The sequence below is a fragment of the Vibrio sp. T9 genome (assembly GCF_003123985.1).
Lineage (GTDB): Bacteria > Pseudomonadota > Gammaproteobacteria > Enterobacterales > Vibrionaceae > Vibrio > Vibrio diabolicus.
Window position 1 is genome coordinate 1 of sequence record NZ_NIGY01000005.1, and the last position, 57,671, is coordinate 57,671.

The 57,671-nt window shown below is 45.5% G+C and carries 44 protein-coding genes and 1 pseudogene (1 of these 45 running past the window's edge); 19 read left to right on the plus strand and 26 right to left on the minus strand.

Going from position 1 to position 57,671, the window contains the following annotated elements; translation table 11 throughout:
- Window positions 1-434: pseudogene (locus tag CBX98_RS10865) on the plus strand (hypothetical protein); the annotation flags it as partial.
- 4 nt (window positions 435-438) lie between these two features.
- Complete coding sequence (locus tag CBX98_RS10870; protein WP_172605957.1) at window positions 439-2,085, plus strand: BatD family protein; 1,647 nt, start codon at window positions 439-441, stop codon at window positions 2,083-2,085.
- Window positions 2,086-2,201: 116 nt separating this feature from the next.
- Here the strand turns inward: CBX98_RS10870 and CBX98_RS10875 are convergent, their stop codons facing one another.
- From CBX98_RS10875 to CBX98_RS10895, 5 genes are all read right to left on the minus strand, one after another.
- The gene (locus tag CBX98_RS10875; RefSeq protein ID WP_109169200.1) at window positions 2,202-4,325 is read right to left on the minus strand and encodes a GGDEF domain-containing protein; all 2,124 of its coding nucleotides are present in this window, start codon (window positions 4,323-4,325) and stop codon (window positions 2,202-2,204) included.
- A 329-nt stretch (window positions 4,326-4,654) separates the two neighbouring features.
- The gene (gene pstB, locus CBX98_RS10880) at window positions 4,655-5,404 is read right to left on the minus strand and encodes a phosphate ABC transporter ATP-binding protein PstB (RefSeq protein ID WP_005397884.1); all 750 of its coding nucleotides are present in this window, start codon (window positions 5,402-5,404) and stop codon (window positions 4,655-4,657) included.
- Window positions 5,405-5,464: 60 nt separating this feature from the next.
- The gene (pstA, locus tag CBX98_RS10885) at window positions 5,465-6,328 is read right to left on the minus strand and encodes a phosphate ABC transporter permease PstA (RefSeq protein WP_005397882.1); all 864 of its coding nucleotides are present in this window, start codon (window positions 6,326-6,328) and stop codon (window positions 5,465-5,467) included.
- Between the two features lie 22 nt (window positions 6,329-6,350).
- Window positions 6,351-7,283, minus strand: a complete 933-nt coding sequence (gene pstC, locus CBX98_RS10890) for a phosphate ABC transporter permease subunit PstC (RefSeq protein WP_005397881.1) — start codon at window positions 7,281-7,283, stop codon at window positions 6,351-6,353.
- 103 nt (window positions 7,284-7,386) lie between these two features.
- A complete protein-coding gene (locus tag CBX98_RS10895; RefSeq protein WP_005397879.1) occupies window positions 7,387-8,208 on the minus strand; it encodes a phosphate ABC transporter substrate-binding protein PstS family protein in 822 nt (273 codons plus the stop codon).
- Window positions 8,209-8,536: 328 nt separating this feature from the next.
- Between CBX98_RS10895 and CBX98_RS10900 the strand changes: the two genes are divergently transcribed.
- Window positions 8,537-10,180: a methyl-accepting chemotaxis protein gene (locus CBX98_RS10900; protein WP_109169398.1), complete on the plus strand. Its 1,644-nt coding sequence runs from the start codon at window positions 8,537-8,539 to the stop codon at window positions 10,178-10,180.
- Window positions 10,181-10,287: 107 nt separating this feature from the next.
- On the opposite strand, the gene CBX98_RS10905 is transcribed toward CBX98_RS10900, so the two are convergent.
- The 6 genes from CBX98_RS10905 to CBX98_RS10930 all read right to left on the minus strand — a co-directional run bounded on the left by CBX98_RS10905 (window position 10,288) and on the right by CBX98_RS10930 (window position 20,413).
- Entirely contained in the window at window positions 10,288-10,863 is a 576-nt protein-coding gene (locus CBX98_RS10905) for a DUF1566 domain-containing protein (RefSeq protein WP_109169201.1), read from the minus strand.
- A gap of 1 nt (window position 10,864) precedes the next feature.
- On the minus strand, window positions 10,865-12,316 hold the full coding sequence (locus CBX98_RS10910; protein WP_109169202.1) for a DUF1566 domain-containing protein: 1,452 nt from the start codon (window positions 12,314-12,316) through the stop codon (window positions 10,865-10,867).
- A 25-nt stretch (window positions 12,317-12,341) separates the two neighbouring features.
- On the minus strand, window positions 12,342-14,594 hold the full coding sequence (locus tag CBX98_RS10915) for a proprotein convertase P-domain-containing protein (protein WP_109169203.1): 2,253 nt from the start codon (window positions 14,592-14,594) through the stop codon (window positions 12,342-12,344).
- Between the two features lie 12 nt (window positions 14,595-14,606).
- Entirely contained in the window at window positions 14,607-16,745 is a 2,139-nt protein-coding gene (locus tag CBX98_RS10920) for a TonB-dependent hemoglobin/transferrin/lactoferrin family receptor (protein ID WP_109169204.1), read from the minus strand.
- A complete protein-coding gene (locus tag CBX98_RS10925; protein ID WP_109169205.1) occupies window positions 16,746-18,743 on the minus strand; it encodes a prolyl oligopeptidase family serine peptidase in 1,998 nt (665 codons plus the stop codon).
- Between the two features lie 326 nt (window positions 18,744-19,069).
- Entirely contained in the window at window positions 19,070-20,413 is a 1,344-nt protein-coding gene (locus CBX98_RS10930; protein ID WP_047009779.1) for a DEAD/DEAH box helicase, read from the minus strand.
- Between the two features lie 552 nt (window positions 20,414-20,965).
- Here CBX98_RS10930 and CBX98_RS10935 point away from each other — a divergent pair.
- The gene (locus CBX98_RS10935; RefSeq protein ID WP_005375145.1) at window positions 20,966-21,220 is read left to right on the plus strand and encodes an Lpp/OprI family alanine-zipper lipoprotein; all 255 of its coding nucleotides are present in this window, start codon (window positions 20,966-20,968) and stop codon (window positions 21,218-21,220) included.
- Window positions 21,221-21,246: 26 nt separating this feature from the next.
- Here CBX98_RS10935 and CBX98_RS10940 read toward each other — a convergent pair whose 3' ends face one another.
- The 4 genes from CBX98_RS10940 to CBX98_RS10955 are packed head-to-tail and all read right to left on the minus strand — an operon-like array spanning window position 21,247 to window position 25,358.
- Window positions 21,247-22,173, minus strand: coding sequence for a L,D-transpeptidase family protein (locus tag CBX98_RS10940; protein WP_005394922.1), 927 nt, complete (start codon window positions 22,171-22,173; stop codon window positions 21,247-21,249).
- A gap of 6 nt (window positions 22,174-22,179) precedes the next feature.
- Window positions 22,180-23,595: a deoxyribodipyrimidine photo-lyase gene (gene phrB / locus CBX98_RS10945; protein WP_109169206.1), complete on the minus strand. Its 1,416-nt coding sequence runs from the start codon at window positions 23,593-23,595 to the stop codon at window positions 22,180-22,182.
- Window positions 23,596-23,614: 19 nt separating this feature from the next.
- On the minus strand, window positions 23,615-24,418 hold the full coding sequence (locus CBX98_RS10950; protein WP_109169207.1) for a MerR family transcriptional regulator: 804 nt from the start codon (window positions 24,416-24,418) through the stop codon (window positions 23,615-23,617).
- Window positions 24,408-25,358, minus strand: a complete 951-nt coding sequence (locus CBX98_RS10955; protein ID WP_062851811.1) for a DUF523 and DUF1722 domain-containing protein — start codon at window positions 25,356-25,358, stop codon at window positions 24,408-24,410. The genes CBX98_RS10950 and CBX98_RS10955 overlap by 11 nt, the downstream gene beginning before the upstream one ends.
- 398 nt (window positions 25,359-25,756) lie before the next feature.
- Here CBX98_RS10955 and deoD point away from each other — a divergent pair, with 398 nt between their 5' ends.
- The 9 genes from deoD (at window position 25,757) to CBX98_RS11005 (ending at window position 36,442) form a co-directional block, all read left to right on the plus strand.
- On the plus strand, window positions 25,757-26,467 hold the full coding sequence (gene deoD, locus CBX98_RS10965) for a purine-nucleoside phosphorylase (RefSeq protein WP_109169208.1): 711 nt from the start codon (window positions 25,757-25,759) through the stop codon (window positions 26,465-26,467).
- Between the two features lie 71 nt (window positions 26,468-26,538).
- The gene (locus CBX98_RS10970) at window positions 26,539-28,008 is read left to right on the plus strand and encodes a hypothetical protein (protein ID WP_005394913.1); all 1,470 of its coding nucleotides are present in this window, start codon (window positions 26,539-26,541) and stop codon (window positions 28,006-28,008) included.
- A 160-nt stretch (window positions 28,009-28,168) separates the two neighbouring features.
- The gene (locus tag CBX98_RS10975) at window positions 28,169-29,653 is read left to right on the plus strand and encodes a hypothetical protein (RefSeq protein ID WP_047009573.1); all 1,485 of its coding nucleotides are present in this window, start codon (window positions 28,169-28,171) and stop codon (window positions 29,651-29,653) included.
- Complete coding sequence (locus tag CBX98_RS10980; protein WP_109169209.1) at window positions 29,637-31,220, plus strand: diguanylate cyclase; 1,584 nt, start codon at window positions 29,637-29,639, stop codon at window positions 31,218-31,220. Before CBX98_RS10975 ends, CBX98_RS10980 begins: the two co-directional genes overlap by 17 nt.
- 243 nt (window positions 31,221-31,463) lie before the next feature.
- On the plus strand, window positions 31,464-31,844 hold the full coding sequence (locus CBX98_RS10985; protein ID WP_006741936.1) for a DUF3302 domain-containing protein: 381 nt from the start codon (window positions 31,464-31,466) through the stop codon (window positions 31,842-31,844).
- Window positions 31,844-32,974, plus strand: a complete 1,131-nt coding sequence (locus CBX98_RS10990; protein WP_047009576.1) for an HlyD family secretion protein — start codon at window positions 31,844-31,846, stop codon at window positions 32,972-32,974. The genes CBX98_RS10985 and CBX98_RS10990 overlap by 1 nt, the downstream gene beginning before the upstream one ends.
- A gap of 337 nt (window positions 32,975-33,311) precedes the next feature.
- Entirely contained in the window at window positions 33,312-33,860 is a 549-nt protein-coding gene (locus CBX98_RS10995) for an ECF-type riboflavin transporter substrate-binding protein (protein WP_109169210.1), read from the plus strand.
- Window positions 33,861-33,866: 6 nt separating this feature from the next.
- Complete coding sequence (locus CBX98_RS11000; protein WP_109169211.1) at window positions 33,867-35,606, plus strand: DUF3744 domain-containing protein; 1,740 nt, start codon at window positions 33,867-33,869, stop codon at window positions 35,604-35,606.
- Complete coding sequence (locus CBX98_RS11005) at window positions 35,603-36,442, plus strand: energy-coupling factor transporter transmembrane component T (RefSeq protein ID WP_109169212.1); 840 nt, start codon at window positions 35,603-35,605, stop codon at window positions 36,440-36,442. The genes CBX98_RS11000 and CBX98_RS11005 overlap by 4 nt, the downstream gene beginning before the upstream one ends.
- Window positions 36,443-36,566: 124 nt before the next feature.
- On the opposite strand, the gene CBX98_RS11010 is transcribed toward CBX98_RS11005, so the two are convergent.
- From CBX98_RS11010 to napG, 4 genes are all read right to left on the minus strand, one after another.
- Entirely contained in the window at window positions 36,567-36,878 is a 312-nt protein-coding gene (locus CBX98_RS11010; protein WP_043884592.1) for a YrhK family protein, read from the minus strand.
- Window positions 36,879-37,049: 171 nt separating this feature from the next.
- A complete protein-coding gene (locus CBX98_RS11015) occupies window positions 37,050-38,231 on the minus strand; it encodes an MFS transporter (RefSeq protein ID WP_005394895.1) in 1,182 nt (393 codons plus the stop codon).
- Window positions 38,232-38,434: 203 nt separating this feature from the next.
- Window positions 38,435-39,289 carry a quinol dehydrogenase ferredoxin subunit NapH gene (gene napH / locus CBX98_RS11020; protein WP_109169213.1) on the minus strand — a complete coding sequence of 285 codons (855 nt, stop codon included), beginning with the start codon at window positions 39,287-39,289 and terminating at the stop codon, window positions 38,435-38,437.
- Window positions 39,289-40,059, minus strand: coding sequence for a ferredoxin-type protein NapG (napG, locus tag CBX98_RS11025; RefSeq protein WP_006741942.1), 771 nt, complete (start codon window positions 40,057-40,059; stop codon window positions 39,289-39,291). The genes napH and napG overlap by 1 nt, the downstream gene beginning before the upstream one ends.
- A 395-nt stretch (window positions 40,060-40,454) precedes the next feature.
- Here napG and CBX98_RS11030 point away from each other — a divergent pair, with 395 nt between their 5' ends.
- Window positions 40,455-40,955 (plus strand): GNAT family N-acetyltransferase, encoded by a 501-nt coding sequence (locus CBX98_RS11030; RefSeq protein WP_054866853.1) that lies wholly within the window; start codon window positions 40,455-40,457, stop codon window positions 40,953-40,955.
- A gap of 43 nt (window positions 40,956-40,998) precedes the next feature.
- On the opposite strand, the gene CBX98_RS11035 is transcribed toward CBX98_RS11030, so the two are convergent.
- Together CBX98_RS11035 and CBX98_RS11040 are read right to left on the minus strand one after the other, a co-directional pair.
- Complete coding sequence (locus CBX98_RS11035; protein WP_172605963.1) at window positions 40,999-41,976, minus strand: phosphotransferase; 978 nt, start codon at window positions 41,974-41,976, stop codon at window positions 40,999-41,001.
- On the minus strand, window positions 41,976-42,251 hold the full coding sequence (locus CBX98_RS11040) for a GNAT family N-acetyltransferase (RefSeq protein ID WP_006741945.1): 276 nt from the start codon (window positions 42,249-42,251) through the stop codon (window positions 41,976-41,978). The genes CBX98_RS11035 and CBX98_RS11040 overlap by 1 nt, the downstream gene beginning before the upstream one ends.
- Window positions 42,252-42,387: 136 nt before the next feature.
- Between CBX98_RS11040 and CBX98_RS11045 the strand changes: the two genes are divergently transcribed.
- Complete coding sequence (locus tag CBX98_RS11045; RefSeq protein WP_041853113.1) at window positions 42,388-43,125, plus strand: flagellar brake protein; 738 nt, start codon at window positions 42,388-42,390, stop codon at window positions 43,123-43,125.
- Window positions 43,126-43,247: 122 nt separating this feature from the next.
- Here CBX98_RS11045 and CBX98_RS11050 read toward each other — a convergent pair whose 3' ends face one another.
- The 3 genes from CBX98_RS11050 to CBX98_RS11060 form a co-directional block, all read right to left on the minus strand.
- Complete coding sequence (locus CBX98_RS11050) at window positions 43,248-44,207, minus strand: porin (RefSeq protein WP_005394882.1); 960 nt, start codon at window positions 44,205-44,207, stop codon at window positions 43,248-43,250.
- A gap of 398 nt (window positions 44,208-44,605) precedes the next feature.
- Window positions 44,606-46,234, minus strand: a complete 1,629-nt coding sequence (locus CBX98_RS11055; protein WP_005394881.1) for a methyl-accepting chemotaxis protein — start codon at window positions 46,232-46,234, stop codon at window positions 44,606-44,608.
- Between the two features lie 294 nt (window positions 46,235-46,528).
- Window positions 46,529-48,889 (minus strand): ATP-binding protein, encoded by a 2,361-nt coding sequence (locus tag CBX98_RS11060; RefSeq protein ID WP_109169215.1) that lies wholly within the window; start codon window positions 48,887-48,889, stop codon window positions 46,529-46,531.
- 187 nt (window positions 48,890-49,076) lie between these two features.
- Here CBX98_RS11060 and CBX98_RS11065 point away from each other — a divergent pair, with 187 nt between their 5' ends.
- Together CBX98_RS11065 and CBX98_RS11070 are read left to right on the plus strand one after the other, a co-directional pair.
- The gene (locus CBX98_RS11065; RefSeq protein WP_046875772.1) at window positions 49,077-49,574 is read left to right on the plus strand and encodes a hypothetical protein; all 498 of its coding nucleotides are present in this window, start codon (window positions 49,077-49,079) and stop codon (window positions 49,572-49,574) included.
- A gap of 86 nt (window positions 49,575-49,660) precedes the next feature.
- Window positions 49,661-51,292, plus strand: a complete 1,632-nt coding sequence (locus tag CBX98_RS11070) for an ABC transporter ATP-binding protein (protein WP_109169216.1) — start codon at window positions 49,661-49,663, stop codon at window positions 51,290-51,292.
- A 241-nt stretch (window positions 51,293-51,533) separates the two neighbouring features.
- On the opposite strand, the gene CBX98_RS11075 is transcribed toward CBX98_RS11070, so the two are convergent.
- Both CBX98_RS11075 and CBX98_RS11080 read right to left on the minus strand, forming a co-directional pair.
- A complete protein-coding gene (locus CBX98_RS11075) occupies window positions 51,534-53,567 on the minus strand; it encodes a prolyl oligopeptidase family serine peptidase (protein ID WP_109169217.1) in 2,034 nt (677 codons plus the stop codon).
- A gap of 121 nt (window positions 53,568-53,688) precedes the next feature.
- Window positions 53,689-54,588 (minus strand): LysR family transcriptional regulator, encoded by a 900-nt coding sequence (locus CBX98_RS11080; protein ID WP_005375112.1) that lies wholly within the window; start codon window positions 54,586-54,588, stop codon window positions 53,689-53,691.
- A 162-nt stretch (window positions 54,589-54,750) separates the two neighbouring features.
- Here CBX98_RS11080 and CBX98_RS11085 point away from each other — a divergent pair, with 162 nt between their 5' ends.
- Both CBX98_RS11085 and lldD read left to right on the plus strand, forming a co-directional pair.
- Window positions 54,751-56,442: an L-lactate permease gene (locus CBX98_RS11085; protein ID WP_006741952.1), complete on the plus strand. Its 1,692-nt coding sequence runs from the start codon at window positions 54,751-54,753 to the stop codon at window positions 56,440-56,442.
- 315 nt (window positions 56,443-56,757) lie between these two features.
- Window positions 56,758-57,671, plus strand: partial view of an FMN-dependent L-lactate dehydrogenase LldD gene (gene lldD, locus CBX98_RS11090; RefSeq protein WP_005383962.1) — the 5' portion only. It continues 226 nt past the right edge of the window; 914 of the gene's 1,140 nt are visible here — the first part of the coding sequence; its start codon is at window positions 56,758-56,760; its stop codon lies off the right edge, out of view.

Sequence of the window (57,671 nt, forward strand, 5' to 3'; positions counted from 1 at the left end):
AGCAACAGAAACAGCAACAGCAACAGCAACAGCAACAGCAACAGCAACAGCAACAGCAACAGCAACAGCAACAGCAACAGCAACAGCAACAGCAACAGCAACAGCAACAGCAACAGCAACAGCAACAAAAGTCTCAAAACGGTGAAAGGGAAGAGCAAGGACAACAGTCACAAAATCAGCAAGAATCTGAAAATAAAACAGAAAAGCAAAAAACAGAGCAACATCGACCAAAACGAGGTGAAAAGCAGGCTCAGGAACAAGGTGAACCAATGCAGGCTCAAGTGCAGCCAAAAAACACGCATCGGAATGATCCTGAATTCCGTCGTCTAGAAGCAGTCGAAAGCGCTCGCGATCCAAGCTTTTTGATTCGTGCACAAATGCAGCTTCAAGCTCAACAAAAACAACCTCCACAACAATCTCAAAAGGAGTGGTAAGCCCGTGATGAACAAAGGCGTACAACTGATCTTTATTCTTGTGGCCAGCCTATTATCCAGCTTCTCGGGGATGGCACAGACGCTTCAAGCAAGCGTCAATAAAACACAAGTTGCTAAGAATGAAGTGATCAACCTCAGAATCATGGCAGATACTGAGCTCAGCTCAGATGCAATTGACTTTAATGTACTTGAGAACGACTTTTTCTTGGGTCAACCTCGTTATGGGCGCTCCAGCAATAACATTAACGGAAGAAAATCTGTACGTACTGAGTGGAGTATCTCGATTGCGCCGATGAAAGAAGGTGTTCTGACTATTCCGAGTTTTTCCGCAGATGGTATGAGAACGGAGCCAATAAAGCTTCGTGTCACCGCAAGCCAAGCTGAACCCAATCTCGATGACCTATTTAGCTTTAATATCAGTGTCGACAACAGCACGCTGTACCCTCAGCAATCTGCGACATTACGTATGCAGCTTTTGATCAAAGCAGATACCCGCCGTCTTGATAACCCACAAATTGTGCCTCCACAGATTGAAGGCATGAAGCTTGAAGCGATTGGTGGCTTACAGCAGGGACAAAAGATCTTAAATGGATTAGAAGTAGCGGTCATTGAACAGTCGTTTCGCTTAACGGCGAATCAGCCGGGTACTTACACCTTGATAGGTCCTAGACTGACAGGCTCTTACATTTATGGCGACAGCTTGACGGGCTCTACCAAGATCATGCCAATCAACACCAAAGCTGAGCAAATGCCTATCGAGGTAAAACCAATCCCAAGCGAATTTGAAGGGGAATGGCTTCCAGCTTCAGCGTTAGAAATGACGCAGAGCTGGCAAGACGATCAAGGTAATCCACTGTCGGTTAATACGCTCAACACTGTCAAACAGGGCTCTTCTCTCACTCGAACCATTCAAATTAAAGCTCGCGGAACACAAGCCGAATACCTTCCACGAGTAAGTATTGATTATCCAAGTTCACTACGGGTCTACCCAGAACAGCCTCAATTCGACAGCGCGAGAGATGGCACCGTTATCATGACAGTGAAGCAAGTCATTATCCCCACTGAGGCTGGGTCATATACCTTGCCGGGATACCATTTGAACTGGTGGGACAGTCAAAATGATGAAGCAAAAAAAGCGACGTTACCAGAGCTACAATTAAAAATAGAGCAAAGTGACACCGGGCTTATCACGTTGCCGGAATCGCCTCTGCCAACACCACCTGAGTCAGCCATCAGTCCCGAACCAAACGGTGGAGTGAGCAGCCTCTGGCAAACCCTGACATTTATTTTCGCTGGGCTTTGGGTGGCGACGTTAGGAATCGCGATTTGGGCATGGAAGAAGCGTCCTATGACGGCGAGTAAAACGGTTTCGAATACCGAGCAACCTCTTTGCGTTGATGCGTTGAAAAAAGTCATCAATGAAGGGGACGCTGCTAAAATTGAACGCTCAGTAAACGAGTATCTAAACACTCACCGAGACAGGTTAAGCTCTGGTGATGTGCAGGCAGTAAAACAAGAGCTTGACGCCATGAACCAAGCGCGTTTTAGTGCCAATCAACAATCTTGGCATCCAGACTCGCTACTGGCAAAAATTCAAAACCTTAGCAAAGCAAACGTAACGAAAACCGACCACCAGCTAGAAAAACTATAAAGCAAAATGGCAGCTCACGAGAGCTGCCATTTTTCTTGTGCGACCAAACTCACTTTAGCAGTTTTATCTAAAAATCAACCAAACTGTCTCAGTAACTTTGATGTTATGAGCATCACTTATTCAACAAAAGCTTGATGCTCTAACTCATATCGCCTTACGCAATTTCGACCATGACTCTTCGCTTGATAGAGTGCCTTATCCGACAACTGGTAAAGATGGTCGAAATTAAAGTCTTTACCTTTCGTTTTGTAACAAGAATAACCGACTGACACAGTGAGCAGCTCACCTTCTGGGTTGTGTTGGTGTTTGATGCCTTCATCTTCAATGCATTGACGAATACGTTCCGCTCTCTGCTTTACCGCCTCTTGATCAGAGCCGATCATTAGTAACACAAACTCTTCTCCGCCAATGCGACAGAAAACCTCATCTTCACCTTTGGTATGATGATCCAAGATATGACCCACGCGCATTAGTGCGATATCCCCTTCGAGATGACCATAGTGATTGTTAAATAACCCAAAGTGATCAATATCAATCAGGATAAGACCAAAGGACATCGCTTCCTCACACTCTAGCGCGCAATATTTCTGCATCACATGTTCTAACATACGGCGATTGCCAAGACGTGTCAGAGGGTCAAGTTTAGAAAGCACCTCAAGCTGTCGGTTGGCTTCCTCCAACTCTTTGGTTCGGTTCTGTACTTCTAGCTCCAGGTTTTCGTTTAATCCGCGAATCGCCTCTTGCGCTTGAGTGCGCTGCAAAACCTCCGCTAGACTGGAAGCGAACATACGAATCACTTCACGTAGCTGAGAAGTCAGCGGCGCGCGCGTCAATAAGTTATCAACGGCAATAAAGGCGATGGGCCCGCTGCTATTCGAAGTCAAAACCGTCATCGCAGCCCAGCCAAAGCCGACAATATTACAGTCATGATAAATAGGAACGGATTCCTCAAATGCAACTTCACTAGGTACGGCGCGAGCTAAATTGATCAACGAAAAGTCTTGTGTCTCACCAAAGAAATAAGACTCATCCACCACATTGCCTTGAATGTCAGTCCCCCAAGTACCTTGCATGTATGAGCAGTTTTCATCGGTCAAAAACACCGCCATCCGATCAATACCAAGATTTTTGATGGCAAAAGTGACGGCCGATTTACATACATCACTGACGGTTGTACAGCGTGATAGCTCAACCATGCTTGAATGCAACATACGCACGTTCTGCTCTTGGCGCTTTCGAATGTAAATTTGTGAGAAAAGGGAGCCAAACGAGTCCAACATCTGTTTTTGATACGCTGTTATCGGCTTGCGATGAATAAAGTTATCAAGCGCGAACCAACCAAATGGCTCATTGCCATCACGTAGGATCAACATCGCGTTCCACCCCTGCCCAACCACTTTACCAGCTGTGTATATCGGCGCATCTTCCACGATCACTAAATTGCTCTCAAGGCTTGACAGCGCAGCGATGTATTCTTCGCTCAGTTGGTGTAAATCGTATTGCGTGTGGAACTCATCAATGGTGATGCCTGATTCATCCGTGCCGTATGTTCCACTGAAACTGCGCTTTTTCATATCTAGAAGCATCAGTGTGGAGCGATCAAACCCCAACCGTTGACGTAGCGCTTCGACGGCTTTGTAATACAAATCTTTTAAGGAATCAGGGTTGGAGATCTCGAGAGCAACTTGCTGAACTAACTTCATGTTCTCGATAAAGCGCTCGCGTTGGTTAATTTCATCGACATATTGCGCTTCACGAATATCTCTGTGTCTCATCTCTTGCGACGCATTTTTCTCGGCGCGAATGCACTGCCAACGCGCCGCTGCAAGCTGCATTGCATCATAACTTTCTTCATAGATATTGTGTGCCGTGCGAGCATGAACAGATTGAATCAGTAGGTAGGTGCGTTTGATAGGCGTGTTATCGAGCATCATTATGTAACTATCTCCACCTAAATCTTGGGTGTGATTCCAGTTACAAGTATTGATCGCCAGAGGAATGATGCTTTCAGAAGTGTCAAACTGACTTGCCCACTCCCAGAAGCTGTCAGGATAGCTTTGAATTGGGTAAAGCTCCCCGCGAGAGAAACTCACAGAATAACGGGGATTGATTGAAGGATCTTCAAAAATGGCTAAGGCTTGAGGGGAGAACAAACTCTCTAAATGATCAAATATCGCCTCCGCTAATAAGCGATGATCCCTCGTTGAAGACACTTTTCTTGTAAAACTTCTTAAACTCACCCTACCAACCTAATCTACTTTTTTATTCTCGATAAAAAACTACTTAGGCCATCATATGCAATCAATACAATCAAATTTGAGCTGTTAAGTCATTCGCAAAATTATCAGACTTAGTTTCACATTCGAGAGCTCTTCAGCACTTTTATAACCGTATTTCACATAAGTTACATGTTCTATAAAAAGGGAGGGATATTTGTGCTTCCTTGCAAGAATTATTGGTATAGGTTGGTGTTATAAATCTGCAGCTTGAAAAGAAAAAGGCCCCTCAAAAAGAGGGGCAAAGTTACCATCGCTTATAGTTATTTAGTTATGCTTGTAAATATGGCGAATTAACCGAAATCACCATTTACGTAGCCTTGAGTACGGTCATCTTGAGGGTTACTGAAGATCACTTGAGTATCGTTATGCTCAACCAGTTCACCCATTAGGAAGAACGCAGTACGGTCAGAGATACGACGCGCCTGTTGCATTGAGTGGGTCACGATAACGATGGTGTAGTTCTTCTTTAGCTCTTCCATCAGTTCTTCGATTTTATGTGTCGCAATTGGGTCAAGTGCCGACGTTGGTTCATCCATCAGAATCACATCCGGCTCCATCGCGATCGTACGTGCGATACAAAGACGCTGTTGCTGACCACCCGATAGACCAAATGCGTGTGACTTCAGACGATCTTTCACTTCGTCCCAAAGTGCTGCACCGCGTAGTGAACGCTCTACCACTTCGTCAATGTGTTTCTTGTCTTTGATACCTTGAGCACGTAGGCCGTAAGCCACGTTTTCGTAGATGCTCATCGGGAATGGGTTTGGCTTCTGGAACACCATGCCAACCTTGATGCGAAGATCCGCGACATCAATGTTGCCGTAAATGTCTTCGCCGTCCATCGCCAATTTACCCGTGATTTTCACGCCTTCGATTAGGTCGTTCATGCGGTTCAAACAACGTAGAAGCGTTGATTTACCACAACCTGACGGGCCGATAAGTGCCGTTACTTGGCGAACTGGAATTGGTAGGTTGATCGATTTCAGTGCTTGGTTTTCACCGTAGAATAAGTCTAGGTTTTCAATATCAAATTTGTTCATTTTCTTAATCTCTTAAATCTTGAATTCGTGTCTTTTAACGTGCGTTCTTAATTAGTGTTGTTAGTAAGTTGCGGTGTTAAAACGTCTAGCAATCAGTTTCGTTACCATGTTGATCAGAAGAACAACCACGATAAGCACTGTTGCGGTACCGTAAGCCTGATTCCATTCTTCAACGGTAAACAGTTCGGTAGTCAGTTTGTATAGGTGAACGGTTAATGTACGACCTGAATCCAATAAAGAATCCGGAATACGTGCAACCATACCTGCTGTCAGGAATACTGGAGCAGACTCACCAATGACACGACCAATACTTAGAATGACCGAGGTTAAGATACCTGGCATTGCACTCGGAAGAATCAAACGCCAGATAGTGTAAATTTTTGAAGCGCCAAGGCCGTAAGAGCCTTCACGATACGTTTGAGGCACTGCCATTAGTGCTTCTTCCGTAGTACGGATGATCACTGGCAGAATAAGAATACTTAGAGTCAGTGCACCCGACAGAATCGAGAAGCCCAGACCAAGAATTGCCACGAAGAACGTCATACCGAATAGACCGAAGATGATCGACGGGATACCCGCCAACGACTCAGTACAGAATCGGATAATTTTTACCAATCGGCTACCGACTTTCGCGTATTCGGTTAAGTAGATTGCCGTCATGATACCCAGTGGCGCCGCTACCGCGATGGATGCGATAACCATGTAGATGGTCGAGACGATCATCGGGAAGATACCGTGCTCTTCACCAGTACGTGTGTAGTTATCAGTAATGAAGTTCCAATCTACGTGTTGTAGACCATTTGATAGGATGTACCAGATAATCCAGAACAAAAAACCTACCGTTAGTGCTGCCGAAATCCAAACCAAAGCGTTAAAGACGTTATCTTTGAACTGGCGAGCTTGTTTTAGTTTTGCGCGATCCATAATAGTCACCTTTAACGAGCGATTACTTCGCTTTTTCTCGGTTTAGGTAAAGAAGTACAGCGTTCAACGACATGATGAAGACCAGAAGTACAACACCAGTGGCGTAAAGAGCGTTGGCGTGAATACCACTTGCGTAAGACATTTCAATCGCGATGTTTGCGGTTAGCGTACGTGCCGAATCTAGGATGCCTTCTGGCATAGCAGGTGCATTACCCATCACCATGATGATCGCCATTGTCTCACCTAGAGCACGGCCAATACCCAAAATCACACCCGTCATGATGCCTGAACGAGCCGCTGGAACGAGCAATTTGAAGATTGTGTATATTTTCGAAGCGCCAAGTGCCAAAGAACCTTCTTTGTATGCGCGAGGCACAGCTCGAATAGACGTTTCAGATACTGTGATTACGGTCGGTAGAATCATCACACCAAGCACGATGATACCTGCCAAAATCGTGTTACCCGCAGGGACATTAAAGATGTTTTGAATCAGCGGTACGATGATGACCAAACCAAAGAAACCATAAACCACAGACGGGATACCTGCCAAAAGCTCAACTGCAGGACGAATAATATCCGCAAGACGCTTTGGTGCAATTTCGGCAATAAAGATAGCCGTCAGCACACCAATTGGCACACCGACGATTACCGCACCTGCCGTCGATACAATAGATGCAACAATCATTGTCGCAACACCGTAAAGTGCAGGCGGCAGCCAGTTTTGTCCAAGAACGATGCCCGATATACCAGCTTCTTGGAATGCCGGGATACTCTCTCGAACAATGAAGTATGCAATAACGGCTAATGAGACGATGCCGATAACGGCACTGGTTAGGAACAAGCCGTGGAAGATACGCTCTTTCCAGTCTACGCGACGTTTCTCGCGCAGGCCGGGCTTGCTGATAGCTTTAGCGTCAGTATTCATAAGCTTTTCACTATTTGTTGCGATGGTCATTTAAAAAATCTCACGGTTCTGGGCGTTTTGCCGGTGAACACTATGGATAGAAAAGGCTCAGCCCTAAATGGTGGGCTGAGCAAACTTAAGAGTCCCGATAAAATTAGTGAACAGAGATGTAACCGTTTTGGTCAACTAGCTTTTGCGCATCTTCAGTTAGCATCCAGTCTAGGAATTTTTGCGTTTCAGCTGATGGCTTGCCTTCTTTGTAAAGAACAAGGAATGGACGAGCTACTTTGTAAGAACCGTTTTTCACGTTAGCCACTGTTGCATCAACACCGTCGATTGCTAGAGCGTTAACTGTGTTGTCTACCGTACCTAGTGAAATGTAGCCGATTGCGTATGGGTTAGATGCAACCATTGTTTTGAGTGCGCCGTTACCGTTTGCAACTTGAGCACGTTGAGAGATAGCTGATACCTTCTTACCAGAAATCTTCATTTTAAGAGACATGATGTCTTCAAATGCGCCACGAGTACCTGAAGCCGTGTCACGAGTAATTGCTACGATTGGCTTGTCTGCACCACCGACTTCTTTCCAGTTTGATACTTCGCCTTTGTAGATTGCAGTCACTTGCTCTGCTGTTAGGCCAGGCAGTTTGTTTTGTGGGTTAACAACCACTGCGATACCATCACGAGCAACCACTTCTTCGATTAGTGTTGATTCTTTTTCAGAGTCTTTTAGATTACGAGAAGACATACCAAGGTCTGCTGAACCATTTTTTGCTGCTTTAACACCAGCTGAAGAACCAGGGCCTTGAACTTCGATAAATACGTTAGGGTTCTTCTTCATGTACGTTTCAGAGAAAACTTCCATCAGTGGAGTTACGCTGCTAGAACCCACTGCAGAGATAGTTTCTTTAGCAGAAACAGGAGTCACTGCCATTGCGCCTAGAAGTGCGATTGCACCGATTACTGTCTTTTTCATCACAATTTCCTTAAGTGGCTTTATTGCCGTTGTGTTTCACTTGAACGGTGCTCACTTTAGAATTTGAATATGACAGTTGTGTTTCACTTAGTTGAACCCTCTATGACACGTTGTCATTTCTGTATATTAATTCCGCAACTGATCCCTCTACTGTTTTTAGCTTAGCGCTTTTATAAATTGCCGCGCGTTCAAAATGATAACTCCATCGATTTTGGTACATTTCATAACAATTGGATATGAGTAAGTCATTGATTTGACGAATGTGGCAATTAAAATCGAGATGCTTATTTATAAAAAAGATAATAATCAAACCGATAGAGGGTCAATCATGCGTCAATTTCTTAGTACGCTTTCTATTAAACTTCAGGTCTTTTTGCCTGTTCTATTCACCGTTGTATTACTCGTCATTGGATTGAGCGTCGGAATCGGCAAGCTCGACCAAGCATTCAATAAGGTTTCCACTTCCACCAACAAGCTGATCATTCATAAAGAGGAACTCAGCGCCATCGTAGACAACACCTACGCCATGCGCATCAAAGCCATTTACAGTCTATTTAGAGCCGAAGATGTCCAATCTCTCAACCAAGAACTGTCTGATAGACAAAACAAAAACCGCGATTTTCTCAATTCCATCGATAGCCTCCCTGGCGTTCAAACCGAAGTGAATGCCATGCGCAAAGCCATGGAGCACTATGTTGATTTCACGCGCGTCACCATGACACCTCTGCTCACCACCAAACACTCTTCTGGTTACACCACATCCGATTTCAATCAAAAGTACGAATCTGCGATGGCAGAATATCGATTGGCTGGCGAAGCAATGATCAACGCCATCGACAACCTGTCTAAGCAATTGAATCAAATCGTCACCGATGAAGTGGAAGCGAATGGCGAACAGCATTCAACCACGCTCACTTACAGCGCGGTCACGCTTGCAGTTATCTTGAGTGCCGCTTCGCTTATTAGTTGGATACTAGCCAGCTATATCGTTGCACCGATTCGTAACCTTCAAGGAACCATGCAAGAAGTCGCGAAGGGAAATCTATTGGTTAAAGCCGAAGCCATCGGAAAAAACGAAGTGTCGCAACTGGCTCAGGATGTAAACCAAACCATCGCCAAACTGCGTGAAACCGTGAGTGCATTAGTTCGAATTAGTGAGGATGTGGCATCAGCATCGACCGAGTTAGCGACTGTTATGACTCAAAGCAGCGTTAACTCAGATCAAGAAAAGCAAGAAGTTGAGCAAGTGGCTTCGGCAATCAACCAACTAGAATCGACCGCAGCTGAAGTGTCGACCAATGCACAAGAAGCCGATAGCGCATCAAATCAAGCAAGCATGCTTACCTCACAAAGTCTGAGTATGTTTGAGGAAAGCACTCGCGCAAGCGAAAAAATGGCAGAACAACTCAACAAAGCCGCAGCCGTCGTAACATCGCTGAAAGATCAATCAGAACACATTGGTCGCGTGATCGAAGTGATTGAAGGCATTTCTGAGCAAACCAATTTGCTTGCACTGAATGCAGCGATCGAGGCTGCACGAGCGGGCGAAAGTGGCCGAGGCTTTGCGGTAGTCGCCGATGAAGTACGTATGTTAGCGGCGCGAACTCAGGAATCGACGAAAGAGATCCAAACCATCATCGAAGAGCTTCAGCAGCAATCGGGTCACGCAAATGAAAACATGCACTCTAGCTTAGCCATGTTGTCAGACAACCAAGCTCTGGCACAAGAAGTTAGCCAATCACTTGTTAATATCAGTAACGCTATCGCCGATCTGAACTCAATCAACACGCAAGTGGCGACCGCATCAGAAGAGCAGAAACAGGTCACGGCTGATATCAACAACAACTTAACGAACATCTATGAGCTGGTGAGCCAGAACGTAACTGGCATTACGCAATCCGCCGCTGCCGCTCAAGAACTGTCTGGTTTAGCAGAAAACCAAAAACATCAGCTTAAGCAGTTCCAAGTTTAAATCTCTGAACAACACGATAAGTTCCAAAGGTTAGAAAAGAAAAAGCTCCGCACTGGCGGAGCTTTTTATAAAGGCAAAGCTATCAATCTTTATTAACGTAATAAGTATTATTCATCTGTCACTAACAAGAGAGAGCTTTTGAAACTTGAGTCTAATGGCTCTCTATTGAAAACTTCACCATTAGTCGTATCAAGAGTAGCAACATGCTTACCATCACCATTAGGTGTGTTACTCCAAATATTACGTCCTAAAATATCGTCCTTGTCTGTCAGTGTATAACCGCTCGCAAAGCCTGTACCATTCATCGCTGGGCTATAGCAAGCTTGCTCCGTTAACGATACCAACTCTTTAATGTTTGCTAGTCGCCAATTCTTTTTGCCAGCAAAGTTGTGTAGAGGGTGGTTACCGGACGGATTACGAATTTGTTGGGCCGTAGACAGCGCGAATTGCCATGACATCGTAGCTCGCGTTCCGGTGCATTCTTCGTTTGCTGCATTCCATGTCATACCGACTGGACAGCGCATCCATGTAAGACCTGTTTTTAAGTCAGTTACAGTTCCCTTATCTGAATAAGTGTAACGTGTATTAGGTGCTGTTTTAGCAAACTCAGTCGAACACTCTTGTGCTGCCATTGCTACTTGAGAAGCCAACACAAGAGATAGCGCGGTCATTAGTTTCTTCATCTTATTGTCCCTTAACTGCTACTAGACGGATTGGGAATTGGTAGGAATCATAGGCATCTTCACTTGTACTGCTTGAGCGAATCTCAACGAATGAAGTGGCCCCTCTATCTGCGCCCCGAGAGACAATTGCGGGGAAATAAATCTCACCATCCATGAGCTGTGATGATGTTTCCGTAAACCTAAAACCATCATGCCAAAACGCACCTTTTTCTAAATAAGGGCTGCCTAAAGTTTGCTGTGGGAAGTATTTGACATTAAAACCATACACATTGTTCGGTTCATATTCTGTGCTCGGCGCAAATAGTGTCTTTTCACCGAAATCTAGTAAGTCATAAGTTTCACGGTAAGTAGGCAGGCGCCAACCAGTGATTCCACATAACGATTGTTTGTTTATGTACTCAACGTATTGGCTCGTAGTACAAATTTCATCGCCCACCTCTTTACAGCCCGCAAGATCTACATCTTTGCTAAATGGCTTAAATGTTTCAGACTCAAACGCAAATAGGCGGTCTTTAAATTGAATAGAGCTCGCATCCGCACTCTTGTTTTCCCAAACAAGACCAGTACGCTCATCCAAAGTGCAAGCCCACTCAGTGGCATCTGCAGCTAAAGCAGCGCCTTGTGAATCTAGCTTAACGAACTTAAAGCCCGCACCTGTCGACGTTTGCTTGTCCTGTTTGTCGAAGCCGTATTCCGCATCTTGACCAGGGTAAGAAGCTTGAACCTCTGCAACGTCTGCAGCGCCATCAGCAAAGTGAAGAATGGCACCCGTATCGTTACTACCAACCGTTTGTTCAGCAACCGCTGCAATCTCTTCAGCAAATGCACTCACTTCCGCTTCAGACAGAAGATCAGAGGCTAGCGATTTACCTTGGAAGCTAAGACTTTGAGCAAGCAGCGCTACGCCTTTGGTCATTTGTTGTGGTTGCATCGCAGCTAATAGCGCAACCGTGTTTTGCTCTAGCTTGTCCAGCTCGCTGGCTTCTGCGTTAGACATCACCGAACCATTCAGCGAAACGCCTACACTAGCCAGTTGCGCTTTAACAATCTCTTCAGCTTGAGCAACGGTTTTACCGTCAACCACAAGACCTGCGAGCAATGTTGTTACACCATTTACTGTGTTACCCGTGGCTAAGTTTTGGCCTGGAGCTGCAAGACGCAACGTTTGGTTTGAGCCTTGATCAACTTGAGCAAGAATCGTGCTAGTCAAAATGTTCTTGTCGCTTGACGTCAGGGAGAACTTACCAGCATTATCCGTTTTAGCACTCGGTTCAGTAGTATCACAAACGTAGTTCTGGTTTAAATCGATACATACTGGCGTATCAAGAAGTGTACCGGCAGAAACGATGGTGCCAGCTACATTATAGGTCGGTGTTGACGTGTCACCACCAGAACCACCGCCACAACCAGCTAGGGCTAGTGACATAGCAACGAAAGAATATTGAAACTTCATAAATTTTGTCTTCTTTAGATTTTAATTAACGAGAACGAATCACTCTCACCATTGAAAGCAGGAAAAGTCCTAACAAGGTCCAAGGCGAACCACTGCCACCTGAACCACCACCACTGCTTTCTTTAGTGGTATCAGCACTACACTGATACTGAGCAAAGTGACTCACACCCCACTCTTTCAACACCCCAGAGTTCCCTGACACGCGGTCAGATACTTCGAGACGCCAAGTACCCCAACTCGGTTGACCGACAAGTGCTTGTAACTCCTTGTCATACTGAGCGGTGAAGTAACCTTTAAACCCATTGGTATTGCTTGATTGATGGCTAAGTAGCACAACCGATTTACCTTGTGGAGACACAAGCGTCACTTGCAGATCCTGCAGTGAGTCATGTTCGATGTTCAGGTAAACCGCAAACGAATCATCAATCGTGCGTGACTTGTCCGATAGCGTCTGAGAGAACAATCTGTCACCCTGCTCCGGCAAAGCGGAGTTCACTGGTTGAGGCTGGATATCGAGCTCTGGCGTACCATTAACCAGCATCAACTTTTCACTCCACTGGTGAGTCTTTAAGCCTTCAGCAAATTGGTAATCCAATGAAATAGAGGAATCGAATTGCGTGCCACATGTCAGACCGCTTGGTAACGCCACCTTCATTGAGGTCGAGTCAGAAAGCGTTTCATCAAAGTCAAAAACGGATGCGTTATTTAGCTGCCATTGCCCTTTGATGCTCGCTTCGCGGCCAGTTTGGCTCAGGCTCACTCCCACGTCTTGACCTTGTGCGATGTATCGAGCGTCATAGCGAACGCGAAAAGGCGCTTTAAGCAAGTTGTGTTTGTTGAAGCTGTCCGTCAGAAATTGGGCATAGTCTTTATTTGGGAACAAAGTGCGTGCGGCAAACACGGTGGACTCCGCCAAATCATGCATTTTTACACCACGACCAATACCGTACATGCCTTCAAGAACAATGGCGTCAAACTCGCGGAACACGCTATCGGTGTCATCACCGTATCGTTCAATCGATGCTTTAAGCGCTTGGAACAATGGCGTTGACCACAGCTCGTCGCCTAGTTCACCGCCCACACTGACGTGCGCTGGATACTCTGAGCTCTCGAAGTAACGCGCTCTTTGGTTCCATAAGCTACGAGTTGTTTTGCGTGTTCCGAACATACCGTCCCAGTTGAACACCGTATCTAACTCGAATTCTTGGCCACGGCGAGCTGCGTCTAAATACTGTGTTCGGTAGCTCGCGCTGCCCGCCCAGTAATCACCAACACCTTCTCCAATCGCGCCAGTATGGCCATACGCCCAATCAGGAACGATTTGATAATGAATCCCGTGTCCTAGCTCGTGCAAAATCACATCTGCATCTGCAGCATCTGGAGATACTCCGCCAACACCTAACATCAGCGCACGCGAACCTGTGTAGTAAGAAGAGTTGTCGAGCGCTAAACCACGCCCATCAAAACGAAGCGGTTCGTCAAATAAGTCATAGCTCAAGCTCGATAAGTACTGCAGTGAGCTGTCAAGATGGTAAAACGCCATCAACTGCAAAAAGGCATTGTCGCCAAGTTGAGCGCTTTGCATCGCTTTTACATCCGCAAAAGATTGAACCCCCTCAGGCGGCAAAATAGTGCTGGTATCACGTACAGGCTCCGCACCTACCGCAGGTGAAGACAGTAATGCAAGTGCATCCACCTGTTTAACGCGCCCGTTGGCTAGGTAGAGCTTGCCCCCGGACTGCAAAACTTGAATCTGCTTCTCAACATATTGAAGTGGCTGCGGATAATCCTCTAACGAATTCCAAGCAGAATCAGGCGCAGCTTGTTGTTGCATTGTACGTAAATCAGGATCAAAGAGTGAGACGGGGACAGTCACTAACTCACCAGAGCTCAATGCTGGCGGCTCGGTCACTTCCAAGCGAACAGGCAGTTCCAGTTCTCCGGCTGGCATCGCCTCGCCATTACGAATCACCGTATCTTCAAGGCTTTTGAAAATACGCTCAACTTGACTGTCTTGGTTAGTCGACAGCACAATGGTGCGTTGCGGTTGATACTGCCCATCGACCCACACATCAAAGTTGTAATGATCTCCGAGCTGAGAACGAGTTTGATAGCGAAACTTAAGTTCGCCAGCGCTAGCGTAATTGGCTTGTAAGTAGCGCAGCGCTTCAGCTTGGTTCGTGACCGTAATAGCCGCGCTAGGGTAATCCCACTCGGCAGCGTTCGTCACTTGAACGCCTGCCAACGCAAGAGAAAGCGCCAAAAGTTTGAGTTTCATGCAGGGCTCCTACTAAAAGATGTACTTCGCGTTAACCGTAAAGTAACGACCTGGTTCCGTTGAGTAGCGTTTGCTCTCATCCGCTATGCCAGCAACGTCTTGGTAGCGAATGTATTCTTTGTCGAACAGGTTGATGATGGTCGCACTCAAACGAAAATCTTTGGTGATTTGGTAACTTGCCCCCAAATCGAGCGTGTTCCATGCCTCTGTTTGTGCGCATTCGGTTTTTTGTCCAAGTGACGTTTGGCAACTCGGCACACGCTCCATCGAACCAGCCCAGTTCCACGTCGCGAACGCATTAAAGTCTTGCTGCTGATAGTTCAGCCCAACATTGCCCTCGAAAGGTGTGATGCTACGAACGTACTCGCCTTCGGCGTCCTTTCCGTCCACATAACCAAGCTTGGTACTTAGCTTCCAAGACGAAGTGAAAGCGTACGCGGCAGAAAGCTCGGCGCCGTAGGTCTCAACGCCGTGTAAGTTTTGGTATTGCTTGATGTAGTTACCGAAGTTATCTTGCCCTGTGGTAACAACATCAATGAAGTTTTGGAACTTGTTGTAAAACGCAGAAACGTAAAGTTGCGCGCGGCCATTATCGAATTTGTTACCGATTTCAAAGGAGTCCGAAGTTTCAGCCTCTAGGTCCATGTTCGGTGCAATGACAAACGGCGTTAGCGGCACAAAGTCATGGTTTACGAAGCCATACGCTTTGTCGTATTCCGGAGCACGATAACCGTGGTTATAAGATACATAAGCGATGTTATTGGCAAACACTTCACGAGAAATCGATAGGCTTGGAGATACCTCTGAGCTATCCATGTCTTTTAATGGGAAGCCGCCCACTTCACCCTCACCGTCCGGTGTTAGACGGTGCGCATCAAAGCGCAGGCCGCCTGTAATGGTCCATTTATCCAGCTCCACCATATCTCGAACGTACAGACCAATGTTATAAGCACGAGCAGGAGCGAAAGGTTGTTTGGTCGAAGGCGTTACCCCGTTCCAATCAATCTTGGAATCGCTATCTGTGCGTTCATAATAGTCAGTAGAAAGCTCGATACCGTAAGCCAATTGGTGCTCAGCATTTGCAGCATAAATCGTATTGGTGAAATCACCACGGAAGCCAATTGTTTCATCAATGAAGGTTTTGTGTTCTAGCTCGCGACGTCTAACAGTCAAACCATTGTGGTCAACTTGTCTCATTAAACGATTCGTGTCTTCCACCACTTCGGTGTGGCGCCAGTAGACCTTTGTATCTAACTCTTCGAACCAAGTTGGATTAATCGGTGTAACCTCTGCACCAATGTAAGCGCTGTACTCTTTTGTCGATTCATCTTCTGCGAAGTCTTCGATATGCCATTTGCCATCCTTCTGTATAGATGGCGAACCTTCCAGGCGTTGTTGGTCTTGCCGATAAAGTTCGGCACGCGCTTTGACCATCACTTCATCATTGAAGAAATGATTGATGGCGTATGACGCGCTGTAACCATCCAAATCGCGGTTGTACAAATCTTGGCTGAAGTTACGCGTCTCTTCACCTTGCCAATACGCCGCGTTGACTAAGCTTTCAGTGTCGCCAGAACGAAATGCCAGATTGCTCGCGCCTTTGTATTTATTGCTGATCCCCGTGTACGTGCCCGTGGCATCAACATAAAAGTCACGATCTTTTAAAAACTCACCCGGCTGTTTGGATTTTAGAATCACAGCGCCACCGATAGCACCAGAACCTAAGACTGAGGAGCTCGCCCCTTTCACTACTTCTAATGATTCAAGATTAGAAAGATCAAACGTATCGCGGCCCACTTTGTCATTGCTGTCATTCGCACCGAAACCGTCTGCTGAGCGAATACCGTCACGAATGATCATAATGCGATTACCCGTCATGCCTCGAATCGTGATGTTTTGTGGACGCCCAGCTCCGCCAGAAACACTTACCCCAGGTTCGTGACGCAGCGCATCATAAAGCTCTGTTTCGCCCTTTTGTTCAATCTCTTCGCTGGTGACAACTGCGACGCTGCCTGCTAGTTCAGACATTGGTTGTTCAATCCGATTCGCCGTCACCACGACCTCTTCCATAGAGAAAACGTCAGATTTGGCGTGCACTTGGCTGGCAGCTAGTACCGAAAGTACTGCCGCTGACACTGGGGTAAGCTTCATTTACTGCTCCGCTTTAGATGTTTTAATTAGTGATAAAAGAAAGGCGTATTCTTTTGCTTGTTGTTCTTGCGCTTGTCGTGGGTCCATTTGGTGGCCCGAATTAAAATCGGTCTGCAACAAGTACGGCCCGTCGCGCTCACTTAGCGCGGAAACCTTGGCGAGATACTTGGCACCTTCCCAGTAAGGCACGCGCTGATCGATCAAACCGACTTGAACCAGCATGGGTGGGTAAGCGTCTTTATGAATGTTGAGAATTGGATCGTACGCTTTCATTAGCGCCAGTTGCTCAGATTTGGTTGGGTTACCCCATTCGCCATACTGCTGTGTGGTCAGCGGAAGTGAGGTGTCCGACATACTTGCTACCACATCAACAAAAGGTACTTTAAGCACGACACCTGAAAACAATTTAGGGTCTTGATTAACCGCTCCCGCGACCAACGTGCCACCAGCACTTGAACCGATGGAAAAAATCTTTCTATTGCCGCGTTCAAACGTTTGCATCGCCTTAGCGGCCGCGACAAAATCACCAATAGAATTGGCTTTGCGCACACCACGGCCCTGCTCGTGCCACTCATCGCCAAAGTACCCACCGCCGCGAACATGGGCGATAGCGTAAATCACGCCTTGGTCGAGCAAGCTTATGACTTGAGGCATAAAGTACGGTTTCATCGTAAAACCATATGCGCCATAGCCGTAAATCATCACAGGTGATTGCGCGTGTAATTTGTCTTTGCGATACGCTAAAGAGACCGGGACAGAAACACCATCGTGCTTGATAAAAATGCGTTGGGAGACATAACGTTGACTATCAAAATCTTGGTAAGTATCTTGAGAATACAAGGTTTTAGTCAGCGTTTTTACATCAAACTCTTCCCACTGAGGAGGCGTAGTCATCGACATGCTTCGTATACGAATCTTGTTTGATTCAAAATCGCCCAACGTACTCAACCAAGCGACATTGCCATCCTGTTCTAATGGCAGTATCACTTTTTCCTGACCTTGGTATGAATACACCGTCAATGTCGCTACGTTGTTCGGCTTACTGAGTGCCACAACTCCTGCATCATAAAGGTAGAACTGGTCAAGCGGTTCACGAGGGGTCGTAAAGCGTTGCCATGTTGCGCTAACAGGTGCTAGATCGGTTTGATAAAGTGCAAATGTACCTTCAAGGTTGCTGTTGATATAAACGCGCCCTTTCGCCACATCCGCGTAATATTCCACGCCCGCTTCCGACACTCTCAGTGAATCGCTTACGGTGCCCGTTTCTAGATCAACAAGCTTCTGCTCTGTGGTTGACTCGTTGTTACTTTGCAGCACCACGTAACGGCTATCTGCCGCACGGTAGAAAGAAAGTAACCAATCTGATTTGTATTCGTGCCATACAACGGTTTTAGCCAAAGATTCAGTGGAGATGCGTAGGATCTGATGAGGTCGCTGTGTACGCATTTCCTTCGAAACGAGGTAAGCCATCTTACCATCAGGTGAAAGCAATACACCGCTATCGACGTGCGTTGCCAGCTCCGTAGATTGGCCAGAGAGTAAATCAACAACCACGGCGCGATATTGCTCGCTGCCATCAATATCTTCAGTGAAAAGCAACGTGTCTCCGCTTACTTGCCACTGCCCTACTTGATAATACGGATATGCAGATTGACGTTCAGAGAAATCAAATACTGTGTTCTCCTGTGCATACTGGTTCGAGCGTGATAGCAACACATAACCACCGTCACGACGCGTTAACGTCCATTCGCGTCCATTTACGATCGACCATGGTTTATCACCTTTATCTGCCACCATGGCTTCCCACTGCGCGAGCAGATCTTGCGTCAACGTCTGATATTTTTTTTGATGCTGTTCAGTCTTACGGTTCAGCTCTGTTAGGTAGGTAAGAACTCGCTCATCTTTACGAGCGTCATCTCGCAACCAATTAAAGTCATTAACGGCAAAGCAAGAACTAGAGGTAATTATGAGCCCTAAAAAAACATGAGTAAATTTCATATAGAGAGCGAATTCATTTATAGGATTAATACAATGGCGCGTATTTTGCCCTTAAATAAAAATGAGATCAATTATCATTTTCATGATCATGTGAAATTTTTATCTAGTATGTGAGGAAAAACGTTTGCTTGGACCGAGGTGATAAAACTTAATATCTCTCTAAATTAGCGATCTATGCTGTTTATATAAAACCAGATAAATATAAAAGCCTAGCAAACACGTTAGTATAGAAAGACATCATTTCGCCTGGAGATAAGCATAAAAAAACCCGAGTGCGAACACTCGGGTTTTGAAAAACTAAAATCAGTTGAAAACTGGTGCGACTTTTACTCTTCAGAGTTTGGTGCCGCTGGCTTTTTCTTCGGGATGAACACATCATCACCCACTGATACGTTTTTGTAGAAACTCTTGTCACGTTTAACAGGTTTCTTAGCCGACTTCTTCGCTTGAGGGCGTGATTTCTTCGCTGTCGCTTTCTTGTTACGGAAATCTGGCTTAGGTGGCTTCAGGCCTTTAAACTTACCTTTCAGATCTTCGAATACTGAAAACTCAAGATCTTGTTGTAGGTAAGCTTCTACACGTTTAAAGCTATCCCAGTCTTTTGGACCAACAAGAGAAATCGCATCACCCTTGTTACCAGCACGGCCCGTACGGCCAACACGGTGTACATATTCTTCAGTATGCTTTGGCATATCGAAGTTAATGACGTGTGTCACTGTCGCAATATCCAAGCCACGAGAAGCAACATCTGTTGTCACTAGGATCTTGAATACCGCTCGCTCAAACTGGCTCATGATCGTATTGCGTTGAGTCTGGTTCAAGTTACCACTCAATGCAACGGCCTTCAGTTTCTTCTCGTTTAGCTTCGCTGTTAGGCGCTCAGTATCATCGCGCGTCGCCGTAAAGATGATAACTTGGCGATATTCTGCTTCTGAAAGTACGCGATCTAGAATCGCCTCTTTATGATCAAGATGATCACACAAGTAGAATTTTTGCGTGATATCTTTGTGTTCTTCGTTAGAAACACCGATAGCAATACGTTTCGGAGCATTGAGCATTTCAGCCGCAATGTCATTTACGTCGGCGTGATCCAACGTTGCAGAGAACATTAATGTTTGACGGCGACGATGCTTAGCTGCTTTATGGATACGACGAAGCTCTGGTGCAAAGCCCAAATCCAGCATACGGTCTGCTTCATCAAGGATCAGCGTTTCCAAACCTTCAAGGTAAAGCGAGCGGTGCTCTAAGTGGTCAGCCAGACGTCCTGGTGTCGCCACGATGAATTTCGGGTAACGGCGCAGTGCTTTCACTTGATCATTAAAGTTCTCACCGCCCAAAATCAATGCAGCTTCATAAGATAGGCCAGCAAGCATAGAGCGAAGCTCACCATACACTTGTTTCGCTAGCTCACGAGTGGGAGCAAGAATAACTGCGCGAGGGTCTTTGGCAGAAAACGATTTTGTCTTTAAAGACTTGTGAAGCATTGGTAATACAAACGCCAAAGTCTTGCCCGAACCCGTTTTCGAAGATGCCAATAAATCCTTGCCTGCAATCGCAACAGGAATAGCCTGCTTTTGAATGTCAGTTGGTTTTTTAAAATCGTAGTGTTTTAGGTTCTTCAACAATCGGTTGTCTAGGCCTAGATCTTTAAATTGCAAAGTATTCTCCAATAAATCAGTCAGCGTCTGAGCGCTCTGTAATGTCGTTTCCGCTCTAACGCAGCAAAAAAATAAAGCTCGGTATAATACCGCAAATCATAGGAGTATAGATAGAGATCACACAAACTAATTCCCACAGATGAAAACAAAACATCATTTGCGGCTCAATTAAGAACATACCCTCGCTTTGTTGGTCAGCTGCTTGGCTTAAGATTTAGAGAAAAGCGAGCCCAAGGTGCGCCTCTCGTTCTCCAATAAAACTGCGCAAATGGCAGTTATTTGCGCCGAGAAACTTTCATTTGTGTCAATATCGTCTAAATTATTGATATCAGGAACGTGGCAAAAACACCTGCTATGAGAACTGTTGTGGGAATAAGGGAGATGATAATTCACTCACCTTTGTTAAGCTCAGGTAAAAGTTGACGTCAGGTACTCCATGAAATTCTTGGGTTTTTTTGACTTTTGCTACATCATGTACTGATAAAATGTATCCACATTTAACCTCGCTACTGTATAAAATAATAGTTGGTAGTGAGACTTTCACTATAAGCAAGGAGTTCTTATATGAACAAAACGTTGATCGCAGCTGCAGCAACTTCAGTACTTCTACTAGCAGGTTGTGCTTCTTCTGATGACGCAGCAACAGCAAATGCAGCAAAACTAGACGAACTAAGCAACCAAGTTAGCCAACTAAGCCAAGACGTACAAGCTCTTCAATCTGACGTTCAAAAATCAGGTGCAGCAGCAATGGCTGCTCAAGAAGAAGCTGAGCGTGCTAACGAGCGTATCGATAACATCGCTCAGTCTTACACTAAGTAAGATTTGATACCGCGTCTTAACGCCTGTTAAGGCGCGGTTATTTCGACAGGAACCCCATTCTGTGCGGCAATCGCTGCTTTAGCCTTCACATTTTTCAGTCCGAACTCATCCAGCCACCACTTTAACTCTTTTGGTACCTGTAGGTGATCTTTCTCACCATTGCTGCGAGTCAATGGCTCATGAGCCTCTAAAAATACACTTCTGTCCGGCTCTAGTGATACTTTCACTGGTTGGTTAATGATATTCACTTCTTCACCGTTACGAACTTTTTCAAACAACCATTCAATGTCGCTTGGGTCCATACGAATGCAACCCGCGCTGACGCGCATGCCGATGCCAAAGTCTTTGTTGGTACCGTGAATAAGGTATTCACCATTTCCGTAGGCTAAACGCAATGCAAACATCCCAAGTGGGTTGTCTGGACCGGCAGGTACAACGGTTGGCAAGTCAATGCCCTTCGCTTTGTACTCGGCACGAATCGAGGCTGGCGGCGTCCACGTAGGGTTTGGACGCTTTTGGCTAATACGCGTTGTCATCACCGGGGTGTCTCGCCCAATTCGCCCGATTCCCACGGGGAATACATGCACAATATCTTCTCCTTTCGGGAAGTAGTATAAGCGCAATTCCGCTAAATTAATGACAATGCCTTTGTGGGGTACATCTGGGAGGATCAGTTGTGTTGGAATAGTAAGAACGTGTCCTTCTTCTGGCAAGAAGGGATCCACGCCTTTATTTGCCGCCATTAAACCTAGCATCCCGACATCATAATGCTTGGCAATATTTGCCATAGTTTCGCCTTCTTGCACGACGTGGTTTTCAAGGCGACCAATTAAACGACTGCCATCCTCTGGTAGCTCGTACATTTTAGCGAATGACAAACCACTCGCTAAAGATAACGATACAGATAACAGCGTACGTTTTGCGAAACTCATTGATCGCTTTTTGCTAAGCATTTCACTTTATTCCTTGGCACTTTTAAAGAGCCGTAAGGTTATCTCTCTTTCTGTCTTGTGATCAACCATCGGCTTGTGATATTCCAGTAAAGAAAATCCCTCCCAAGTCCAAGGTTTATGGATGTATTTGTTTGGCACACTTTTGAGTTCAGGCACCCAGTGGCGCACGAATTGGCCATCAGAATCAAACTTCTCACCTTGGCTTATCGGGTTGAAAATACGGAAGTACGGCTGCCCATCACAACCCGTCGATGCAGACCACTGCCAACCACCATTGTTTGCTGCGAAATCGCCGTCCACCAACTTACTCATGAAGTACGCTTCGCCCCAACGCCAGTCAATGTGTAAATCCTTGGTGAGAAAGCTCGCGACAACCATGCGAAGCCTGTTATGCATCCAGCCTGTTTGGTTGAGCTGACGCATTGCTGCATCGACGATCGGGTACCCTGTCGCTCCAGTCTTCCATCGCTCAAAAGCCTGCTCATCATAAGACCACTGAATTTTATCCTCCCAGTCGATAAAGCCTTTGCCTTTAACGAGCTTTGGTTCGAAAACCAACAGATGCTGATAAAACTCACGCCAAATGATCTCACTCAACCAAGTTGCTTTCCCTTCTGTTAGGTCATTTTGTTGGTTTTCAGCATACAAGCGAGCAATACATTGCCTTGGTGACAATGCACCAATCGCAAGATAGGGAGACAATTGACTGGTGCCATCAATAGCCGGGAAATCTCGATCTTCCTTGTAAGCATCACTGCGCTCACGAGCAAATTCCCTAAGCTGCTTTAAAACATCATTGGTCGAAGCAAACCAATCCTCGCTGGACTCTCGAGGATAGCTAAACGTGAAGTCTGAACTAAATCGAATCGGCTCTAATTGTTCCAATAGCTTGCTGCTTAACGGCACTTGTTCGTGAGGCTTTGTTACCGTTGGCATTTGAAACTGCGTCAACCAAGCACGTTTGAATGGTGTAAATACCTTAAAATACTCACCTTGCTTATTGAGAACCGTCGTTGGTGGGTGCACACATTTGTCGTGAAACAGTTCAAAATCGATATCATGGGAAGCTAGCGCCTCACTCACTTGTGCATCGAGCTCTCGTTCATTCACTTCATAGTGAATATTCGCCATAACAGACGTTGCTTCAAGTGTTTTCGCCCATTCACTAATCACTTCGGTACAATCAGAAAACGACGGCACCTCTTTATATAAAAAAGGAACATTCAGGCTTTCCAACTCGTCGTTGAGATACTCTAAACGACGAGCAATGAGATCCGCCTGCATCGGCGCCATGTGGTGTTCTCGCCACTGCTCTGGCGTCGCGATAAAACAAGCGACAACAGGCTGACCTGAATCTAACGCCGCTTTAAGTGCGGTGTGGTCTAACGCTCGTAAATCACGTCGAAACCATACTAAGATCATGGTGTCCCCTTCGTTTCGTCTACTCTGTTAGGTGCAGTTTCTCAATCACTTCAGAACATCCAATACGTTCTCCAAAACGTGTTTGAAGCATTTTGATGGACTCCACTTGCTTAGCTGCCAGCGCTTTATTGGAAAACAGGTAAATGAGCGAGTAGCTATCAACAACTTCGTGCTCCAGTAAACCAGAGACATCATCAACTTTGTCGATCAACGTCGTGTGATACCCTTGCTCACACAACTTCGCCGCTTGAATCCAGCTCTCTGCTTCCCTATGTTGTTCAAAGCTGATAAGCAAGCACTTCCCTTTGGAAGCGGCTTTGTTTTCAGAGTCGATAACAAGGGCAAGACGAGTAATCAAACAAGTTTGAAATAACCCCATCTGCAACGATCTCAGCGATCCTTTGACCATCTCCAGCGCGCCAAATACAGGGTCGATAAATTGTTCAATAACCAAGTTCAATGGATACTCTTTGAGAACAGAGGCAAGTAAGCTCTCCGCTTTACCTCGATTCAGTTTCGACAGTGCTGATAACATGGTTTCTACTTCTTCGAGAGTACGAACTTCATTGTTGACTTCTACGTCCACACTTTTTCCCAAAAGTCCCTTTACTTTACCGATGGCAATCCCCTTCGCGAGCCAACTCTGGACTTCACGAATCGTATCGAGATCTTGCTGTCGATAAAGTCTGTGCCCTTTTTCTGTTCGCTGAGGCTGGATCAAATTGTATCTTCTCTGCCAAGCTCTCAGCGTAACTGGCTTCACACCCGTGATTTCTGCGACGTCTCGGATCGCGTATAGTTTTTCTTCTGAACTACAAACCATATCGTAATCTCATCTCCTGCGGGTGTGGCTCTAAAAACTTCTGTTTTTGCAGATATTCATCTGGATAAGCATTTAGATAGTGTTTAATTAATGTTAGTGGCGCGAGTAATGGCAGCGTGCCAGTACGATAGTCTTGAATCACGGTCGCGAGTTCTTCTTTTTCATCTTTGTTTAGAGAGCGTTTGAAATACCCTTGAAGATGCATCAACACATTCGTGTTGTTTTTGCGACTGGCACGGTTCGATAGCGCCGTCATCAGACCTAATCGGTATTCTCGGTAAAACTCGTCAATCTCATAGTTGGCAACATCTGCGACTAAGCGCCCCAAAGATCGATACGACTCTGGATGGTGCGCCATAAGCGTTAGCTTGTAACGAGAATGGAAATCGATGATCTTACCGCGTGTCGGCTCACCTGCCATCGATTCATAAAAATCGTTGAGACAGTAAATGCGAGTAATGAAGTTCTCTTTAAGAACGGGATCATTTAGGCGTCCATCTTCTTCGACAGGTAACCACGGCATTTTTTCCATCAACGTTTTCGTGTAAAGACCAACCCCTTCTTTTGCGGCGTTGTTTTTGCTGTACACTTTTACGCGTTCCATACCGCATGTTGGTGACTTGGCACAAACGATGTAACCACACAATTGCTCATTTTGAAGCTCGTCCACTTTATTTACGGAATAAGTCAGCATGTTATCTGTGTGATCATTGTCGGGATTTTTCGTTTCAACCAACGCGATGCGTTCTTCATTACTGATTAAACGAATCGTCGGGCGTGGCACCGGCATGCCGACCCCCACTTCGGGGCATACAGAAACAAAGTCAAAATAATTGCTAAGCTCTTTAGTCACAAAGTTACTGACTTTATGACCAGAGTCGAAACGCACGCGTTCACCTAACACGCAAGAACTGATACCTACTTTGATTGAAGATTCCATAGCAACGTCATCCCTATACAAAAAGTTTAGTTGTATAACTTATAGCAAGCCTCCCTAAATTGTACAAGAAAATTAATTGTACAATTTAATCGTTTTACTTACTCCTCCGCGATTTCGATCAGCTCGATTTAAAAAATATTTATCTTTTTCTTTGGCTGTTTTGTGTGCGCAATCAACAAATCGCTCAAAAGCAAATCGATTGCCTTTTTGCTTTCAACAGATTTAGTTATCAATAGCTTGGTTAGTTTCGAAAAGGGTGGTTTTTGTGACTAACCTCTCAAGGGACCACTGTACGTCCCGATATTATTGCCTCAACGAAAACGAACAAGTTCAACAGAATTGGTAATAGCATCCTATAATAGATGCGTTTTATCAGAACAAAACTTTGGAGAGCACTTATGGCAACCCCACACATCAACGCACAACCAGGTGATTTCGCTGAAACAGTTCTAATGCCAGGCGACCCTTTGCGTGCTAAATACATTGCAGAAACTTTCCTTGAAGATGTGAAGCAAGTTTGTGACGTTCGCAACATGTTCGGCTTTACTGGCACTTACAAAGGTAAAAAAGTGTCTGTAATGGGTCACGGTATGGGTATCCCTTCATGCTGTATCTACGTACACGAGCTAATCGCTGAATACGGCGTGAAAAACGTTATCCGTGTAGGTAGCTGTGGCGCGGTACGTGACGACGTTAACCTAATGGACGTTGTTATCGGTATGGGTGCTTCTACAGACTCAAAAGTTAACCGTATCCGTTTCAACAACCACGATTTCGCTGCAATCGCTGACTTCAGCCTTCTAGAAGAAGCGGTAAACCAAGCGCGTGCTCAACAAGTACCAGTGAAAGTTGGTAACGTATTCTCTGCAGACTTGTTCTACACACCAGAAGCTGACATCTTCGAGAAGATGGAAAAACTAGGCATCCTAGGTGTAGACATGGAAGCGGCTGGTATCTACGGTGTTGCTGCAGACCTAGGTGCGAAGGCGTTAACTATCCTAACGGTTTCTGACCACATCATCCGTGGCGAAAAACTAAGCTCAGAAGAGCGTCAAAAGTCGTTCAACGACATGATGAAAGTTGCGCTAGAAACCGCAATCAACATCTAAGAACAAGTAGTAAGTAATAATTTGCAGCCAGAGTTATTGCTGGCTGCCCGAATTATCCCGAGGGGGCGATTGTGTCTAACGGCGAACTGCCAAAAGACGCAGATGGGTTACAACTCAACTTTTGTAAAACATTGGCGTGTGACAACTTTGGATTGAGTGATGCAAAGCGTTACGTTCTGCAACATGCTAACCCTAAACGTCCGGCGATGGTATGCCGTGAATGTGGAGCTTTCCCCCCCTTACTTAACAATCGCGATGTCGTGAACGAACTTCATCGCCTGCGACACGTCCACAGTGACGGGTTGCCTGCGTGCCGCAATGATGATTGCGAGAACTTTGGACTATCCGTCCACACACATAAACACCTCTACCACGCTTTCGGTTACAGTGGTGATCGTCAACGTTACCGTTGTAAAGCGTGTCAAAGTACCTTTGTTGATAAATGGTCAGGCGCGAACAAAAAGCTACAATTCCAAGAGAATTTAATGGGCTTATTGTTTACTGGTTACTCTGTACGCGAGATCTGCCGAAAACTCAGTATCAACCCGAAAACCTTTTACGACCATGTTGATCATATTGCGAGTCGCTGTCGCCGTAAATTAGCCACTATTGATGCTCGTTGGGTAAACCACGCAACGCACTATGAATTGGCCTCAAACTATGTTGCATTGCAGCCAAACAGCAATAATGGTGTCTACTGGATTGTTTCTGGTGAAGCCCACTCAGGCTATATTCTTTGTCAACATGTGAACTATTCTGCTGATGAAGAGCCAATCGCCACGCTAGACCATAACCCGTACGACGAGGTCTCTCGTTTTGTTTCCCAAGAGTACACTGCGGAAGCAAGTGAACCGCCAGCGGAACCTTCGAATCTCCTGCGTGAGCGTATTGACCAAAAATACCAAACCATTTTGGCTCGCGGTAACGTGGAAGATCCTCTTGGTAATCTTTCCGTATTCCATTACCCATCTAAAGGTGCATTAGTTCGTCCGCCTTACACATCATACGCTCATTACTTGCATGTACTTGATATGTGTTGCCCCAACAAACGTGTATCTCTATATATGCCTCAAGACCCCCTGCTACGTTCGGCAGCACTGAGCGTTTGTTTGTCTCGAATTAAAGAGAAAAATGTCGACTTGATGTACGTAGAAGAAGATGCAAATTGGGACATGAGCACACCTTTTGGCAAGGTCGATATCGCCTATATGAGCTGGTGGCGAGATCGCTGGGCGATCTCCACTCAAGACGAAAGCCACAAAGGCATTTGCTACCTTGCTGGTGATAGAAATGAGCCCGAGAAATGGTTTAACGTTGCAACAACTCGCCATGTGCAGTTCTATCAAAATCGCTTCCAGATCCTTTTCGAAAGCTTCATTAACGAGCCACGTCGCAAATTACGACCTGCTGGAATTTTACCCCTTTTAGATATATTCAGAGCTTGGCATAATTTGTGCTATCAGGATAAGCAGGGTCTTACCGCCGCACAAAGGCTAGAAGTCACTGATGCTCCTTTGACCATCAAACAGCTCCTATCGTAACTATTGGCATTTAGATGTAGTAATTAGGGGCTGTGACAGTATACATTACGGCACCTAATCGTTTACCAAAGCGTTATCCGCATCGTTTTGGTAATAAAACATGCATCTAACCACTTAATATTAGGTGTGAATTCCAGTTCGATAGTCATGGATGTGAACGTTGGATAAAAACCAAATTCAGCTAGAAGATGAGCTCAAAAAGCTTAAAGGCCAAATAAAAACGGCCCCTGAACACACCTTCAGTATTGCGCAGCAATACCGTATCCGCGCGGAGCAAATTTTATTTGTGGATGGTGAAATCAGAGCATTGCTGATAATGGCGCAGTGCTGTTGGTGCCTAATGGATTACCGACAAGGCTTAAAGCTAGTCAAAGACGCCTACAGCAAGCAAACCCAACTTGAAACCGACGACCACCTGCCCGAAATTCTTCATTTATTTGCTCTCCAATATTGGGGACAAGCAAAGTATTACTCAGCCCAACAATATTGGATTAATGCACTCGAACAATCTGCCCTCGTTGATGATATTGAAATTCAAATCGAATCTCTAATTGGGCTTGGCAACGTATGGCGCATCACAAATGAGCATCAACTTGCCGCTTCCACTCATGAGTTGGCGGTTAAAGTGGCAAACAACGTCCGTATTGCTTGGTTGGAAGGCAAAGCTCGTATCCTGTTGGCTTGGGACTATTACTTACTGAATAAGTTTGTCGAAATGCTCACTGTGCTGGATGGTGCAACCGAAGTACTAAAAGATCATGATGACAGCACATGGCAAGCCGAGATCTGGGACTTTAAAGGCCTAGCGCTACTTGGGCTAGAACGCCTTGATGCCGCAGAAGAAGCCACACAAAAGGCCCATAAACTCGCAATTGAACATGATCTAATTTGGATGAAAGCACACTCGTTTATTAGCCGCGCAAGGCTCGAACTCTTGCGCAAAAATACGGATAGTGCAGCAAAGTTACTACTCGCAGCAGAAGAGTCCGCGCTTAGTTTTGACAACGGCGAGCTACTAAGTCAGATTTGCTTTCAGCAATCTCGAGTCGCTGAAGAGCAAGGTGATTTTGAATCAGCGTTTAACGCGTTTAAAAAATACCGTAAACATGCACTCAAAATGCTCAAAGAACAGACTCATCGAGTCAGTATGGATAAAGCACGCGGCTCCAAACGCCAGCTAGAGCAACGAGCGCGTAAGCTGATTAATCGAATCCGTTCTCAACATGAGTATGACCCTGAAAAACAGTTTTCTAATGTTGTGTCCGAGACCTACTGGTGGGAACAGTTAGTTCTGTTTAAAACAGAGCTCAAACGCTCCAACCACGCGATCATTATGATTCAGCATGCAAACCCCGAATTTCTCGATGTTTGTACTGAGCTAGTTCATGCATTGACGACCTCAAGTGATCTCATCTCACGAATTTCCAGTGACAGACTAGCTATGTTAATTGCAGAGAAAGGTCAAGCAGCAGAAGATGTCTATCGTACGGTTCAGGCAATGTTAGACATCTATCCATGGAAACGTCGCGGGCTAAAAGGTCCCAAACCGATACTGTATTTGCAAGATATCCTGACCTTCCCATTCACTTTGGAGCAACTCGAAGAAAGCTATATTGAGGTAATGAAGCATGGAACAACTGCTTAGCAAGGTGACTGACGCAGGCATCGATCCTTCTTCCGTCTCTGGTGAAGAAGCGATTACGCTGTGGGAGCACATCGGGTTACATATTGCATCCACGAACCGAGAAAAAGCACATTGCTATATCATTAGTGCCGAGTATCGACGAGAAATTAAACAGCTCAACGACAGCATCGAAGAACTACGACAAGCCCTTGAGTTGCTCGTTTTACCCGACGATGTAGAGGATATTCTGTCTGTAAAAGCAAGCTTGAGTGATCGTTTAGTAGAAGTAGGTGACTACAACGCAGCATTAACCGAGTATGTTGCTGCAACGAATATCGCCGTCGAATATGGCTATATTGATGAGTACGTACTGGCTATTATTGGAATGGGCAATTTGTGCGATGCCTATGGGGATCACCATCGTGCTTTGCGTTATTACCAAAAAATCGATGCGATCGATCACGCCATTAGCAGTCGCTCCCTACGTCTGCGCTACAAGCTTTACATGCTTGCTTGTTACATCAGTTTGAACCGTACCGCAGATGCACAAGAATTATTGAGTGAGTGTGAAGAGCTAAGTATCCTCGTCAGTGATAAAAACCTTGCTGCGCAAATTCATCTCTACCGAGCCAAACTGCATCGTTTGCAAGAGGATTACCCTAACGCATTGCTTGCTATCTCTAATGTCCAGTATACGACGGGCAGTGCTACCACGTACTGGTTATCCACGATGGTCAAAATCGAGACCGCATATTGTCTAAATGGTGTCGGACACATCTCTTTAGCCAACTTAGTGCTGGACTCTATCGGTAAACGAATTCAGAAGCACTCGTCTCCTCTTGTCGCTCAGCATTTTTACAACGCAATGGGTCAAGTTTACGCTTCTCAAGGGTTATTTCAGAAAGCATTAAACTGTGAAAAAAAAGCGTTTCGCATTGAATCTGACCTTGTCAAACACATTCCAATTGGTGAATTGGGTTCCACTCAATTACGTCGACTTTCTCGTTTTGAGCTACAGCTCAAACTCATTTTGTCAGAACTTGAAAACAAAGAACTCAAGGAAACCACCAAACAACATAAGAATACGGTCGCCCAACTACAGCAAGATGTCTTTACTGACCCGCTAACCTCTTTGCACAACCGGCGCTGGTTAGAAGTCAAACTCAAAGACCTGCTTTTGCACGATACTAAATTTGCGTTGATGGTCATCGATATTGACCATTTTAAGTCCATCAATGACGAGCTCAGTCACCTTGTTGGAGACAAAGCGATTAAACGTGTGTCTCAAGAATTAGCAGGATACTTCAAATTTAAAGGCGCTTCTTGCGTTCGCTTTGGCGGTGAAGAGTTTCTTGTCATTCTAGAGAATAGCAATCTAGAGCGGGCAGAAATGCATGCCGAGAATTACCGCGAACGCATTTATCAATATGGTTGGGACGATATTCTTGGCGAGCGGGGGTTGACCATATCGATCGGGATTACCTTACATCGAGAAGGAGAGAATACCCAACGAACCTTCTACCGCGCCGACAAAGCCTTGTACCGCGCCAAAGCCAATGGCCGAAACCAAGTCTGTACCGAACTTTAAACCATGCCCCAATCTTCACTTGGGGCATAACCGTGGCTTTTATTCTCTATTCCTTCCTTTATTACTACTTAGTTTGAATATAGTCGCCTTCACTTCTTATTGTCCCCGAATAGCAATCGATACGGATATCGCATAAACATAATTCAAGTACAAAATAACTTGATTGAACGATAGTTAAGACAAATACTTAAACTGTTCATTTACGTAAGATTTTCCATTAGGTAACAAGCACAGGCAGGTAAGATGTTTCTAGACTATTTTGCACTTGGGTTACTCATCTTCGTTGCTTTGGTGATCTTCTACGGGATTATCGTTATTCATGATATTCCGTATGAAATTGCTAAAGAACGCGAACACCCTCATCAAGACGCAATTCATTACGCAGGCTGGGTTAGCCTTTTCACTTTACATGCACTGTGGCCATTTTTATGGATATGGGCAACATTGTGGCGCAAGGAGCGAGGCTGGGGCTTCAAACAACTTGAGCAAGAAACGCACGACATTCATCACCGTCTTGAAGAGCTCATCGACGAAGTCAACGAACTCAAAAACGAAGTATCGATGTTGAAACAACAAAAGATTCAGCAAAGGCCTTTGACTGAACAAAGTAAAGAGGACGAATAATGGATTTATTGCTGATTCTGACTTACACAGCCCTTTGTATCGCCATTTTTAAAGTCTTTAATATTCCTTTGAACAAATGGACCGTACCTACAGCCGTACTTGGCGGCGTAGTGTTGGTGGGCACACTCGTCCTTCTTATGAACTACAACCACCCATTTACTCAGTTAGGTAACCAAGTATTCCCAACCACGCCTATCGTCTCTGGTGTACGTGGCCGCGTTGTGGAAGTGCCCGTTCAAGCGAACCAACCGCTCAAAACCGGCGATATTCTTTTCAAAATCGACCCTGTGCCTTTTGAAGCGGAAGTCGCACGCCTTGAAGCGAAAGTGAAAGAAGCAAGCCAAGGTGCGTTGAGTTTAGAGTCTGACTTGAGAGAAGCAGAAGCGGCGGTTTTGAAAGCGCAAGCCGATAGAGATAAAGCACAAAGAGAATTTAGCCGATATCAAAGGGGCTTTGATCGCGGCGCGTTTACGGAACAAGATTTAGATACTCGACGTCAAGCGTACAAAGCGGCAGAAGCCATGCTAGACGTTGCCATTTTGCAGCAAGAGCAAGCACAGATCGCATTAGAGTCGGAAATCGGCGGTGAGAATACCCAGGTCGCGCAACTACTCGCTGAGCTACGTAAAGCAGAGTTCAACCTTGAGCAAACCGTCGTTCGTGCGCCAACCGATGGTTACGTTACGCAATTGGCTTTGCGCCCTGGTGTGATGGCTGTGCCGTTGCCGCTTGCCCCTGCAATGACCTTCGTGCATACCGAAGACATTACGTACACGGCGGCGTTCAGACAAAACTCGCTACAACGCTTGAAGGCAGGCTTTGAAGCGGAGTTTATGTTCCGTGCGATACCGGGCAAGGTATTCCGTGGCGAAGTCATCGACGTGATTCCAGCCATTGGTGAAAGCCAAATTCAAGCAAGAGGTGCTCTGCTTGGTACCGATGCCCTGCGCACAAGCGGACGTGTATTTGCGAAGCTGAAAATCACGGACGATTTGAGCGAATACCACCTGCCAATGGGTACTGCGGTTGAAGTCGCCGTTTACTCAGACAGCTTTACTCACGTGTCAGTAATGCGCAAAGTGCTGATTCGCATGAAGAGCTGGCAGAACTATTTGTACCTAGACCATTAATGAACTGCTAGCTCATTCATTTATCGATGAAAATAGTATCAGAAAGTGTAATCGGGGGCTGACAATCAGCCTCCGATTTCATTCTAGCCATCCAGACAGATAGCATTCCCACTTTTATCAATATTCTGTATAATGCGCGCCTTATTTTTAATGCTTGCTGAAAAACAAAGCCAGTCAAAGGGATACGTGAATCAAATCACACATTTCCTGAAGAAAAATAGAGCAAACAATAAGCAGCTTGGTTGTTTTGGATATATGTTACACACTCAAATAACCAATGCTTTCCAACAATATAAATGAACGTTCTTTAAAATCGACCATTGAACTGAGGTTATCTATGAATCTTTCAGCTAAAACCGTTGTGGTTATTGCAATTGGTGCTGCTCTTTACGGCATCGGTGGCTTACCTATGTTTGGCATCCCTGTGTTTGCAAACACAACGCTAAAACCAGCCATGGCAGTATTAGCATTGTTCTCTGTACTATTTGGCCCACTTGTTGGCTTTTTGGTTGGTTTTATTGGCCACTGGGTCACTGACCTATTCGCAGGTTGGGGCGTATGGCTCACTTGGGTACTTGGTTCAGGTATTGTTGGTTTGATTATCGGTCTATTCCCTTCTCTAACGCGCTACCGTTTAGAGAAAGGCGATTTCAATATGAAAGACTTCGCGTTATTCGTAGTACTTGCGCTATTAGGCAACGTATTTGGTTACGGTTGCTCTGCATTCCTCGACACGATTTTATACGCAGAACCGTTCACTAAAGTGTTTACCCAGCTTTCAATTATCGCGATCGGTAACACTATTCTTATTGCTATTGTTGGCTTCTTCATTCTTAAGTCTGTCTCTAAACGTAACAAGCAAAGCCGTAACTTAACAGAGGCTTAATGTCGAATGACAATCGAATTTTCTAACTTCTCTTTTAGATATGAGTCGCTGGACAAACCGACGCTAAAAAATATCAATCTAAGGATAGAGAAAGGAGAGAAAATCGTCATTATAGGTCCAAGTGGTAGTGGTAAATCTACCCTTGGGCAATGTCTTAACGGACTGATCCCACACGCAATCAAAGGGGAAACCAGTGGAACACTGACCATCAATGGTCAAGACACAGCCCCTTTCGACATGCACCAATACACTGAGCAAGTTGGCACCGTACTGCAAGATACGGACAGCCAATTCGTCGGTTTGACCATTGGCGAAGACATCGCATTTGCGCTGGAAAACCAGCTAACTTCTAACATCGACATGTACCCATTGGTCAAAGCCACGGCCAAAATGGTCGACTTGGAACAGATGTTAGATCGCTCTCCCCACGATTTATCTGGCGGCCAGAAACAGCGTGTTTCTTTGGCGGGCATTCTCGTCGATGACGTCGATATTCTTTTGTTTGATGAACCACTAGCTGCGCTTGACCCTAAAACGGGTAAAAAAACCATCGAGATCATCAATGAGCTACACCGCGAAACAGGCAAAACCATCGTAATCATTGAGCATCGTCTTGAGGACGTTCTGCATCGCTCAGTTGACCGTATTATCTTGATGGAAAGCGGCGAAATCATTGCCGATACAACGCCAGATGAAATTTTAGCGTCGCCTCTGCTAGAAGATTACGGCATCCGCGAACCGCTTTATATTTCGGCTCTGAAAGAAGCAGGCTGCGCGATTGAGGGCGATGCAAAACCTTCTAGCTTAACTACCTTACCGTTGGAGCAATATAAACCAGCAGTACAAGCATGGTTTGATGGTTCAACAGCACAACCACCTAAAACGCCAGCCGAGACTTTACTTGAAGTCCGTGGCCTCACCTATTCTTACGACGGTGAGAAAAACGCGTTAGAAGACGTGAGTTTTGACATCAAGCGTGGCGAGTTTGTCTCTGTACTTGGCAAAAATGGCTCGGGTAAATCGACCATCACCAAACTGATTATGGGCGTTATTGAAGCGGATAGCGGCTCAATGAGCATGAATGGTAAAGATCTTAACGAACTGACCATCTTCGAGCGCAGCCAGAAAGTGGGCGTGGTGATGCAAAACCCGAATCACATGATTTCCCATCACATGATTTTCGACGAAGTGGCCTTCGGCCTCCGTAATCGTGGCATTGAAGAGAAACAGATCGAAGCTAAAGTACTTGAAGTCCTTGAGCTGTGTGGTTTAAGCAAATACCGTCACTGGCCAATCGAAGCATTAAGTTATGGCCAGAAAAAGCGCGTGACCATTGCGTCAATTCTGGTCTTGGAACCAGAGCTTCTGATCCTTGATGAACCGACGGCAGGTCAGGACTACCGGAACTACACATCAATGCTGAGTTTCATCGAAAAGCTCAATCGCGAGTTGGGCGTAACCGTGATGATCATCTCCCACGACATGCATTTAGTGCTGGAATACACCACACGCTCTATCGTGATTGCAGACAGTAAATTAGTCGCGGATGCACCAATGACGCAGGTATTCAGTAGTCCAGAGCTACTAGACCAAGCAAACCTCACCACAACAAGTCTGTTTGAGTTGGCTAGGAAAGTTGGCATCGAAGACACCAATGGCTTTATGCAGCATTTTATCAATGTAGAAAAAGCGCACCGCCAACAAAAAAGCAGCGAAGTAAACCAACCAGAGAAAGCGGTGGCATGAAAGACAATAAGATGAAGTTTGGTATCAACTACATCGATACCCAATCGCCACTTCATAAGTTGAATGGCATTACTAAGTTCTTGCTTTTCATTGCTTGGGTAACGGTGGTGTTGACCACGTTTGACTTGCGAATCATTGCACTGTTGATCGTGCTTGGTTTGGGCTTATTGAAAATGACCAAAGTGCCATTTCATGTCTATAAACCACTTTTACTCGGTACAGGCACGGTATTGCTGATCAATGCCCTGTTTATGTTCGCGTTAGCGCCGCAACAAGGCACTGAGTTCATGGGCTCATCAACGGTTTTACTCTCGTTACCCGGTAATTACTCGCTCACTCAAGAGACGTTGTTTTACTTAGTAACAGTGACGTTGAAATACTTCAGCATGTTCCCAATCGCGTTGGTGTTTGTATTTACCACTCACCCGACGGAGTTTTCAGCCAGCATGAACCGCTTAGGTGTGCCTTACAAAATCGCCTATGCCGTGAGCTTAACGCTGCGCTACTTGCCGGAAGTGAAAAAGGACTTTGTTAACATCATGCACGCACAACAAGCACGCGGAGTAGAACTGAGTAAGAAGGCTCCGTTGTTCATCCGTATGAAGAACGTGGCGAAGATTCTTGGTCCTCTGATTTTCTCTAGTTTGGACAGAGCCGATCAAATCTCAAACGCGATGACGCTACGTGGTTTTGGCCGCCACTCCTCTCGCACTTGGTACAGCTTAAAACCACTGACCAAAGCCGATATGATCTGCATGGCGGTAATTGCGGTGATAGTGATTGCTGCGATCAGCAAGCGTGTGATGGACACACAACTGTTCTGGTATCCGTTTTAAATTCTGAAGCTTCAAACTGAACATAACGTGGTTAGTGTTGTGACCACGTTATCTTTCCCTATTTCTCCTCGATAACCCGCTCATTAGCCTCTTGCTTGCAGGTGCTCAAAATAAGCGTGTAATCTCAGCGGCTCGTTGATGTGCCAGAAAGTTGCTTATTTAAGCGACCAACATGAACTAAACTCATCAGTTTTATCAGGGGCTTAATGATCAACTGCGCGCTGCCTACGATGAACAACCAAGTCCCGCTTTCAATCAACGAATCATTCAAAAAGAAAAAGCTACCAATTAAAAACCAAATAGCTATGAGCAGATCGTTGGCAGCACCTAACGCCTCATAGCGACGTTGAATAACGACGTGACGGTTTCCTAGATCTAAATCCAACTCCCTGCCATGTACCTGCACTGTAAAACCCTCCTTAGTGTTTCGGCTCATGTTGTATCCGAGTAATTTCAACATACTTAGGTATAAAACCCTAACGGACCCAATAGATATGTACAACCATAGAGGAAACAACATGAAGATAAAGAAAGGGGTGCCTAAGCACCCAATTCAATGAAGCTATTAACAGTAATTAACTTCTATTACTAGATAGTAAGTACCAACTTAGCTCCACTTTAATAAGCGGGTCTCATTGCCCTCTTCTGGCTTCGCTGGAATATTGAGTGACAGCAGTAAGCTCACAGCCGCCATACCTGCACCGATGTAAAATACGCTAGCAGGAGAAACCAGCCAAATCACACCAAACGTAACGGGTATCACAACCGCCGCAATATGGTTAATAGTAAACGCAACCCCAGCGGTCGACGCCATATCGGCAGGATCAGCAATTTTTTGGAAGTAGGTTTTGATAGCAAGCGCTAGCGCGAAGAACAAATGGTCGACAACATACAATGCAGCAGCCCACTCCGCGGTTTGCACCAAACCATAACCGACGAATACGAAGATCAAACCGACGTACTCAAACATCAGCGCTTTACGCTCACCAACAACGCCGATGAAGCGGCCGATTCGCTTCGCAAACAAGAAGTTAAAGACATAGTTGATTAAAAACAGCAAGGTAATGTCTGCGGCAGAGTAGCCAAACTTCTCGACCATCAAGAAGCCAGCGAAAACCGTGAAAATCTGACGGCGAGCACCACTCATAAACGTGAGCGCATAGTACAACCAGTAACGTTTACGCAGAATGAGTTTCTTGTTTTGAGGCACTTTTGTTTTAAATTGAGGGAAAGCGAATGCCATCACCAAAATAAGCACAAAACCTAGGCCACCAGCCATTAAGTAGACCGTTTTAAAATCAAGTTTGAGCTGTTCGAGCGAAACCCAAATGGCGCCGTAGGTAAACAGAGAAGCCAAAGCCCCAACAGAAATAAATTTACCCAGCATTTCCGGGGCTTCTTCTTTCGATAGCCATTGTAAAGACAAAGACTGCTTTAGTGTTTCAAAGTAGTGGAAACCGGTGGACATTAACAAGGTGGTAAAAAGTAGACCGTACAAAGTGGGAAAATAACCTGTTAATGCCGTACCAAGCGTAAGCATCGCCAAAGAGACGAGCATAAAGCGTTGTTCACGGATAAAAAGTAAAACGAATACCGCAGTGAAAGCGAGAAAGCCAGGTACTTCCCTAACACTTTGAAGTAAACCGATATCAGCGCCATCAAAGTTCGCTTTCTCGATAACAAAGTTGTTCAACAACGCCATCCAAGTAGAAAAAGCAATGGGCACGATAATGGAAATTAACAGGAGGAAATTTTGCGGCGTTCTCCAGCCTTGCGATGAGGTAGTCATGATGTTTCCTTTAAATATGAAGGCATCATCATAGCTTCAAATGTAACAAATTCGCAATATCATTATTATTTTCAACCCAAACCAAGCAGATATTGCATAGGGATATTGTTATGAAGATAAACATCGCACTCAATTCCTTGGCTAAGCGCGATGTTGAAATATCGAGAGAAATAGGTAAAACGCCAGTGATGAGGCTCAGTAACTCAATCGATATTCTTTACTGTTAGACGATTCTTAAATTCAAACACATGTTCTGGACACACATCCAAACAGCGGCCACAGCTAATGCAGTTTTGATCCATAACTCGACGATCTCCCTCTTTCAATGGTTGTCGAAGCACCTCAGGTTCTGGGCAGACGTAAAAGCAATCCATGCATTTGGTGCAATCTTCGCGGCGAACAGCAGTAACGCGCAACAGGCTTTTTCGGCCTATCACACCATAGGTAGCACCCAGTGGACATAAGTGCCCACACCACCCATGCTCAACTAAGAGTAAATCCAGTACGAACACCAGTGCGATCAACACCCAACCTGCGCCCATACCAAACACCAATCCGCGATGCAATGCCGCCACTGGATCTAACCATGTCCAAAGAATCGCGCCAGACAGAGCACTACCCAACATCAAAACAGGGATCAGCCAATAACGAATAGTAGGAGACCAACGATAGCTCGCTTTAATGTTGAGCTTTCTGCGCAGCCAAGCCGCCAAATCTGTCACGACATTTAACGGGCACACCCACGCACAAAATGCGCGCGGTGCTAAAATCGCGTAGAACACCACGACAATCACTACGCCTAACAACGCATTAAACTCCGGTATATGCCCTGTCGCCAAAGCTTGAAGCACAATTAACGGGTCACTTAAAGGGACCGTATCGAGCAACATACTCGATGAGAGGTTACCGGTTAGAGCCCCTAATGTCGGCCCAGCCATAAACAGCGCAATGATGGTGAGCTGGCATAGTCTGCGTAAAATCAAAAACCGATGCGCGCGCCACCAGCCAAGCTTTTCAACCGCTTCTTTGCCAGCATTTTGAGCTAAGTTCTTTGCCATTACTTACCTCCTTTTAGCGATTCAAGCGCACCTTCCGGCACAGGCGTCTCACTAGGGAGGATATTTTCGAGTGGTTTGTCGATCTCTTTCCAACCAAAATTGTAGTGACTGCCTACTTTGCCTTTCGCCAAATCCGTCGGGACGACTTTAATAGCAGCGACATCCAACACGCACGCTTGTTCGCACTTACCGCATCCGGTACACACTTCGGAATTCACTGTTGGGATAAGTTTGGCGTGATAACCGGTTCGGTCGTTGTGAACCATCTCTAACGTGATGGCTTCATCAATCAGCGGACAAACGCGATAACAAACGTCGCATCGTAATCCTTGCCAGTTAAGGCAAGTTTCATGGTCAATAAGAACCGCTGTACCCATTCGAGCATCATCAATATCGGTTAGTTTCGGATCCAGCGCCCCACTCGGACAAGCGACAACACAAGGAATGTCTTCGCACATTTCGCAGGGAATATCGCGTGCAGTAAAGTAAGGTGAGCCAGTCGCGACGGGTGAAAGTAATGTCGCAAGTTTCAATGTTTCGTAAGGGCATGCTTGAACACACAAGCCACATCGAATACAGGCTGATTCGAAATCGCCTTCTGGCAAAGCGCCGGGTGGGCGAATAGGCACACCTTTCGTTTCTCGAGCTTGGCTTTGCAGCGATTGTAAGCCCAACACACACGCCGCTGCGCCAACGCCTGCCGCAGTTCGGACAGTATCACGCAAAAATCGACGCCGACTTTGCGATGTTTTAGACTGAGAGGATTTCATGCTATTTCCTCAACGAAACTCCTTTATCAAGTTAAGCATAAATAGCGCTAAACGTACCTCTTCCCCATACCTCATAAGAGGTAACTCCACCCTCAATTGATTCAAGTCAACTGATGTACAGTGCCGTCGTCACAGTTTGAATAATTCCATTTATTTCCTCCAACATGAAATTCACCACGATACTCTGCCGTGCACGCCATTTTCAGTACAATAATTCAACACCTTTGCAATCTATTCGCTAAATTCAAAGATAAATGACTACTAAAATTTAGAAAAACATCGCTATAACAACCTAATTTAAAAGGTGTTTATCTCTCAAACCTCAAAAAATACTATCCAAAATAAGGAACTGTGGTTAGATTGAAAATTAATACTAAAAAGCGAAGGAGAGAAGCATGGAAATTATCGTACGTCCAACAACCGTTGAAGACGCAGCGGCACTCGTAGAAATCTATTCACAACCAAAAGCACAACGTGAAACCCTGCAACTCCCAAAACCTTCGCTCGCAATGTGGGTAGAACGATTGTCAAATATGCCCGCTGGCGTTTACAGCTACGTCGCTGAAATCGATGGTAAAGTAGTGGGTAACATTGGCTTTCATCACTCGCAGCGTCCAAGAACAATGCACACAGCATCATTTGGCATCGGAGTGCATGACAGCTTCCATGGGCTCGGTATTGGTAGCAAGTTGATTGAAACAGTCACTGAACTGGCAGATAACTGGCTAAACGTGAGAAGAATTCAGATAGAAGTCAACGCCGATAATGGCGCCGCCATTGGCCTGTACAAAAAGCATGGATTTCAAATTGAGGGCGAAGCGATTGATGGCTCCTTCCGAGATGGCGAGTTCATCAATACCTATTACATGGCACGTATCAGGCCAAGTAAAAAGTAAATCAAAGCCTCCTAATTGGAGGCTTTTCTTTTTAAACTTCTACTCACTTTCGTAAGTGAGCCAGCGCTCTGCTAGTCAATGCTTCTGTGTAAGGATTGATCTTCCAGTGATCTGGGCTCCAGCCTTTCACAAAGCGTTGAAAGTCAGCCCACGCAACCGCAAACAAAGGACGCCATTCGCGCTCGACTTCATTGGGGTCAAGATTCGGCTGATAAACCATTAACGCTTGTTGCAACTGAGCAAAATACGTATCCAAGACCCAAACTTCCATCTCTGCACAACGTTCTGGCTTGACGGCGCTGCTCATGAACAGTGCTACGTCTTTCATCGCACAACCATGTCCAACGTATTGAAAGTCGACCGCAGCAACGCTTGATTCTTCTCGATCAAAACAGAAGTTAGCCAATTTGGCATCACCGTGTACAAGCGTCTTGAACTTGGCTTGCGAAAGCGTTTGATCAATTAATTGAGCGGCATTTTTTAGCTCGGTGTCTTGCAGCACCTCAAGCTCATCAGGTCTGGTTGCCAAGTGCCAATACGTGCCGATATGCCACAGCTTATCCGAGCGAACACCGATGTAACGCGCATGAAAGTTCGCCAACCAAGCAAGGCAGGCTCGTAGATGCTCTAGCTTTGCATCGGTGATGACTTTTGGAAAGCCCGCCTCGGCGAGGTCTTCCATCACAATGAGCCATTCATTCTCCGATTGGAATGTTTTTAGACCTTGTGGTACTCGGCAGCGAGTGCTCACCTCTCTGGAAAAATGCGTATACCAATTCACTTCCACCTGATAAGAGTGCAGCTTTCTTTGGTGAGATCGGTCAGTATTCCAACCTCTTGGATGCTCTGAAGGCTTAGGGAGTTTTACATGCTTAATGATCACCGAACAAGTTGAATAAGTAACTCGGACTAACTCACCATAGCCTCCCCATAGCGATTGTATGACTTCTACCGATTGATAATTCCCGAGCTTTAGCTCCTGGCCAATGCTTTGGTAACGTTGGTGGTTGTCGTTCACCATCATGCAAGCAGATGTGACCACGCTTGGTTTTTCTCCATATAATGAATGACATATGGACAGACTGGTTTGATTTGATAACCGAGTGCCTCAATTTCTGGCAATACCGCTTCCATCATCACTTTTCCGTACCCTTTACCTCGTAATGCTTCAGGAACTACGGTTGATGTGATGTGCATGACATTATTCTCAAGCTGATAAACCACCTTGGCTTTATAACCTTGTTCTAAATCAACCCAAAATGTGTTGTTTTCAACTTCATGAGTTACTTTATGCATATCTTGCTCTCTAATTTTTGTTACGGATTGATTGAATCAAACTATATCACTGAATAGAATCAACACCATGCGGAAGTGCTCTGTCACTTCACGCCCTTACCTTCTCAAATCAGGTACGACAATAATAATGAGAAATATGAGCCCTATTGCCAGAGACGGCAAACTACCTCTGCAAAGCAAGAAGGCACCCGAACGTCAGGCAAGTACACTAAATAGCACCGATGCAATGGCAATGGTCGAACATGGCAGTGAAGTAAGTTTAAACGTCACGACACCTGTTGGTACCAAGTTTATTACAACCAGCACATTTGTCGGCTGTCACTCAAATAATACCGCATTGATAGAGGTTCCGAACATCTCCGATGAGGACTTGAAATTCTATTTTCAAGAAGGCTTTTGGATCAATGTAAAAGCGTACTCTCATCGAGGGGAAGGTGCTGTCATTCCATTTCGGGCGCAATTGCAGCACCGACTCGGCGACCCGTATCCAATTTTAGTGCTAAGTCTACCTAACACCATGCAGGTCTTTCAGCTTCGTAAAGAAGTACGTTACGAAGTGAATTTGAGAGCGCGCGTTTGTTTAGAAGCCTATCGAACTGAATGCGAGATAAGAGATTTATCTCGTAGTGGGTGCCGCTTTGTGACATCACCAATGAGCCGACCACTTCAGGTTGGTGATCGCGTTTCATTGGACCTAACCATGCCCGGTGAAAGCCACATGCTCGCGCCATTGCGAGGTCGTATTTGTAACTTACAAAAATCGACACACCATGCTCGCTATGGAATGGAGTTTGATGAGGTTGGTAAAACCAACGCTAAAAGTCTCCTGAGTCACCTAAAATTTGATGGGACTAAACTCACACTAAAAAGGTAGCTTTGATAACGAGCACCAAGCATCGGCCAGTTTTGATACCCGGAAAACAAGAAACCCCTTACTGTAAAGTAAGGGGTTTTGTTTACTAAGAATAAGGCAGAATCTTAGATAACAGTTTCGACTTAGAAGTCGTAACGTAGACCTAGCGCTAGCTCATCTTTTTCATCAGCACCTTCGTTATCCATTAGATCGAAGTTGTATGATGCGTAGCCACGGAAGTTAGGCTTGAAGTAGTAAGTAACATCAACAGCTAGGTTTTCTACAGTATCAGCATCTTCTAGCTCACCTTTGTTGAACGTAGAAGTAAATACAGTTTGACCCATAGTGTATGATGCAGCTAGTTCGTAGCCTTTGTAATCCGCAGACTCACCTGCAACATCCACGTCTGCGCCTGTGTAGTTACCAGCGAAGTAGAAATCACCTACAGAGTATGCAGCAGCAAGCATGAACTCATCACTATCGTTTTGGTCTGCATAACCAGCACCTAGTTCAATACCAGTATTAGCAAATGCGTAGATACCAGATAGAGAGAAGCCATCTTCCTCGTTATCTGTAAAACCTTTTGCATCTGTTGTGCGATCAGCAAAGCGGTAGCTAGCACGTACAGCTAGTTGCTCGAATTGGCCTTTGTAAGAAAGCATGTTGTCTGTACGGTCAGATACAGGCAGTTTAAGTGCTGCAGTGTTACCGTGGTAAGCCATAATATCGGTAAAGTCAGTAAGAACGAATAATGCACCGTCGTTTTTACCGTAAGTTACTTCACCGTATTTACCGCCTAGGCCTGCGTAAGCGTAACGAGTTTCAAGATCACTGTTGTTATCTACGGCACCTTCTTCTTTTGTTTCGAACTCACCTTCCCAAAAACCAACACCGTATAGGTTTTCATTGATTTCCTGTTTGCCTAGGAAGTTAAGACGGATGCGAGTACGGTCTTTTGCCTTACCATCCATCATAGAAAGACGCGCTTCAGCGCGGCCGCCCATCTCAAGAGAAGTGCCATCTTGGTTGTATAGTTCTGAAGCGACAACTTGAGATCCTGATGCCATTAGCGCCACTGCTACAGCTAAAGTTTTTAATTTCATTGTTATTTTCCATATCATTGTTTTATATGTGTTTTCTCACCAGAAAAACAGGACTTTTCTGTACCAACGAGAAAACTGGCGGCATAGTAGCAGCTGTTATTTTTCACGCAACGCGTTGAATAAACAGCACTTATAGAAGAAAACACCAAGTAAAATGACGATATGAATACCTCTCAACCATCAAGTTATCGGTTGAGGTAAAAAAATCGTTCGCGTCAAAAAAATTTTGACGCAAAAAATGTAAAAATAATCTCACTATATGTGATTTTGATCGCAAAATATTTTCACTAAATGACTGTTTTAGATAGACTTCCTGATTTTAAATCAGTTTCTCACAAACAAAAAAATCCCCAAGCAATAGCTCAGGGATTTATACATTTTGCTAGGCGAATAGCGAATTAAAGCTTAAAGAAGCTCAATTGCTCTTTCTGCTTCTCTGCAAGTAATGAAAGCTCAGTGCTCGCGCTTGCGCTTTGACTGATACCCGCCACATTCTGGTTAACCAGTTCAGACATGTTAACCACGTTGCGGTTGATGTCTTGAGTGACTTGAGACTGCTCTTCGGCTGCGGTTGCCACTTGCGTGTTTGAATCGTTAATGTTGGCTACCGACTCGGTAATACCAACCAATGCCTCATTCGCTTGTTGCGTCAGTTCGTTGTTACGACTGAGCATATCAAGGCTGACTTGCATGCTGTCATTCGCAAGCCCAGACTGCGCTTGAAGTTCTTCAATAATCGTTTGGATCTCTTGAGTCGAGTCTTGCGTGCGTGCCGCGAGCATACGTACTTCATCCGCAACAACCGCAAAACCACGACCAGACTCACCAGCACGCGCTGCTTCAATCGCAGCGTTCAATGCGAGTAAGTTGGTCTGCTCAGAGACACCGCGAATCACTTCAATAACGTCGTTGATCTGAACCGACTGCTCTTTTAAACGCAGTACCACTTGCGCTGCATCGTTCAATGCTTGAGACATCTGTGCGCTTGCTTCTGCGCTCTCTTGGAAGATAGCCAGACCTGATTGCGCAAGACCATCAGCTTCGCGAGCTGTCGAATCCGCAGACGTTGCGTTATCGCTCACGTTGTTTGCGGTGCTGGCAAGTTCATTAACAGCCGATGCCACTTGTTCGATCTCAGCGAGCTCTAGCTGAGCATTCGCTTCTGCTTGCGTCATTACTGCGGCAAGCTCAGTCGATGCCGATGCCACCTCTTCACTGATGCGAGTTAGCTGGTCGACCGTGTTGTAAAGCTGTTCTGCTGTTTGGTTAACATCTTTGCTCAGCTTCGCAATTTCGTTATCACCGTCTACATCTGCGCGAACTGACAAGTTGCCCATTGCTAACTGACGCATCACTTCTTGAAGTTTTTGAATAGGCGTAACAATCATGCCTGATAAGATCCACGCCCCCACCAATGAGAACGCAAATACCGCAAGAACTGTCAGCATAGCGTTGTTTTGTACACGCTCATTCTGTTGATGGCTTCTTATGGTTGACTGCTCTGCTTGATCATTCACATGCTTCGACAGAGTATTGATTTGTTGAACCATTTCTCGGCCAACATTACGGTACTCTTTAATGAATGCACGGTACTCACTGTCCGATTTCAAGCCTTGATCGTACTGGTTAAAGAAAGCCACTGAGCGCTCTGAATATCGAACATAGGCTTCGATCGCTTGGCGAACTTTAATCGCATCTTCACGAAACAGATTACGAGCTTCAATCGCACTTAAATCAGCTTCAACCTGCTTTAAGCCTTCTTTCAATTCATTAAGAAAATTTTCACGACGGGAAGCGTCGTAGATAGCGTAAACCGCTGTAATACGAAGTGGATAAATTTCATCGTCAATACGCGCCAAAGTGTCTTTATGGAAAACCAAAGACTCTTGGTTGGAAGCAATAACATCTTGCTCAGCTTGAAGATTGTTTTTAGTAATCCACAAAGCAATAAACAAAACAATCGCGGTAAATAATACCGGAACCAAAATTTGCGTTCGTACTGACAAATTTTTCAGTGATAACTGCATGACTGGACCTCAGTTGTATGCGTGATGCCTATATCCAAACGAACTCAAGCAACTCTCAATACTGAAGCTGCATTTCGGTTATTTGAATATCTATGCTTCCTTGCGACGGGAAAGTTCCCAGACGAATAAACAAGTGGCGAATATTAGAGGTCGATCACACTTTTGTCTAGTACAAAAAGTCCCCATTTTCAATCTGTTATTGACAATACCCCGACAGTAGTGTCGGGATATTGTCGTTATGATAAATTGTGATCACTTATGATGAGATACATTCACATTTAGGGCGGTTTTAGGCTATTTTCTCAACGAATTGAGCTTAGCTTGAGCAAGGCCAAAAATCGTATCTATTGGATAAGAACCTTCATCGGTTGGCTCACCGGCGACTTTCCCCGTGAACAGCTCGATGGCTTCAGTGACATGATCAATCGCCCAAATATTAAACTCACCTTTTTCTACTGCTTTCACGATGTCGGAACGGAGCATCAAGTTATGAACATTAGATTGCGGGATAATGACCCCCTGCCCTTCATGACGACCTTTAATCACACACACATCGTAAAAGCCTTCAATTTTTTCGTTCACACCACCAATCGGCTGAGCTTCACCAAACTGATTCATTGAGCCTGTAATCGCAATGTCTTGTCGGTTTGGTTGCTTTGAAAAAGCAGACACCACAGCACATAACTCTGCCATGCTGGCACTATCACCGTCGACACCACCATAAGATTGCTCAAACGTAATCGTTGTGGTTAATGGTACTCGCGCCGTTTTACCAAACACGGAAGACAAGTAGGCCGATAGAATCATCACGCCTTTAGAGTGAATACTGCCGCCCAAATCCACACTGCGTTCGATATCGATAACATCCCCATCACCGTAACACGTCGTCGCGGTGATGCGATTCGGCGCACCAAACATGTAGTCGCTGGTACTTAATACCGAGAGGGCATTCACTTGACCGATAGCCTTCCCTTCAGTGCGAATCAAGGTTGTACCGTTAACAAACGTTTCCATCACGTTGTCGCGTAATCGGCTCACTCGCATTTCTTGGTTCTTGAGCGCCTCTTCCACATGACCGATACGGATCATGTTGGAGTTGGCTTGACGAGCAACGTAGTTTGACTCACGTAATAAATTCGCAATATTGGCAGAGTGGAGTGATAGCTTGGTTTGATCACCAGACAAGCGTGAACTGTATTCGATAATCCGTCCCATGGACTTTCTATCACAGTGCAGCATATTGTTGTCGTTCACGACGCTAGAAATAAAGCGCGCATAGTGCAGTTCCGATTCTGGCGTCCGCTTCATCTCATCTTCAAAATCTGCTGTCACTCGGAACAACTCACTGAACTCTGGATCGTAATGCTGCAGTAATTGATAAGTTCGGTAGTCACCAAACAGAATGATTTTAATATCGAGCGGGATAGGCTCGGGATCGAGTGATACCGCCCCTGTCAATGTCACTTCTTTTTCTAGGGAGGTAAAGCTCAATTGACGAGCACGCAGTGCGCGCTTCAAACCATCCCAAACGTAAGGCTGTTCAAGCACTTTCTGTGCATCCATTAACAGAACGCCGCCATTCGCCTTATGCAAACTCCCCGCACGAATCAGCGAAAAGTCGGTAAACACGGTTCCCTTGAAAGTGGCTGTCTCAATCGAACCGAAGAGCGAATGGTAATTGGGGTTTTCTTCAACAACGATAGGAAAGTCACTGCTGTTGCGACTTACCAAGACGTTCACTTTATAACGACGTGGCAATTTTTTATCCAACGACGCCGTCGCAATTTCGCCTTGCTCACCACTTTGATCAAGGAAGATATCTGCGTTTTCAACAATATCTTTTTGCAGCTCAGTTAAGTACGTTTTGATTTCAGAATATTCCGCGTAATCCACTTTGAGCTTTTTAATGAAGTGAGTAATCACATCGAGCGTCACTTCATCATTAAGCTTTTTGATTTTGTCGCTGTAAGTTTCTTCCCACTCTGTGAGTTCACGGACCATCGAACGTAACCGCACTTCGAGTTCATCAATAGCATCGCTGAACTGCTCTTGCTCTTTCTTACTTAGTTCATCAAAAGACTCTTCCGTATGAAGCTCGTCACCATTCATGGCGACAAACTGATAATCGCCTTGTGTGGTAAGCGTCAAGCTAATGCCTTTCTCTTTTGCCTCTCGGCTAATGCGGTCCAGCTCGTTTTGTTGCTTCGCCGCCAATTGGTTTTTTAATCGCTCAGCTCGGCTAAAGTACATTTCATTGTCGAACGCTAGGGGTAAAGCATTCAGTAATTTGCCCATTAAGGCTTCAATATCAACACGTAACTTATTCCCGATACCACAAGGCAGCTTCAACACCTTGGGTGTGCGGGTATCTTCAAAGTTCGCAACGTAACACCAATCAAACAAGGCTGCTGCATCGTGCTGGTGACGATTCAGATAGCGCAGGATCATGGTGCGTTTACCTAGCCCATTCTGACCAATGGCGTAGATGTTATACCCTTTCTCTTTGATGGACATCGCAAACTCGACCGCTTTTTGCGCGCGCTCTTGGCCCACAATCTCATCAATTGGAGGTAACTCCTTGGTCGACTTACATGGCATATTCTCTAGATCTGCTACAGAATATAGCTGCTTAGCTTCCAATCTTAGTATTGCCATATCCACTTCCTTTTTTCTTATTTTCGTCATTTGAGTGTAGAGATTATTTGCTTAATTTTAAGTGATTTACCTTCCACCCTAGTTTGATTGGACATTTTATGAGCACAAAAATGATATTAATACGCACTTGCAATTGATAATCAATTTCATTTAATATCAAAACAAATCAACTCTTGTGGAGATGGACATGAATATTGAGCAATGCTGGATGCGCTACTTGAAAGCAGAGCAATTGATGGAACAAGGCCACTGGCCCGAGGCACATCGTTTATACGACGATGTACTCAGCAATCTACCGAACCACATTCATTCGGCGCTCGAAAATGCTCAAACCAAACCTTGTCAGTTTGTCTGTCTCATCACCGGGCTGAGAGATGCGTGCGTCGCACAATCGGAGATTCTCAACAAACTCGGATTGCAGCACGATGCTTTTTCAACACTCAATCAAACGTACGCACTATTCCAATTCTTGCAACTAGAGAATCATGAACTTATTGAGCGTGTGGGTCATTTACTTGGTCAACAAAGTGAAGACTTGTTAGCTCATATGGCGGCATTTTGCTCCGCTCAACGTAATGCTCAATGGATGATTGAGCTAGACCATGTGACGCGCGCACATGAGCAGTTTTTGCATTTGCAAGCGATGAGTTCGGCAAAGTCTTCGCCTTCTCACCTGTACAATTAATCTAGAATCCAAGCAATGAGGTCTGCCAGACTTAGCGCAGCCCATTGCTTGTGTTTCATTTGCTTTATCAACCACAAGGATCTGTGATGTCTTCTAAAACCATTCTTTCGGTGAATAACCTATCGGTCAGCTTTACGACAAACGATGGGATCGTCGATGCAGTAAAGAATGTTAGCTTCGATTTAAAAGCAGGCGAAACGCTTTCCATCGTTGGCGAGTCTGGGTCTGGCAAGTCAGTATCAACCAATGCACTGATGAAACTATTGCCAGACAACGCTATTTTGCATACGGACTCATCCATCATGTTTGAGGGTAGCTCCATCTTGGATAAAACGGAGCGTGAAATGCAAAGCGTTCGCGGTGATCGTATCGGTATGATTTTTCAGGAGCCAATGACCTCACTGAACCCATACATGCGGGTGGGGATCCAAGTTGCTGAGGCCATCATGTGCCACCGTCCAGTGGATAGACGGAAAGCCAAAGCGAGAGTGTTAGAGCTGTTTGAACTGGTTCACATGCCAGAGCCAGAGAAAGCGTACAGCAAATATCCGCACGAGTTTTCTGGCGGTCAGTTGCAACGCATCATGATTGCAATGGCACTGATTAACGAGCCCGATATTTTGATCGCCGACGAACCAACAACGGCGTTGGATGTCACGGTTCAAGCAGAAGTGTTGCACCTGATTAAAGAAATTCAGGCTCAGATGGGCATGGCAATCCTATTTATTACTCATGACTTAGGCGTCGTAAAACACTTTGCCGACCGTGTCATTGTGATGTGTAAAGGAGAAGTCGTCGAAGAAGGCGAAACGCAAATGCTCTTCGAGGACCCAAAGCACGAATACACACGTATGCTGATCAACTCTATTCCAAAAGGCAGTAAGGACCCTATTAGCGAGAATGCTACACAACTATTAAAAGCTGACGATATACGAGTCAAATTCTTGATAAAGTCGCATTTTATTGCCAGTAAAAATGAGTACTTCGAAGCGGTAAAAGGCATTTCTCTTGAGCTCAAACAAGGGGAAACACTCGGGATTGTTGGGGAATCCGGTTCAGGCAAGTCTACCCTCGGCCGCGCATTGATAGGCCTCCTGCCATCCACAGGTAAAATCGAATACAAAGGCCAAGACATGGCTTTGCTAACAAACAAAGAACGTTTTGAGCTGAAAAAAGACGTTCAGATGGTGTTCCAAGACCCTTATGGTTCGCTTTCTCCTCGTATGACTGTCGGCGAGATCATCACTGAAGGATTAACTGTCCACCAGCCAATGTTGAGTAAAAAAGAACGTATGCAGAAAGCACGCGACGTGCTTCGAGAGGTTCGCTTAGATCCCGCGTCTATCAACCGTTATCCGCACGAGTTTTCAGGAGGCCAGCGTCAACGTATTGCTATCGCGCGAGCACTGATCCTTGAACCTTCGTTTATTTTGCTTGATGAGCCGACCTCTGCATTGGACCGCTCGGTTCAACTGACTGTGATTGATCTCCTGAAAGATTTGCAGATAAAGCATAACATTGGCTACTTGTTTATTAGCCACGATCTATCAGTCGTCAAAGCCCTTTCTGATCGTGTTCTTGTCATGCAAAAAGGCGAGGTCATGGAACAAGGTACAGCCGAAAATATTTTCCAAAACCCTAAAAATGACTACACGAAAAAACTGATAGATGCCTCATTTGATCTTGAAAACAGTGAAAATCAGCACAATGCGGCTTAGGTTCATCACAGTTTCATATTCATAAACTAGGATTAAGAAAAGGTGATAAATTCATCTTGTCTTAAGAATGGCGTAGCTGCCTTTCGGTTTGGCCGCCGAGACTGGTTGGTTCAAGAGTCAGACTTAGTCAACCTGGCTCAAATACTGGCAAACAGTATAAATTGAGTTCCCCCAACCATGAAAAATGCCGCGACACTGTCGCGGCATTTTTTATTCTCAGAAGCTTCGAGCAACTAGGGCATTAAATCGACTCAATACCCATATTATGTAACGTAAATGCATACACGTCTGTGGTGAGGTCAATTTGCTTACTCAGCGGCATTCCTGCACCATGACCAGCATTGACATCAATGCGTATCAATACTGGATTAGCACCTTGCTGCTTGTCTTGCAGCTCCGCAATAAACTTGTACGAATGTGCTGGAACCACACGATCGTCGTGATCGGCGGTTGTCACCAATGTCGCAGGATACTGCACGCCTTCTTTTACATTGTGAACAGGAGAGTAGCCAAGCAAGTATTGGAACATCGCTTCGCTTTGCTCAGAGGTGCCATAGTCATACTTCCAGCCTTCTCCAGACGTAAACGTGTGGTAACGGAGCATATCAAGCACACCTACGGCTGGCAGCGCCACCTTAAATAACTCAGGACGTTGCGTCATACACGCACCAACCAACAAGCCGCCATTTGAACCACCACGAATCGCTAGACGCTCGGAGCTAGTGTAGTCGTTTTCAATCAGGTATTCCGCCGCCGCAATAAAGTCATCAAATACGTTTTGCTTTTGCTGCTGAGTGCCTGCGTTGTGCCAAGCTTTACCGTATTCACCGCCGCCTCGCATGTTGGCTACAGCGTAAATACCACCCAATTCTAGCCAGTTGGCCACATTGCCAGAAAACATCGGAGTGAGGCTGATATTAAAACCGCCATAACCATACAGCATGGTTGGCGCACTACCATCAAGTGCGATGCCCTTCTTGTATGAGATGATCATCGGTACTTGCGTGCCATCTTTTGAGGTGTAGAACACCTGTTTTGATTCATACTCACTGCGATCGAATGGCGCTTTTGATTCTTGAAACAGCGTCGATTCACCAGACTCAACATCAAATGAGAAGATCGTCGGTGGCGTCACGTAGTTAGTAAAGGTGTAATACAGCGTGGTTTCTTCTTTTTTACCCGCTAGACCATAAGCCGTACCCTCTCCCGGCAGTTCAACATCTCGAATCCATTCACCTTGGTAGTTAAACTGCTGCACTTTAGAAAGTACATCCACCATATAAGTCGCAAACAGATAACCGCCACCTTTGCTGATTTCTAACGGCTGTTCTTGTTCAGCAATCACATCCATCCATTGCGCTGTTCGGGTGTTGTAGCTGACAACTTTGCCATTCGGCGCATCTAGGTTGGTGTAAAGCAGCAAGGTTTCGTCTTGACTATCAATCAAGTAGGTGTCGCCTTGCGTTGTATCACGAAGCGTCACAATCGCTTGGGACTCAGACTGTAAATCGATATAAAACAGACGATTACCCGATGTGGATTCTGCGCCAGAAATAATGAGGAAGCGATCGTCCGTCGTCGTGGTACCAGACACATAACGGTGAACCTGCGTATCCAACTCACCGAAAATCACTTTATCTTCAGACTGAGGTGTACCAAGTTCATGATAATAAAGCTTGTGATGTTCAGTTCGCGCAGATAACTCACTGCCTTGCGGCTTATCATAGCTTGAGTAATAGAAGCCTTTGCTGCCCCGCCAAGAAATCGACGTAAACTTCGCATCCACAATCTCAGGCTCTAACTGTTCTTTGGTTTCCGCATCAATAACAAAGATCTTGCGCCAGTCACTGCCCCCTTCCGAGATGGAATACGCGACCAAACGATAATCTTTCGAGAAGCTGACTTCGCCAAGAGAGGTCGTGCCCTCTTCAGAGAACGTATTTGGGTCAAGGAAGACTTCGGCTTCTCCCTCCCCTTTACGACGATACAGCACGCTTTGGTTTTGCAAACCGTCGTTTTTGTAAAAGTAAGTATAATCACCGCGCAAAAATGGCTGAGAGTATTTCTCGTAATTTTGACTGTTTGCGACCAAGTCACGAATCTGTTGGCGATACGGGATCTGACCAAGAAAATCGAATGTTACCGAGTTTTGACCCGAAACCCATTGTGCGGTTTCTTCGCTGCGATCATTTTCTAACCAGCGATAAGGGTCGGCAATGTCGTGACCAAAGTAAGTGTCCACGACAGAATCTTTACGTGTTTTTGGGTAATGCATAACGTCCGTGTTACTCCGTTGTTTTTATTAAGTTGTTTATTTTCATATCGTTTTATTGCGGTGACCACCTTAGAGCACCCAATATTGATTTCAACGACATTGTTTTAAATCTATGAAGAACCTAGAAATAATGAGATATCGTTAAGTAACGATCACGAATGTGCTCAATAAGCAGTTTCACTTTATTCGGTGGTTGACGAGTAAACGGGTACACCGCATAGATACCCAACTTTTTACCCACTAGTTCAGGAAAAATATCCACCAGTTGACCATTGCGAATATCGTGATACACCAAGCATCGCGGGACGTAAGCTATACCATGGCCGCCCAGAGCGGCTTTACGTAATGCGGTCGCGTTATCAGTAGAAAAGCAGCCCGAGACTTTGACGATGTAATTACCATCTTCGCCTTTAAACTCCCAGTCTGTTGCACCTGTGGTTTGGTAAGCGTATTGCAGACAATTGTGCGTGGTGAGATCAATCGGCTCGATCGGCTTCCCATTTTTAGCGATATATGAAGGGGACGCGCATACCACCCATTGGGAATCGAGAATATGTCGTGCGATCAAACTGGAATCGGCTAGGTAGCCAGTTCGAATGACCAAATCATAACCATCAGCCACCAAATCGACAAAGCGGTTATCCAATGACATGTCCACGGTCAGACCCGGATGAAGGTTACAAAATTCCGCAACGGCATCAGCAAGTATCAAATCTCCAGAGATACAAGGCACGGACATTTTTATGTGACCGCTCACATTCTCTCCAAAGCCTGCAACAGCGTCCATAGCCTCCTGAGTGGCCTGCTTCACATTTTTAGCACTGTGGAGTAACACCTTACCTGCTTCGGTTAAGGTCAATTTACGCGTTGTTCGATATAATAGCTGCGCCCCTATCTCTTCCTCCAACCTTGCCATTCTTTTGCTAACTACCGAATTTGTAAGGTTATTTGCTTCTGCAACCTTACTAAAACTGCCCAGTTCGATTACTTGAGAAAATAGGATTAAGTCGTCTGCTCTCATACGATTATGTCACTTTTGGAATTAATTATTTTCATTATTTCCCTATATCAACAAAAAATAAAGGAGTAAATTCACGCCAAATTAACAAAACCATTACAACAAAAAGTCACCTCTACAGCGGATTGACACCGTTCGAGAAGTCAGCGTACGAAGGATGTACAAATGAGTGAAACCCTACTTGCCCTAGTGGCATTTTCGCCAATTGTTGTTGCCGCCATCTTATTGGTTGGTCTCAACTGGCCTGCTAAAAAAGCCATGCCTGTTGCGTTCGGTTTAACCGTCGCTATTGCCCTAATGTTTTGGGATATGTCAGCCAATCGCGTACTGGCTTCTGTATTCCAAGGGCTAGGCATTACTGTCTCTGTTCTATGGATCGTGTTTGGTGCCATCTTCTTGCTCAACACTTTAAAACACACTGGAGCGATCACCACTATCCGTAATGGATTTACCGATATTTCAGCTGACCGCCGTGTGCAAGCCATCATCATTGCTTGGTGTTTTGGCTCATTCATTGAAGGCGCATCAGGGTTTGGTACCCCGGCAGCAATTGCTGCACCACTACTGGTTGCAATCGGCTTCCCCGCGCTTGCCGCTGTCCTAATGGGTATGATGATCCAGTCAACGCCAGTTTCATTCGGTGCGGTGGGTACGCCAATCATCGTGGGTGTAAACAAAGGTTTAGACACCCATAACATCAGTGAGTCTTTGGCTGCACAAGGCGCAACATGGGAAATGTACCTGCAAGATATCACCGCGCACGTTGCTGTGATTCACGCTGTTGTAGGTACGATGATCCCTGTATTAATGGCGATGATGTTAACACGTTTCTTCGGCAAGAACAGAAGCTGGAGTGAAGGTCTGGATATTCTACCATTTGCTTTATTCGCAGGCGTCTCTTTCACTGTGCCATACGCGTTAACCGGTGTGTTCTTGGGCGCAGAATTCCCTTCACTAATCGGTGGTTTGGTTGGTCTTTCTATTGTTGTTACCGCAGCGAAAAAAGGCTTCTTAGTACCAAAGACTAAGTGGGATTTCGAAAGCGAAGACAAATGGCCTGCTGAATGGCTGGGCTCGCTAAAAGTCGATCTAAACGACAATCCAGGCAAACCAATGAGCATCGTAAAAGCTTGGGTACCATATGTAATGCTGGCAGTAATTCTCGTCGCAAGCCGCGTAAGTCCGGAACTGAAAGGCTTTGTACAAAGCGTAAGTTTGTCGTTCAGCAATATTCTTGGTGAGACTGGTGTGAGCGCCGCTATTCAGCCGTTGTACCTGCCAGGCGGCATCCTCGTGTTTGTCGCACTGCTTGCCGCAATGTTACAAAGCGGTAGCGCAAAGCCATTGCGTGAAGCGTTTGGCGAGTCAAGCAAAACACTGATTGGCGCGGGGTTTGTCTTGGTATTTACCATCCCGATGGTTCGTATCTTCATCAACTCTGGTATTAACGGCGCTGACCTAGCAAGCATGCCGGTCACAACAGCGAACTTTGCCTCTGACCTTGTCGGTTCTGCGTTCCCAGCACTAAGTGCCACCGTTGGTGCGCTGGGTGCGTTCATCGCTGGCTCAAATACGGTTTCAAACATGATGTTCAGCCAGTTCCAATTCGAAGTGGCACAAACACTGTCTATTTCGAGTGTGATTGTTGTGTCGCTTCAAGCCGTTGGTGCTGCCGCAGGTAACATGATTGCGATTCACAACGTTGTTGCCGCATCAGCCACGGTAGGTTTGCTTGGTCGAGAAGGCGCAACATTGCGTAAAACGATTATCCCTACGTTCTACTACATTGTAATGACAGGCATTATTGGATTGGTGTTGATTTACGGCCTCCAAATGACGGATGTCTTGATGAAGTAACGCGAAACGCAGGGTTTGTAGCCCTGCCTAATTTGACACAGCTGTCAGCACTACTACCCCGACATGTTGATTTAGCTTGCTACATCAATCCCCCCGACAGCTGTGTCATCCTTTCCAATTTGTATAACTGATTGAGTGATTTAACAAAATTTTTCAATCAATTATGTAAATGAGTTACCAACATCACCAGTTCAAACGTAAGTGAACCATAGGTAACTATACTCATTTTGATGCCTTCACTGCTTTGCGATGAAGGCTCAACGAAAGAGCAAATTGCTCCACAACTTTGCTTAGAATAACCGCTAGGACACCATTATGATTATCTCAGCTTCTACTGACTACCGCGCTGCCGCGAAAGCCAAACTTCCCCCGTTTCTATTCCATTATATTGATGGCGGCTCTTACGACGAACGCACGCTGAAGCGTAATACTGACGATTTGGGTGATGTCGCCCTTCGCCAACGCGTCCTACGCGATATGACAGATTTGAGCCTAGAAACCGAGATCTTCGGTGAGAAACTGGCAATGCCAATCGCGCTAGCTCCTGTTGGTCTAACTGGTATGTACGCGCGCCGAGGCGAAGTGCAAGCAGCAAAAGCGGCCGAGAAGAAAGGCATCCCATTTACTATGTCGACTGTTTCGGTTTGTCCGATTGAAGAAGTCGCACCTGCAATTGAACGTCCAATGTGGTTCCAGCTTTACGTGCTTAAAGATCGTGGCTTTATGAAAAACGTACTTGAGCGTGCAAAAGCAGCAGGCGTAACAACGCTAGTGTTTACCGTTGATATGCCAGTTCCTGGCGCACGTTACCGTGACATGCACTCAGGTATGAGTGGCCCTAACGCGGCCATGCGTCGTGTATTCCAGGCGATGCGCCACCCAAGCTGGGCGCTGGATGTGGGTCTACTTGGTAAACCGCACGACTTAGGTAACATCTCAACTTATCGTGGCGAACCAACAAAGCTAGAAGATTACATCGGCTGGTTAGGCGCAAACTTCGACCCTTCTATCTCCTGGAAAGATCTTGAGTGGATTCGTGATTTTTGGGATGGCCCAATGGTTATCAAAGGCATTCTAGATGAAGAAGACGCGAAAGATGCGGTACGTTTCGGCGCAGATGGCATTGTGGTATCTAACCATGGTGGCCGTCAGTTAGATGGCGTACTTTCAAGTGCTAAAGCACTACCAAGCATTGCGGATGCGGTAAAAGGTGATCTTAAGATCTTCGT

Excerpts from the sequence above, each read along its gene's own strand:
- pstB (WP_005397884.1), bottom strand. The coding sequence starts at position 5,404 with ATGAACAAATTTGATATTGAAAACCTAGACTTATTCTACGGTGAAAAC.
- pstA (WP_005397882.1), bottom strand. The coding sequence starts at position 6,328 with ATGGATCGCGCAAAACTAAAACAAGCTCGCCAGTTCAAAGATAACGTC.
- pstC (WP_005397881.1), bottom strand. The coding sequence starts at position 7,283 with ATGACCATCGCAACAAATAGTGAAAAGCTTATGAATACTGACGCTAAA.
- CBX98_RS10895 (WP_005397879.1), bottom strand. The coding sequence starts at position 8,208 with ATGAAAAAGACAGTAATCGGTGCAATCGCACTTCTAGGCGCAATGGCA.
- CBX98_RS10900 (WP_109169398.1), top strand. The coding sequence starts at position 8,537 with ATGCGTCAATTTCTTAGTACGCTTTCTATTAAACTTCAGGTCTTTTTG.
- CBX98_RS10905 (WP_109169201.1), bottom strand. The coding sequence starts at position 10,863 with ATGAAGAAACTAATGACCGCGCTATCTCTTGTGTTGGCTTCTCAAGTA.
- CBX98_RS10910 (WP_109169202.1), bottom strand. The coding sequence starts at position 12,316 with ATGAAGTTTCAATATTCTTTCGTTGCTATGTCACTAGCCCTAGCTGGT.
- CBX98_RS10915 (WP_109169203.1), bottom strand. The coding sequence starts at position 14,594 with ATGAAACTCAAACTTTTGGCGCTTTCTCTTGCGTTGGCAGGCGTTCAA.
- CBX98_RS10920 (WP_109169204.1), bottom strand. The coding sequence starts at position 16,745 with ATGAAGCTTACCCCAGTGTCAGCGGCAGTACTTTCGGTACTAGCTGCC.
- CBX98_RS10925 (WP_109169205.1), bottom strand. The coding sequence starts at position 18,743 with ATGAAATTTACTCATGTTTTTTTAGGGCTCATAATTACCTCTAGTTCT.
- CBX98_RS10935 (WP_005375145.1), top strand. The coding sequence starts at position 20,966 with ATGAACAAAACGTTGATCGCAGCTGCAGCAACTTCAGTACTTCTACTA.
- CBX98_RS10940 (WP_005394922.1), bottom strand. The coding sequence starts at position 22,173 with ATGCTTAGCAAAAAGCGATCAATGAGTTTCGCAAAACGTACGCTGTTA.
- phrB (WP_109169206.1), bottom strand. The coding sequence starts at position 23,595 with ATGATCTTAGTATGGTTTCGACGTGATTTACGAGCGTTAGACCACACC.
- CBX98_RS10950 (WP_109169207.1), bottom strand. The coding sequence starts at position 24,418 with ATGGTTTGTAGTTCAGAAGAAAAACTATACGCGATCCGAGACGTCGCA.
- CBX98_RS10955 (WP_062851811.1), bottom strand. The coding sequence starts at position 25,358 with ATGGAATCTTCAATCAAAGTAGGTATCAGTTCTTGCGTGTTAGGTGAA.
- deoD (WP_109169208.1), top strand. The coding sequence starts at position 25,757 with ATGGCAACCCCACACATCAACGCACAACCAGGTGATTTCGCTGAAACA.
- CBX98_RS10980 (WP_109169209.1), top strand. The coding sequence starts at position 29,637 with ATGGAACAACTGCTTAGCAAGGTGACTGACGCAGGCATCGATCCTTCT.
- CBX98_RS10985 (WP_006741936.1), top strand. The coding sequence starts at position 31,464 with ATGTTTCTAGACTATTTTGCACTTGGGTTACTCATCTTCGTTGCTTTG.
- CBX98_RS10990 (WP_047009576.1), top strand. The coding sequence starts at position 31,844 with ATGGATTTATTGCTGATTCTGACTTACACAGCCCTTTGTATCGCCATT.
- CBX98_RS10995 (WP_109169210.1), top strand. The coding sequence starts at position 33,312 with ATGAATCTTTCAGCTAAAACCGTTGTGGTTATTGCAATTGGTGCTGCT.
- CBX98_RS11000 (WP_109169211.1), top strand. The coding sequence starts at position 33,867 with ATGACAATCGAATTTTCTAACTTCTCTTTTAGATATGAGTCGCTGGAC.
- CBX98_RS11005 (WP_109169212.1), top strand. The coding sequence starts at position 35,603 with ATGAAAGACAATAAGATGAAGTTTGGTATCAACTACATCGATACCCAA.
- CBX98_RS11010 (WP_043884592.1), bottom strand. The coding sequence starts at position 36,878 with ATGAGCCGAAACACTAAGGAGGGTTTTACAGTGCAGGTACATGGCAGG.
- CBX98_RS11015 (WP_005394895.1), bottom strand. The coding sequence starts at position 38,231 with ATGACTACCTCATCGCAAGGCTGGAGAACGCCGCAAAATTTCCTCCTG.
- napH (WP_109169213.1), bottom strand. The coding sequence starts at position 39,289 with ATGGCAAAGAACTTAGCTCAAAATGCTGGCAAAGAAGCGGTTGAAAAG.
- napG (WP_006741942.1), bottom strand. The coding sequence starts at position 40,059 with ATGAAATCCTCTCAGTCTAAAACATCGCAAAGTCGGCGTCGATTTTTG.
- CBX98_RS11030 (WP_054866853.1), top strand. The coding sequence starts at position 40,455 with ATGGAAATTATCGTACGTCCAACAACCGTTGAAGACGCAGCGGCACTC.
- CBX98_RS11035 (WP_172605963.1), bottom strand. The coding sequence starts at position 41,976 with ATGGTGAACGACAACCACCAACGTTACCAAAGCATTGGCCAGGAGCTA.
- CBX98_RS11040 (WP_006741945.1), bottom strand. The coding sequence starts at position 42,251 with ATGCATAAAGTAACTCATGAAGTTGAAAACAACACATTTTGGGTTGAT.
- CBX98_RS11045 (WP_041853113.1), top strand. The coding sequence starts at position 42,388 with ATGAGCCCTATTGCCAGAGACGGCAAACTACCTCTGCAAAGCAAGAAG.
- CBX98_RS11050 (WP_005394882.1), bottom strand. The coding sequence starts at position 44,207 with ATGAAATTAAAAACTTTAGCTGTAGCAGTGGCGCTAATGGCATCAGGA.
- CBX98_RS11055 (WP_005394881.1), bottom strand. The coding sequence starts at position 46,234 with ATGCAGTTATCACTGAAAAATTTGTCAGTACGAACGCAAATTTTGGTT.
- CBX98_RS11060 (WP_109169215.1), bottom strand. The coding sequence starts at position 48,889 with ATGGCAATACTAAGATTGGAAGCTAAGCAGCTATATTCTGTAGCAGAT.
- CBX98_RS11065 (WP_046875772.1), top strand. The coding sequence starts at position 49,077 with ATGAATATTGAGCAATGCTGGATGCGCTACTTGAAAGCAGAGCAATTG.
- CBX98_RS11070 (WP_109169216.1), top strand. The coding sequence starts at position 49,661 with ATGTCTTCTAAAACCATTCTTTCGGTGAATAACCTATCGGTCAGCTTT.
- CBX98_RS11075 (WP_109169217.1), bottom strand. The coding sequence starts at position 53,567 with ATGCATTACCCAAAAACACGTAAAGATTCTGTCGTGGACACTTACTTT.
- CBX98_RS11080 (WP_005375112.1), bottom strand. The coding sequence starts at position 54,588 with ATGAGAGCAGACGACTTAATCCTATTTTCTCAAGTAATCGAACTGGGC.
- CBX98_RS11085 (WP_006741952.1), top strand. The coding sequence starts at position 54,751 with ATGAGTGAAACCCTACTTGCCCTAGTGGCATTTTCGCCAATTGTTGTT.